The organism is Anaerococcus kampingae (assembly GCF_046365475.1).
Classification (GTDB): domain Bacteria; phylum Bacillota; class Clostridia; order Tissierellales; family Peptoniphilaceae; genus Anaerococcus; species Anaerococcus kampingae.
The window spans coordinates 1-57,671 of sequence record NZ_JBGMEF010000021.1 but is presented as its reverse complement, the minus strand read 5'-3'; the positions used below and the strand labels follow the sequence as shown (position 1 = coordinate 57,671).

General features: G+C 29.0%; 36 protein-coding genes and 1 pseudogene. 2 read left to right on the top strand and 35 right to left on the bottom strand.

Going from position 1 to position 57,671, the window contains the following annotated elements; genetic code table 11:
- Positions 1-172 precede the first annotated feature (172 nt).
- The 19 genes from ACCQ42_RS06615 to ACCQ42_RS06525 form a co-directional block, all read right to left on the bottom strand.
- Positions 173-1,516, bottom strand: a complete 1,344-nt coding sequence (locus ACCQ42_RS06615) for an MATE family efflux transporter (RefSeq protein ID WP_019034951.1) — start codon at positions 1,514-1,516, stop codon at positions 173-175.
- Positions 1,517-1,547: 31 nt separating this feature from the next.
- Positions 1,548-3,293: an ABC transporter ATP-binding protein gene (locus tag ACCQ42_RS06610; protein ID WP_249239714.1), complete on the bottom strand. Its 1,746-nt coding sequence runs from the start codon at positions 3,291-3,293 to the stop codon at positions 1,548-1,550.
- Entirely contained in the window at positions 3,286-5,076 is a 1,791-nt protein-coding gene (locus tag ACCQ42_RS06605; RefSeq protein WP_094206117.1) for an ABC transporter ATP-binding protein, read from the bottom strand. Before ACCQ42_RS06605 ends, ACCQ42_RS06610 begins: the two co-directional genes overlap by 8 nt.
- Positions 5,066-6,532, bottom strand: a complete 1,467-nt coding sequence (locus tag ACCQ42_RS06600) for an ABC transporter ATP-binding protein (protein ID WP_094206118.1) — start codon at positions 6,530-6,532, stop codon at positions 5,066-5,068. Before ACCQ42_RS06600 ends, ACCQ42_RS06605 begins: the two co-directional genes overlap by 11 nt.
- The gene (locus ACCQ42_RS06595; protein WP_410035718.1) at positions 6,517-7,218 is read right to left on the bottom strand and encodes an energy-coupling factor transporter transmembrane component T family protein; all 702 of its coding nucleotides are present in this window, start codon (positions 7,216-7,218) and stop codon (positions 6,517-6,519) included. The genes ACCQ42_RS06600 and ACCQ42_RS06595 overlap by 16 nt, the downstream gene beginning before the upstream one ends.
- A gap of 2 nt (positions 7,219-7,220) precedes the next feature.
- A complete protein-coding gene (locus ACCQ42_RS06590) occupies positions 7,221-7,817 on the bottom strand; it encodes an MptD family putative ECF transporter S component (RefSeq protein WP_073998348.1) in 597 nt (198 codons plus the stop codon).
- 141 nt (positions 7,818-7,958) lie between these two features.
- Positions 7,959-8,597, bottom strand: coding sequence for a TetR family transcriptional regulator (locus ACCQ42_RS06585; protein ID WP_174124519.1), 639 nt, complete (start codon positions 8,595-8,597; stop codon positions 7,959-7,961).
- Between the two features lie 107 nt (positions 8,598-8,704).
- A complete protein-coding gene (locus ACCQ42_RS06580; protein WP_073998350.1) occupies positions 8,705-9,415 on the bottom strand; it encodes a class I SAM-dependent methyltransferase in 711 nt (236 codons plus the stop codon).
- 16 nt (positions 9,416-9,431) lie between these two features.
- A complete protein-coding gene (locus ACCQ42_RS06575; protein WP_410035717.1) occupies positions 9,432-10,517 on the bottom strand; it encodes a Gfo/Idh/MocA family oxidoreductase in 1,086 nt (361 codons plus the stop codon).
- Positions 10,518-10,527: 10 nt separating this feature from the next.
- Positions 10,528-11,502: a Rossmann-fold NAD(P)-binding domain-containing protein gene (locus ACCQ42_RS06570; protein ID WP_094206121.1), complete on the bottom strand. Its 975-nt coding sequence runs from the start codon at positions 11,500-11,502 to the stop codon at positions 10,528-10,530.
- Positions 11,495-16,402, bottom strand: a complete 4,908-nt coding sequence (locus ACCQ42_RS06565; protein ID WP_094206122.1) for an AMP-binding protein — start codon at positions 16,400-16,402, stop codon at positions 11,495-11,497. Before ACCQ42_RS06565 ends, ACCQ42_RS06570 begins: the two co-directional genes overlap by 8 nt.
- The gene (locus tag ACCQ42_RS06560) at positions 16,402-16,671 is read right to left on the bottom strand and encodes an acyl carrier protein (RefSeq protein ID WP_073998353.1); all 270 of its coding nucleotides are present in this window, start codon (positions 16,669-16,671) and stop codon (positions 16,402-16,404) included. The genes ACCQ42_RS06565 and ACCQ42_RS06560 overlap by 1 nt, the downstream gene beginning before the upstream one ends.
- A 4-nt stretch (positions 16,672-16,675) precedes the next feature.
- Complete coding sequence (locus ACCQ42_RS06555) at positions 16,676-17,692, bottom strand: alpha/beta hydrolase (RefSeq protein WP_094206123.1); 1,017 nt, start codon at positions 17,690-17,692, stop codon at positions 16,676-16,678.
- 17 nt (positions 17,693-17,709) lie between these two features.
- The gene (locus ACCQ42_RS06550) at positions 17,710-19,128 is read right to left on the bottom strand and encodes a condensation domain-containing protein (protein WP_073998355.1); all 1,419 of its coding nucleotides are present in this window, start codon (positions 19,126-19,128) and stop codon (positions 17,710-17,712) included.
- 10 nt (positions 19,129-19,138) lie between these two features.
- Positions 19,139-25,273 (bottom strand): amino acid adenylation domain-containing protein, encoded by a 6,135-nt coding sequence (locus ACCQ42_RS06545; protein ID WP_410035716.1) that lies wholly within the window; start codon positions 25,271-25,273, stop codon positions 19,139-19,141.
- A 12-nt stretch (positions 25,274-25,285) separates the two neighbouring features.
- A complete protein-coding gene (locus ACCQ42_RS06540; protein WP_316116417.1) occupies positions 25,286-26,872 on the bottom strand; it encodes a (2,3-dihydroxybenzoyl)adenylate synthase in 1,587 nt (528 codons plus the stop codon).
- Complete coding sequence (locus ACCQ42_RS06535) at positions 26,872-27,564, bottom strand: 4'-phosphopantetheinyl transferase family protein (RefSeq protein ID WP_410035715.1); 693 nt, start codon at positions 27,562-27,564, stop codon at positions 26,872-26,874. Before ACCQ42_RS06535 ends, ACCQ42_RS06540 begins: the two co-directional genes overlap by 1 nt.
- Complete coding sequence (locus tag ACCQ42_RS06530) at positions 27,554-28,306, bottom strand: thioesterase II family protein (protein WP_410035714.1); 753 nt, start codon at positions 28,304-28,306, stop codon at positions 27,554-27,556. The genes ACCQ42_RS06535 and ACCQ42_RS06530 overlap by 11 nt, the downstream gene beginning before the upstream one ends.
- A 157-nt stretch (positions 28,307-28,463) precedes the next feature.
- Entirely contained in the window at positions 28,464-28,835 is a 372-nt protein-coding gene (locus ACCQ42_RS06525; RefSeq protein WP_073998359.1) for a metal-dependent transcriptional regulator, read from the bottom strand.
- 664 nt (positions 28,836-29,499) lie between these two features.
- On the opposite strand from ACCQ42_RS06525, the gene ACCQ42_RS06520 reads away from it, so the two are divergent.
- Positions 29,500-29,868, top strand: coding sequence for a plasmid mobilization protein (locus tag ACCQ42_RS06520; protein WP_035111045.1), 369 nt, complete (start codon positions 29,500-29,502; stop codon positions 29,866-29,868).
- Positions 29,868-31,238: a relaxase/mobilization nuclease domain-containing protein gene (locus ACCQ42_RS06515; protein WP_094205839.1), complete on the top strand. Its 1,371-nt coding sequence runs from the start codon at positions 29,868-29,870 to the stop codon at positions 31,236-31,238. Before ACCQ42_RS06520 ends, ACCQ42_RS06515 begins: the two co-directional genes overlap by 1 nt.
- 160 nt (positions 31,239-31,398) lie before the next feature.
- On the opposite strand, the gene ACCQ42_RS06510 is transcribed toward ACCQ42_RS06515, so the two are convergent.
- The 16 genes and pseudogenes from ACCQ42_RS06510 to ACCQ42_RS06435 form a co-directional block, all read right to left on the bottom strand.
- Positions 31,399-32,274 carry a single-stranded DNA-binding protein gene (locus ACCQ42_RS06510; protein WP_094205840.1) on the bottom strand — a complete coding sequence of 292 codons (876 nt, stop codon included), beginning with the start codon at positions 32,272-32,274 and terminating at the stop codon, positions 31,399-31,401.
- A gap of 144 nt (positions 32,275-32,418) precedes the next feature.
- A complete protein-coding gene (locus ACCQ42_RS06505) occupies positions 32,419-32,541 on the bottom strand; it encodes a hypothetical protein (RefSeq protein WP_275077058.1) in 123 nt (40 codons plus the stop codon).
- Positions 32,542-32,574: 33 nt separating this feature from the next.
- Positions 32,575-40,551: an SNF2-related protein gene (locus ACCQ42_RS06500; RefSeq protein WP_410035723.1), complete on the bottom strand. Its 7,977-nt coding sequence runs from the start codon at positions 40,549-40,551 to the stop codon at positions 32,575-32,577.
- A 1,139-nt stretch (positions 40,552-41,690) separates the two neighbouring features.
- Positions 41,691-41,999 carry a TnpV protein gene (locus tag ACCQ42_RS06495; RefSeq protein WP_353963049.1) on the bottom strand — a complete coding sequence of 103 codons (309 nt, stop codon included), beginning with the start codon at positions 41,997-41,999 and terminating at the stop codon, positions 41,691-41,693.
- 1,179 nt (positions 42,000-43,178) lie between these two features.
- Positions 43,179-43,739 (bottom strand): type III toxin-antitoxin system ToxN/AbiQ family toxin, encoded by a 561-nt coding sequence (locus tag ACCQ42_RS06490; RefSeq protein ID WP_410035713.1) that lies wholly within the window; start codon positions 43,737-43,739, stop codon positions 43,179-43,181.
- Between the two features lie 278 nt (positions 43,740-44,017).
- Complete coding sequence (locus ACCQ42_RS06485; protein WP_410035712.1) at positions 44,018-45,724, bottom strand: DNA topoisomerase 3; 1,707 nt, start codon at positions 45,722-45,724, stop codon at positions 44,018-44,020.
- A gap of 416 nt (positions 45,725-46,140) precedes the next feature.
- Positions 46,141-47,020, bottom strand: a pseudogene (locus ACCQ42_RS06480) (CD1107 family mobile element protein).
- Positions 47,021-47,035: 15 nt separating this feature from the next.
- The gene (locus ACCQ42_RS06475; protein WP_410035711.1) at positions 47,036-49,390 is read right to left on the bottom strand and encodes a leucine-rich repeat protein; all 2,355 of its coding nucleotides are present in this window, start codon (positions 49,388-49,390) and stop codon (positions 47,036-47,038) included.
- A complete protein-coding gene (locus tag ACCQ42_RS06470; RefSeq protein WP_094205845.1) occupies positions 49,387-49,644 on the bottom strand; it encodes a hypothetical protein in 258 nt (85 codons plus the stop codon). Before ACCQ42_RS06470 ends, ACCQ42_RS06475 begins: the two co-directional genes overlap by 4 nt.
- Positions 49,645-49,663: 19 nt before the next feature.
- On the bottom strand, positions 49,664-52,627 hold the full coding sequence (locus ACCQ42_RS06465; protein WP_410035710.1) for a C40 family peptidase: 2,964 nt from the start codon (positions 52,625-52,627) through the stop codon (positions 49,664-49,666).
- 9 nt (positions 52,628-52,636) lie between these two features.
- On the bottom strand, positions 52,637-53,602 hold the full coding sequence (locus tag ACCQ42_RS06460; protein WP_410035709.1) for a DNA-methyltransferase: 966 nt from the start codon (positions 53,600-53,602) through the stop codon (positions 52,637-52,639).
- Positions 53,574-56,069, bottom strand: coding sequence for a VirB4-like conjugal transfer ATPase, CD1110 family (locus tag ACCQ42_RS06455; RefSeq protein ID WP_410035708.1), 2,496 nt, complete (start codon positions 56,067-56,069; stop codon positions 53,574-53,576). Before ACCQ42_RS06455 ends, ACCQ42_RS06460 begins: the two co-directional genes overlap by 29 nt.
- Positions 56,066-56,404, bottom strand: a complete 339-nt coding sequence (locus ACCQ42_RS06450) for a PrgI family protein (RefSeq protein WP_002838958.1) — start codon at positions 56,402-56,404, stop codon at positions 56,066-56,068. The genes ACCQ42_RS06455 and ACCQ42_RS06450 overlap by 4 nt, the downstream gene beginning before the upstream one ends.
- The gene (locus ACCQ42_RS06445) at positions 56,404-56,661 is read right to left on the bottom strand and encodes a hypothetical protein (protein ID WP_000702456.1); all 258 of its coding nucleotides are present in this window, start codon (positions 56,659-56,661) and stop codon (positions 56,404-56,406) included. Before ACCQ42_RS06445 ends, ACCQ42_RS06450 begins: the two co-directional genes overlap by 1 nt.
- Positions 56,662-56,678: 17 nt before the next feature.
- Complete coding sequence (locus ACCQ42_RS06440) at positions 56,679-57,542, bottom strand: VirB6/TrbL-like conjugal transfer protein, CD1112 family (RefSeq protein ID WP_025194490.1); 864 nt, start codon at positions 57,540-57,542, stop codon at positions 56,679-56,681.
- 1 nt (position 57,543) lies between these two features.
- The coding region (locus tag ACCQ42_RS06435; RefSeq protein ID WP_410035722.1) for a Maff2 family mobile element protein at positions 57,544-57,671 on the bottom strand (128 nt) is incomplete at its 5' end.

Genomic DNA, 57,671 nt, shown 5'->3' with positions numbered 1-57,671 from the left:
TATATATATCATTATTGACTTATTAAACCTTTTGGAAATAAATACTTTTTTCCCAGTTTTTTTGTATTTGTAATTTTTTTGATTGACGGATAATCTTTATCTTTTTGAATTTTCATTCACAATGAAAATCTCTCCCTTCAAAGTCTAAATATATTATTTTTTAAAATGTTATTTAGTTGCCTTTTACCATTTTTGAAAGAGCTTTTCCTTGCATTATTAATCCAACTATAATCATCAATAAATCAACTGCCGGCTCTGCCCACCAAACTGCACTACTACCGAAAATTTTAGGAAGTATTAACATAGCTGGAACAAATAAAATAAGTTGTCTTAGCATTACAATCTTTCCTGCCTTTTTGCCATCACCAATAGCTTGGAAAAATGTTATGGTCATAACCATTACTCCGTATAAAATAAATACTGAGTAAAATAATCTAAGATTATTCAATCCTTGTGATATTATTTCTTCACTTACATTAAATCCTGATAGAATTTCTCTTGTAAATATTTGTACAGGTATCCAAAATATTGCAGCAAGAACTAGTCCGCCTATTGAAAATACTTTCATAGTTTCTCTTACCCTATCAAATTTTTTAGCACCAAAATTTGTTCCAACGACCGGTTGAAGTCCTTGGCTCATTCCCCAAAGTGGAATGAATGAAAAGGCATAAATTCTTAGAGTTGCTGCCATTAATATGCCGTTTGTCTCTCCTCCGTATAAAAAGGCTTGTTTATATAAAAGTGTCTGTTGAATCATAAAGAAAACTTGCATAATCATTGCAGAAACTCCTACACCAAACATTTCTTTATAAACTTCTTTATACTTTCTAATTTTTCCTATTTTTACATTTTCACTTTTATTTTTAAAGTAATATAAAGTTACAATAGCTTGAATAATTTGAGCAACTACGGTTGCAATGGCAGCCCCTTCTATGGCATATTCTCCCATAGCTTTCATAAGTATTGGATCAAGAATAATATTTATAAAGGCTCCCATTGCCATAATTCCCATGGCTCTTTTCATAAGACCTTCGCCACGCATAACCATATTAGCTGATTGTGTGAAGTTTACAAAAATAGAGCCTAAAAATATTACCCTTAAGTACCTAACTCCAAGTTCTTTAATCTCTCCACTTGCACCTACTAAGTCTAGAAAATGTGGAGCTAAAATTATTCCTCCAACTGTAATTATTACGGAAAATAAAATTACAAAATAAATCAAATTTCCCATAATCTTATCTACGGTTTCTCTATCACCTTTTCCAAGAGATCTAGATAAAATTGATGCACTTCCCACTCCAAGTAAAGTTGATGTACCACTGTTAAAAAATGTAAGTGGAAGTGCAACTCCACAAGCGGTCATTGCACTTTGTCCTATAATATTTCCTGCAAAAATTCCATCCATTAATGGATATAATCCTATAACTATCATTCCGATTACAGCCGGAATGGATAGTTGAAACATTAAAGATAATGGACTTTTTGTAAGAAGTTGTTCTTTCATATCCTGTTTCACGTACTTACCTCCATTTATAATAAATATTTTCTCACAGTATTTTTACGCCATTATTTTTATTTTGCAGCTCTACCATATTTTTATAAATCCCATTTAAAGCAATTAGTTCATTATGGGTTCCTTGTTCTACAATATTGCCTTCCTTGATTACAATAATATTATCGGCATCTCTAATAGTATTTAATCTATGAGCGATAACTAATAATGTTTTATTCTTTACCAATTCACTGATTGCTTCCTGTATATAGCTTTCATTATCCACATCAACACTTGCTGTTGCTTCGTCAAGAATTACAATAGGAGCATTTTTTAATATACAGCGAGCAATAGAAATTCTTTGTTTTTCACCACCAGATAGAGTTGCACCTCCCTCTCCGATCATTGTGTCAAATCCATCAGGAAGTGCCATAATAAAATTATAACATCTTGCTTTTTTGGCGGCTTCTATAACTTCTTCCTTAGTTGCATTTTCTTTTCCCATAGCAATATTATTAAAAATTGTATCTTGGAATAAATAAACTCTCTGGAAAACCATACTGATTTCTGACATCAATTCAGACAGTGAAACATCCTTTATATTCACTCCTCTAATCAAAATTTCTCCAGAGTCTACTTCCCAGAATCTTGCCAAAAGATTTGCCACTGTGGATTTCCCTCCACCGGACTGCCCAACTAAAGCCGTCATTGTATTCTTATTCATTTTGAAACTCATATCATGCAAGACCTCTTTTTCACCATAAGAAAATTTAACATGATTAAAACAAATTTCAGGTTCTGAGTTATCAGAATTTGAAATTTGTTTTTTGCCCACATCTTGCAGTTCAGTTTCATTTAACACTTCTTCAATGCGATCTAAAGCAGCGTTCATTACAGTAAGCCTTGTAGCTTCACCATAAAGTGTTTTTAAAGGGCTAAATAAGTCAAACACAAACAAAATAAGCCCCAACATATATGGAAGTCCCAAAGTTCCTTTACTATTAAGATATAAAGCCACTGCCAAAATAAATGTAATGCCAATCCCATAAATAATATTTAAACCGGTTGTCCATGGTGTTATTTTATTTTCAAATTTTATTGATGTGTTCTTCGAAGATACAAAATTATCTGTAAGAGATTTAGAATTTTCACCTAAAAGGTTGTAACTTTTAATAACACCAATCCCCTCAGCAAATGATAAAACTGCATCTGTTAGTTTTTCACTCTGTTCTTGTCTAATAGCCGCTTCCGATAAAGACATCTTATTCATTCTATTTGCAAGCAGTGTTGCAACCAGTGTTACACACACAGCAATCAGTCCAATTCTGTAATCTAAAACAAACATGAATACTGTTAGTACAAGTGTTGATAATACATAGCTCATCATATTGGCAATCGTACTCATGGAAACTTCTTCAATAAAAGCCATGTCCGAACTTAAAACAGAATTTATTTTTCCTAAATTACCTGCTGTAAAATATCCCATTGGAAGTTTTCTAAGATGATTCCCAAGTTCCATTCTTTTATCAGCAAAAATCATAAAGCCGGCTGCACTTTGTAATTTATCGCTTAAGAAGTGAACTACTGCTTGTAATAAAACCACTAAAACAAGTCCTACTCCTACATATAGAAAAGTTTTGGGGGTATTCGTTTTTTCATAAAATCCAATCAAAACGGTAAATGCAATAAATATAGGCATTTTACTTAATATAGATTCAATAAAGGCAAATATAAATGCGGACTTTATTCTGTTTTTGTATTTACCTGATAGATTTAAAATTCTTGAAATTAGTCTAAACATTCATTTCACCTTCTTTTCTACTGATTTTCCAATCTTTACTAAATAGTGTCGCATCCCATAATTTACGATATTCTACCGAAGATTCTAATAAATCTTTATGCTTTCCATTCGCAACTAAACGACCATGATCCATAACCAATATTTGATCCGCATCTACAATAGAGGGCAACTTATGTGCAATAACAATTAAGGTTTTGTCTTTTACAAGTTCACGAATAGCCGCTTCCATTTTTTCTTCATTTTCTGGATCTGCGTAAGCTGTTGCCTCATCAAGCACAACAATCGGAGCATTCTTCAAAATGGCTCTTGCTAATGATATTCTTTGCCTTTCTCCACCTGAAAGCATCTTTCCTGCTTCTCCAGCTAAAGAATAAATGCCATTCGGAAGTCTATTTAAGAACTCCATGCACTGGGCTTTTTTAGCTGCTTCTATAACCTCATCATCACTGGCATCTAAATTACCAATGCGAATATTTTCTAAAAGAGAGGTATTAAACAGATATTGGTCTTGTGCTACATAAGAAATTTGTTTGTTGAGTGATTCCAATCTTATGTCCTGTATATTTTGTCCACCAATACTTATGCTTCCATCTAAAACATCATAATAATGAATTAAAAGTTTAGCCAAAGTACTTTTTCCTGAACCGGATTCGCCAACAATCGCTGTCTTTTCGCCGGCTCTTGCCGTAAAACTAACATTATGAATAACATTCTTAATATAGGTTTCAGGCTGTCCATTTTCTCCCATCCTGCTTAACTGATAGCCAAAGGTAACATTGTCAAATAAAATAGTCTGTCCTGTTCCCTTAAAATCATTTTCTCCCTGTTTTAAAGGAGCCATATTTAAGGCTTGTTCTAAAGCAGAAATTTTATAATTTAACTGCGGCATAGTTGGTAAAAATCCGAGAGCTTTCAGTAGTGGTAAGCCTATACTTAAAGAAAGGCATAATATTAATATTAAGTTAGAAAGGCTTGCATAGCCCATATATACAAAGTAGCCACCAAGCGGCAATGTTAAAATAATTGTGCATGGAAGTAAGGCACTGTATAACGCCATCCATGGCCATGCCGTCTTATACCAAGCAAGTGCATAATCTCTGTAATTACTGATATCTTTAGAAAGGCGTTCATAAGACTCTGTTTGCTTATTAAATACTTTTACAACTTCCATACCGTTTACATACTCAATAATGGTATTATTCATTTTTCCACTTGCCATATAATATGGACCCATTTGTTTCATACCTACAGAGTACATAATCATCATTGCGAGAACGCTAATCGGAATAGAAGCTAATGACATTAAAGCTAATCTCCAGTCAATAAAAAACATTGAAACATAAACCATAATAGGTACAATTAGGTTCGCTATTCCTTCAGGAAGCGAATGAGCTAAAAGCACTTCTAAACTACCAATATCATCCACGAACATTTTTTTGATTGTACCCGTCCCTTTTTCTTCAACAACACCCAATGGAAGGGCTTCCATTTTTTTCTGTAAAGATGTTCGAAGTCCAAGTAACGTGTTGTATGCTGCTTTATGTGAGACATTAAGACCTACTCCACCTAAGACAGCTTGTAATACTAAACAAACTAAAATGCTTATCAATAAAAAAACAATTCTTTCAAATTCCAATTGTTTACCTAAAACAAGTGGATTGATGATTTGATATACAAATAGAAAGGGTAACACACCCATAATTACACTAATAAGCATAATAAAACTTGCTAAGTGAATTGATTTTTTATGCGTACCAGCATATTCGAAAACCTTATTTAACATAGTTTATCTCCTTCCATAAAATTTTTTTATCCATAAAATCCATGATCAACTCTTCATTTCCTTTTACAGATATTTTTTTATAATCCTTATCACCGAGCATTAAGACGGAATGACAGGTTTTAAATAACAGCTCTAAGTCATGAGTAATTATTATAATTGGAATCTCCTTTGCTTTTTCTTTCATTAATTCGGACATGATTTTCATACTTTTATAATCAAGCCCTGATGTTGGTTCATCCAAAATTATTAGCTTACGGCCTGATAAAAATGAAGTGATAATTGCTAATCGTTGTTTTTGTCCCCCGGATAATTTCTGTGGATGATTGGTTTTCTTATTCCACAAATCTGTATCTTTTAAGTAGTTACGGATTTCTTCTAAATCACTTTCCGAGTTTTTATCTTTACAAAATATCAATTCATTTTCTACGGTGTCTAAAAAAATCTGAGCATCTACATCCTGTAATACACAGTATGAGTTTCTGAGCCTTTCCTTTTGTTTATGCCCATAGTTTACATCTAAATATTTTTCAGATAATCCGCATAATGCTTTTGCTAAAGTACTTTTCCCAATACCATTAGGACCAATAACTCCCATTATTTCGCTTTTCCCAAGCTCAAAAGTTAAACTTTTTATCAATGTTCTTTTCCCTTGATGGATACAAGCGTTATTTAGTTTTATGTAGCTTTCAGCTACAATCGGTTCTATTTCTGATACCAATTCTCTTTCATTAAGTGTTCTTAACTCAAGTTCCTTACACTTATCATTACTAAGACTCCCATTCGGAAAAATACCACATATTGTACAATCTTTTATATAAATCAACCTGCTAAAAATCTCTTTTAAATAATAGAGTCTATGTTCCGCTATAATTATTGTCTTCCCCATCGCTTTCAATCTGAGAAGTATTTCACTGAAGTGTTTTATACTATCGTAATCGAGGCTACTTGATGGCTCATCAAAAAAAATAATATCTGTATCATAGATAAGAGTTCCAGCTATAGCTACTTTTTGCCTTTCTCCTCCCGATAATTCAAAAATAGATTTTTTGCTAATATGGCTTATTCCTAATAAGTCCATTGCTTCTTCAACCTTTTCTTTTAATGTATCCCTGTCTAAGCCCAAATTTTCACCCACTAAAGCAATTTCATCTTCAACCACATCACAAAAAAATTGATCTTTAGGATTTTGAAATACATTGCCAATATATTTAGCTAACTCTCCCTTTTTATATGCCGTTATATCTTTCCCTAAAATCTTGATTTCTCCGTCCAAATCACCATCATAAAAGGATGGAATAAGCCCGTTTAGTAATCTTAAAAGTGTCGTTTTTCCGCATCCGGAAAGACCCGTTAAGACTACAATTTCGCCTTTCTTTACGGACATTTTTAAATTTTTTAATATCAAATCTTCTCCATAATGAAAAGATTTGATTTCTGCCTCTAAAATATTTTCCATAAACTCATCCCCAATAAAATCATCCCTCCGACTATCATTGCGATATCAATAAATGTAATTTTCACATCATGAAAACTTGTTTTTTCCCCATCGTATTCAATTCCCTTTGATATAATTGAACAAGTTAAGGTGTCGCTTATGTCTATACACTTATACATAAGAGGAACAAAATATAACTCAAATGTTTTAATTGGTTTGAAAATACTTGCTTTAAATCCTCTAATTTTCATGCCGTTGTTTATTTCCTTCATCCTAATAGAGATTTCTGGAATAAAACGAAAAAATACTGTGATTCCTATACCTATTCCACCTTCAACTCCAATTTTTCTAAATGCAGCAATTAGATGCGAGGAGCTATATGATGACAGAACTTTTCCCAATATGAAAAGTGGAGCAAATTTCAACACTATAAGTAGCATTGTATATATAGAGCCAATAAAAACATTTCCTAAATGCGGTTTTAGTAAATAAATAAGTCCCCATACTATAAGCAATGAACATATCGTTCTAAATGCTTTTTTGATAGAAAATAAAAATAATAACCCTAAAACAAAAATAAGGGAAAATAAGTATTGGGATTGTTCTCCTACCGTTAAAATAACTGAAAATAATAAAATCAACCCAACTATAGTAAGTGGGTTGATTTTATCTGATAGTAGGTATTTGTTTTTATTATTTTTTTTCATCTCTACAAAACACTTTTTTTCTTCCTATTGCTAAAAAATTTATTATAAATGTATGTCCCGAAATAAGCACCTATGACTGATGCTACAAGTGAAATCAGCAGACAAATCAATATGTTTCTAGGAGTGTAAAAATTATAAAGGAATGTTGCATAATCTTTTGTAAACATTTTTGGAAATTGCTTTGCAAGTCCTTCTACACCAAATACAAACATAAAATACATAGCATGTAAGGAATATATGAACATACCTGCTCCAAACGCAGTTCCAACCCTCATATTTTTATTCACATAATTTTCCTTTTTACCAATTACAAGCTCTGCTAAAATTCCTGCAATAGCACAAACAACAATTACTGGCCACATTCCCATGAGAACATAGAAAACACCCATCAATAGAAAATATAAAAATGCTGTACCTCTTTGTTGAACCTGTTTACACATAATAACAAAAACCGGTGCTACAATAATTGTTGGCAAGGCTGACGATAAATATAAACTTGGGAGCATTCCAAAGGATCCCGTCAAAAATCCTAATCCCATTGTCAAAATAAATCCAATAACTGAAAAAACAGCTATTTTTACAACACTTTTTAAATTCATAAGTTAATCCTCCTTAAAATTTTATTTATGTCTAATACATAGATATTAATTTTTAACTCCATACTCTCCACGACCAATATAACTAAGTTATATTTAAGTTAAAAATCAATTATAACTAAGTTATATTTAGCTAAAAATTATTTATAATCCTCGAATTTTTCTCCATCCTTCATTAAAGAACTGTGAAATCAAACTTGCATTTAATTTTACTTCTTCTTTATTTTGCGAATGAACTGCTACTTCTGATAAAGCATAAAAGTATGCATGATTCAGCAAGTGTATTCCTCTATTAGTTATTACATCATTGACATTATTTTCGCCATAAATCATACTTAGAATTTTAAAATGATTTTTGTCTTCTCTCTCAATGATACTATCTAAAAAGTTATTATGTTTTGTTCCATAAGAACCGAATATTAAAAGTTCAAACACATCTTTATGTTCAAAGAAATACAGTACCATTTCAATAGCACCTTGTGCTTTTGATTCCAAAACATTCTGAATAGCTTCTCTACTTATTGGGCTTTCTTTCTTATAAACATCAAAACTCTTGTCTTCATACATTGTATAATATATGTTTATTTGGTCTATTAGAGGTTCAACCAATTTACAGAAAAGATCTTCTTTATCTTCAAAATGTCCATAAAAAGCACCTGTTGTCACGCCCGCAGCTTTACATATTGCTCTTAGATTAGCTTTTTCAAATCCTTTTTCTTTGAAAATTTTTTTACCACAATCTAATATCTTTGAGTGAGTTACCTCATAATCTCCATTAGCCACTATTCACTACATTCTCCTTTCAAATATAACTTAGTTATATTATAACACGCCTTGCTTTTAATTTCAATGCTAATACATGTAAGTACTATACTTTTAATATAAATAATTTAATTCCTATATGCTATAATGTAATTATTTGATATCTGAACCCCTTTAATTCCAAATTTATGTAATTCATTAATAATACATTCATTATCTATATTTTCCCATTCCAATGTATATACTATCTGTCTTTGTAAAACTTTATCTCTATTAAGATTAATCAGAAACTTCCATTGAAACTTGTTTTTTTTAATGTGTTTTTTTTCTTTCATTATCAATTCATATTCATAATCTCCTACTCTCACATTCTCCAATACAGTTCCGTTCTTTATATAAAAATACTCTTTACTTAAATTACTTATAAGTATAGGGGCATCCTTTTCCAATTTTTCACCTAAATTTTTCCATAGAAATTCTCTTTCATACATATTAAAATGTCCTACTACCCCCATCAAAAAAACAGCGGATATATCTTTAGTAAATTCAATTTCAAATATATTAGTATCAATTACCGTTATATTATTTTTTTTAGCAATAACATTTTGTAATTTGGACATTAATGCAATTCTCATTTCTGGAGATTTTTCTATAGCATAAATCTTTTCACAATCAAACATTTCAGATATATATATTGATAAATTGCCCGTTCCTGCACCAATGTCAAATACTATACCTTTTTTCCTAACCAAAGGCATAATCTCATCAATAATTTTTTTATCTTGTTCCCACGAATTTCTACTTGTAATATCGTAAAACTCAACTTCTGACCCATACAAATTATATAATCCCCCTTTATTTTTGATATTTTTTCATTAAATTTTCGTGTATTTTTTTTGTATCTCCAACTTTATGATACTCCACTTGATTTGTGTATCCAATCTTCTTACATATGTCTGACCATAATCTTGATACAAAAATTTGTGATTGAACATTTGATAATTTACTATTTCTGTCCTGATTATTTAATTCAACTATTGCTCTTTTGACAGCATTAATCCATATCTCTTCGAATGTATTAAGAATACTTGGAGCAACACTACTTCCTATTACAGTTGCTGTAGGGATCTTTAAAGCTTCATTGTTACTATCAAAACTTAATAAATTATTTGAATCTCTTGGTAATTCTATAAAAGGCAACCATACAATAGGTCCATTAGTATTTATCAAACATAATCTTCCATTACTAAAAGTAGCCTCTATTCTATGGTATAAATGCATTGGATGATCTGCATCATATTTATCTACATTTCTATTAATTTTAAATGTAACCGGGGTCTTTCCTATTTCTGACACTAAAACAGTATCACATATTTTATCTTTAACATCTAAATTACGTAAGTCACTCACATCACCTAATACCCAAGATGATATTGAATTTAAACAGCAACTCAACATATCAATACCATCATACAAAACATTAATTGAACACTCTAATGACATATTAACAATATTACTTTGCTTTTTTAATTCAACAAGTATTTCTAAAAAATCCAGAAAGGGTTGCGTGTATCTATAGAATGGATTAATCATAAATCCATTATCTTTCGCCACTTTCAGGCATTCCAATATTTCTTTTTCATGAACTGGATGTTCTAATAAAACCGAAATACCCCTTTTTAACAAACTTTTAGCAACTTCAAAACCACGACCACCAGCACCAGAATTTGGAATTATAACACAAGCTAAATCCGCTATAATTCTATCATCATTAACATCTTTAAAATACGGTACTCCTAATTTATCCGCCAACACTTTAGTACGCTTACTACCACTACCTAAAATTCCAGATATATAGAAATCATCCATTTTATTTATTGCATTAAGATATATCTTACCAAATCCAGAACCACAGACTAAAACACTCGTTTTTCTCATCATAAAACCTCTTCTATATTTTATTGATTTGTTTTGAAACAATAGGTAATTTATTTAACAAGTCAAAAATTCCTTTATTATAAAACAAATCACAATATCTATTTATACCGACAACTTGTAAATCTCTTTCTAAAATTTCTTCTATTACAGTATATATTATATACGCTGTTATATAATCAGGATTTGGAGTAGAAAAAATAGCTGCTTTACTAAAGTAGTCTAATATACAATTTATATAAATTGAAACATTTACTGAATATCCTTTATTAACATATTCTAAATCTCTAAAATTAATATCTTTATAGCTATTCTCTCCCAAAGCCGTATATGAGTATATATCCTTTATTTTATATTTTCTTCCGATGTATTCGACTTCGTTAATTATATATGGAAATATTTTACAAATATTTAATTCAGATGGTGTATAATTTGGATATAATTGGTCTGAATACTGTAATTTACCTCCTTTTACATTCTTCATGAAATATCCATCAAAATTTTCATTTTTTGCTTTTATGAAATCTTTTTTTGAACTATTAGAGAAATTGTATTCTCCACCATGAATTATTTCAATTTTATCAGGAATATCACTCATTTTTTCAATAAAATTCATTAAAATCACTCCAAGTAATCCTGGAATAAATCCTGTGTTTAATATCACTTTGGCATCAGAGTTATCTTTAAAATGAAGTAACTTACATCCACTTGGATCAATATAATATATATTTTTCCTTAATGCAGCATAATACATAAATTCACTTAATTCTGATGATGGTCCTGCCGTTCCTACCAGTATTGAAATATCTCTACAAAACAAATCTAATTTTTCTTCATCTCTAATATCAAAAAAATAACCTTTTTCATTTTTAACATTTGAGTTCTCATTATATCCACATTTTACAATGTATCCTTTTTCTTGTAGTATCTGAATTAAAATGCTTCCAATTCTACCACTTGAACCTAAAATCCCTATTACTTTATCATTCATCTATCTCCTCCAATATTAAATTCAACAATTGTTCTGTATTGTCATAACATTTATAATCGCAGTCAATAAAGTTAGGGTTTCTATCTATAAATTCTATACTTTTTTTATGACAGATTACCATTCTCCCTAAATATGACTCATATATATTATCTAAATTGGGAGATATAGCTACAATCTTTTTAAAAGCCTTTCTATCTATAATTTTTTGACTCGCAAAGTTTAATATTTTATTGAATTCATTATCGAAAACCACTATAATTTTCTCTTTGCAATCATCTAATTCAACTAGATGCTTGAATGTTTTTACTTTTTTAAAATCAAATTTTGTTAATTTCAATTTTTCTACTATCTCAAAATATGACTCACAATTTATATCTCCAAAAATAACAACTTCACTTGTTTTAAAGTTTTCATTATTATAATTTTCTTCAGTATCATTCTGATTAAATTTTTTTCCGTTTTTTGCAGCTTTAATATAAAGGATAATTTTATCAATTGTTCCATCCGACAAGGATACACTTAATAATTCATCAAATTTAATATCATATTCTTCAGCATATAATTCCATTATCTTTCCAGCGGCTTGAGATAACATTAATGAATCAAATCCTAATTTTCTTAAATCATCACCCAAGTTCAAACTCTCTATAGCTCCAACATCTTTATATATTTTTACTATTGTCCTAGAAAAACTATCACTTATATTGTTTGTTTTTATTTCTTTATCTAATATATAATTGTATATATCTTGTAAATTACATTCAGATAAAGATATTTTTAATAATTCATTAAACTTAATGTCATAAGTATCTCCATATAAATTAATTATCTCACCTGCTGCCTGAGACAATAACAACGAATCAAATCCAATCTCCCTTAAATTATCCTTCTCTGTTAAACTATCTACTTCCCCTATATCCATATATATTTTTAATATTGATTTAAACATACGGTTTTCTTTATCGTTAGACTTATTCTCATTTTCAAAACCATGTTTAAAGGATGAATTTTGTGTTTCCATATAGATATCTACTAATCTTTTTCTATCAATTTTTCCATTTTCTGTTAAAGGTAACGTATCTACACATATAAATTCACTTGGAATCATATACTGAGGCAACTTATCCCCTAAAAACTCTTTATAAGTCTGTTTTTTATTATCATTTTTTCTCATCACAAATATTTTTTGTCCAAAATTTGAATAAAAATTATTTGAATTTCTATCTGGAATAGATAGTATTAAATCTAAATTACAAGATTTGATACTTTCTTCCCATTCCTCTTCAGAGAAAAAAATGTTACCACTTTTTGCTCTGCTGTCGGTATGCTTTGGCATCATAAATGCCTGTGAAATGTCTATTTCTATATGTTCACCTACTGGATCTGCAATTATAATAATGCCACTATCTGACAGCATCTCTTTTAAAATAGTAAGTGAGTTGTCGATGTTAATAACATTATTCAATACTCCAACTGCAACTATAACATCAAACTTATTGCTGTTTATCTTCTCATCTACATTATTTAAATCAAAAATTTCAGTATTTATATATGGATATTTTTGTTTTATATTATTCAAAAAAAATGTCGAAACATCTGTAAATAGATATTCATAGTGTGTATATTTATTTTTTGCAAATTTACTAAGTATGAAGTCAGTTGTGGCTCCTATACCCCCACCTACCTCTAATATATTTGCGTAGCTAGTATCTTTCAAATGCAAATATATTACATCTGATATTATGTTGTTAATATATTTAGAAATAATAGTTTGTTTATAAAGATCTTCCGCAATATCTGTGTTTCCGCCTGGGAATAAATTCACTAGCGGATTCATTTTTCCTGACAACAACTCACAGAAATTATCTGCATGTTTTTTTATATAGTTAGTAACCGATTTCGGAGCAACGATGTTATAGTCTTTACATAACTGATTCCATAAATCATTACTCACAATCCTATTACTATCTACAAAAGTATCTTCTATTTTTTTTATATAATTATGTTGCTCTAAATATAGCAGCATTTTATCTAATATTGGCTGATTTTCTTTAGTTACACTGGTTTTGTTTACTATTGACCAATATTTTTCTAATTTAACTGAAAAAATTTCATGCTTCTTCAAATTATCATATACTGATTTTAATATTGCATCAGTTAAGCATCTATTAAAATCTTCCATATTAATATTTTTATTGTTATAAATAATTTTATATAAATCCAAATGCTTTTTTATTGAATTCTTTTCTATAATAAAAGCTATAATTTTATTATCTATCTTTAACACAGAGCAATTTTCCACTGTATTAGACTTTAAAAGTTCACTTTCTATTTCAGATATCTCTATCCTATATCCGTTTATTTTTATTTGATTATCCATGCGACCTAGAAATTCAATTTCGCCAGTTTTTTGATATCTCCCTAAATCACCAGTTAAATAATAACGCCAGTTTCGATCACTATCATAAATAAATTTTTCCTTTGTTATAGCTTCATCATTCAAATAACCTTCTGCTAGAGAGTATCCTGCGATTGCTATTTGACCAACAGAATATATCTCACACTCATTTAAATGTTTATCAATAACAACAACAGATTGTCCATCTAAAGGTTTCCCATATAGTATTGAAGGTAATTCTCTAACCTTAGGATTTATTTCATGATATATAGACCATATCCCTCCCTCGGTTGCTCCTCCTAAACTGAATATCTTACTATTAGGAAAAATTTTAATTAAATTTTCAGGTAATTTTGCTTTAATAACATCTCCAGATAAAAGACTAAATCTTAGGGAAGGAAAAACAACTCTTTCTCTACAAAAATATTCCAATAACTCTACCTGTGCGGGCACTGAATTCCACAACGTAATCTCATATCTTTTTATTAATTCATTCCAATGAGATGGATCATTTTTCCTATCAGAATCTGGGATAACAATCATACCACCTGCCCCTAACAATGAAAAAATATTAAAAACAGATAAATCAAACGAAGCTTCTGAAATAGCCAATATCCTATCCTTAGAGGTAAGTTTGATTAAATTATTTACAGCAGCAAGTGTATTTAATACAGCATTATGTGTCATTATAACACCTTTAGGAGTTCCTGTCGTTCCAGAAGTAAAAATCACGTACGCAATATCTGAAATATATTTTTTTTCAATAATGTCAAATGAATCACATTTTTTTAATGCTTCATTAATTCTGTCTTCATCCAATACAAAATTCACTTTAGCTTTATTCAATATTTTTAGTTGTCTTTCATATGGCTGGCTAATATCAATTGGTAAGTAGGAAAAACCGCTCATTAATATTCCTAGAATACCAACTATTTGATTATAATTTTTATCTATTTTAATCCCTATATATGGAACTTCAGCACTTGAACAATTATTAATAATATAATCTGATACCTTCAGAGCATCATAATAAAGTTTTTGATATGTATACTCTTTACCTCTGTATACTATAGCTATTCTGTCTGGATGTTTTATTGATTGTTCAATAAATCTATCTTGTATACGTCCCTTGATAGAAACATCTTTGTGGTTATTATAAAATTTTTCAAACGAAACTATATTTTTTCCTAAATTATTTTCCCATGAAAATGAATTTCCAGCAACTTCTGTAAGAAATCTTTCAAAACGCAAAAACATAGTATCAATTAGATCGTCATCAAAAATCCCTTCCCTTACATCCCAATTGATAGATAATGCTCTATCGGGATTCAATCCACTAACATCTTCGACTATTTGACAATCTACCCATACTTGAGGAGTCTTTGTTATTCCATACTTAATATTCAGACTTCTACTATCGTTCTGCAAAACACCTGTAAACACAAAGGGGGATATAAAATCTCTATTATTAGTTAATTTTTTTATATCACTAATAACATCGATACCAGAATAGTTCCTATGATCTAAATCATCTATTAACTGTTCAAAAATAGACCTAGAATACTCCAAAAAGCTTTTTGTTTGTTCAAAATCTACTTCAAGTATATTTACATCTGTAAATTCTCCTACAATATTTTTACTATCTAGTACCGGTATTCTATTTTGTATCGGTATGTTTAATAAAAATTTTTTGTTCTCACTCCATAAACTAATAATATAAGAATATGCGGAAAGAACAACAGATGAAAACGTTAAACCATATTTAACAGACTTTCTTTTTAATGATTCTAAGCAGGAACTATTTAAATAAAAAGTATAACGTTTGAACTCATTTCCTACACTCGTTTTTGGAGATAATCTTCCACTCCTCGGTAGTCTAGGATATGATGGGAAATTATTTATTCTATCATTCCAATATTTTTTATCTTCTAATATTCTATTATCATTATACTCACTAACTAAATCTAAATAATCAAAGAAATCTCCTTGTTTTTTATCCAATAATGCACCAGATAATAAAGCTTTTAGCTCTTTAAATAAAATTTGTACACTCCCAAAATCTACAAATAATAAATTTATAGATAAATGCAATATATTAAATTTTTTTGTTTTTACTACAATTCCTTTGAAAGATTTATTAAAAACTTTATAATCTGTATTTTTGAGTTCTTCACGTATAATAGATAGTCTATTCTTAATATCATGGTCTGTAGAATTAGAAAGATCAATCACCTCTATGTTATCAACATAATCGCAACCATTTATTATACATCTACCATTAAAAATGCTTGCTCGTAACATCTCATGCCTACTAACTAAAATTTTCCATGAATTTAGTAGTTTGTCAGTATCACAGTCTTCTAAAAATATTTCTAAATACCCTTGGCAATCTACACCTCCCCATTTTATATCATTTTGAGAGCCTATATAATAAGAATGCTGCATCGGTGTAAGATTATGCACCTTAATATTTTTACTATTGTCATCTATAACCTTTTTCATTAGATTTCACCTTCAAAAATAACATCGTCATTTAATTCTATCTCGTCTAAACATTTTTCTACAAAGTCTATTGGTGTAACAAATAAAAACACGGATTTTAGTTTTATATTTATAGCATATCTTTGATTTAATATCGAGATAAACTTTGTTGCATTAAGACTGTCTAAACCTCTTTCTAATAAGTTATCGTCTTTATTGATATCTTCATTTAAAATTTCGCACCAAATATCACAAACTATTTTCAATTTTATATCTTTCTTACTTTTCATAAAATTAGCCTATATCCTTTCTCATTTGCAACATAACCCACTTCGATATACTTTCAATAGCTTCAGTGTCAATTTCTCCGCCGATATCTTGAAGTGGAGACTCTACTTTTTGTAAAGAATGACCCAATCCTGGGAATAGCTTTATATCTACATTTTTATTTATTTTCTTTGCGAGCTCGACGCTCTCCACAGGATTAATCCATCCATCATTAATTCCATGTAATATAAGTACTGGTTTGCCAAACTTGCTAAAAATCTCTAAATCTCCATTCCATGAATCTAGAAAAAAATTTTCCACATAATTTGAAATGTTTAACGAATTATCTCCTATTAGTTTTGCAACGTTCTTCCAATCTTTATTTATGTTTATTACGCCATCTGAATTTGTATCAATTCTATCGTTAAACTTTAATATCCCATTACTCGCTTTCCTTAGTAGCATTGTACTAATTGCAAACGAAACAGAGGAAGAGTTTAATTCGTATCTCTCAAAATCAAAAACATTTACTAAGCCATCATTATCACTATCTATTTTTTCTAACTCCATAGTAACTAACTCTTCTAATATATACTGGAAGTAAGAATTCCAGCCTTTAGCAACACCTGATTGCAATATTAATCCATCTATCCCATCTACCTCTTTAATAATATTAGCTATTACTCTAACTCCTTCACTCCAACCATAAATATAAATCTTACCTACATCATTCCTATTTTTTAAATACTTCGTAATGCAAATAGCATCCTGTATTATTTTGTCAATTTGATAACCATAATTTTTGTTAAACCTAAATGTACTTACACCATTTCTTAAAAGTTCATCCGATATTATTTTAAAATTTTTAGAAACAATCCTGTTGGAATAATAAACTGTTCCATCTTTGTCGCTTTCTCCAGAGCCATGAATGAATAAGACTATATTTTTTTCACTATTTTTATCCTTAATATCATATTCTAATTGACCTGTTATATTTTTTTCAGCTCCCTTTATAACAATTTTTTCGGTACAAATATTTTTCATCACATTATCTCCTTCGTCTATAAAATATTAAATTTCATATTGTTTAAAAATTTTATATAGTTATTGAAAAGCGTTTCAATATACTCTTTTTCAAATAACTCTTCTACATAATCCCAAGAAATAACCATAGAATTTCTTATTAATCTAATATGATGATCTATTATTACTTGAGGTGTTTTACTAATAGCATAGTTTTCTGTAACAAATCCCTCCATAATAGTATCTTCTTCTATTACACTAGTCAAAACAAAAGGAGATACTATTTGTCCTAGCTTGTTTTGTTTTATATACTTAAATGACTCCATTCCATCATATTCAATAAATTCTAGTATTTCTAAAATAGAATTTCTAATATTTTTTAAATCATGGCAAAAATTTCCACTTTTTGTATAATTTAAAACTGCTATATTAGAAAATTCACCAATTATATCATTTTCATTTTCAATAATATTTTTTCTTCCATTCATAGTTAATATTATTGAAGATCTTTCTTCACCACTAGCTTCAGCTAAAAAACTAGCGTAACAGGTCGCAATATACATAGTCGGTGTGTATCCCAATAGTCTAAGTTTACTAAATATTTCTTTAGTTTCCTTTACAGTAAATTCATAGCAAACCCTTTTAAAGGTTACTTTTCTTATTTCTGAAAAATCTCTTTTATATTTCAATTCTGGGATACTATATTTTTTCATTTCATCCGAAAGATACTTATGATATTCTTCCATTTCCAAATTATCTAAATATAGACTTTCTTTTCTTTTATAAATACTGTAGTTAGTGCTTGCAATTTTTTTGTGTATATCTAAAAAATATCTATAAAATATTTCCTTGATTAGATTGTTGGCACTCCAAGCATCTAATACTATACAGTTGAATATAAAATACAATATATCGTCGCTATTTGAATCTTTATGTACATAAAAATCAAAAAGTGGCCAATCATAATACGAATATTTCTTATCAAAAATTAGATTTCTAATTTCATTATAATCGAGATTATTATCAAGTTTTTTTATTTTATATTTGTCGAATGTATCAAAAATTACGTACTTGTTAATATCAACAAAAAAACATCTTAACCCTTCATTTTCATAAATCAATTCATTTATTATTTTTTCAAGCCTTGATATGTCTATGTTGTTTATCTTGTACTCAATATAATAAGCACAGTTAGTCCCACCCAATTCACAATCTGTATCCATCCCCAAAATATATGACTTTTGAATAGGACTTAATTCTATTCCAGTATTAATATTTTTTAATACTTTTATAAACTGGTTTTTATTTTTTCCTATATATTCTCTAAAATCAGAAATAAATTTATTGCTTGTTCCATCCATAGCTTTATATTTTATTTTTTTATCATCTAGATATAATCTAATATTATTTTCTCTTAAATAAATTATATATTTTAAAACGCATACATCTGAGATCAATTCCAACCTCCTATTTTCTTATAGAAAAAATAAATTTAGCAAGTTCACTAGGAGTAGGTTTCTCAAAAATAGTTTTGATGCTAAGTTGAATATCAAATTTTTCATTTAATAGCTTAACTAATCTAACAACTTTAAGAGAATCTCCTCCTTCAATAAAAAAGTTACTATTACTCCTAATGCATTTTGTTGATAAAATTTTTTCAAATGATTTTATTACCTTATATTCTATGTCATAGCATTTGTTTTTTTGTACAATATTAACATTTTCATATAGAGTCTTCTTTATATTTTTATTAGAAGATATTGCTTCTATCTCAGCTTCATCTGAATCCAAAGTATCGATATAAATATTATCCCAATTATCGTTTTGAATCATTAAATCAATAATATTTTTATATTCATCAAACATTTTTGCAATAGTATTTTCTTCAAATAATTCTTTTATATAATCCCAAGATAAATATAATCCTCCTTTTAAAACAAACACTTGATGATCTAACCAAACTTGAGATGATTGAGAAATACTATAACTTAGGTTATCAATCCACTTTTCTTCTCTACTGTCATCAATGCCAATTCCACTAGTGAATACAATTGGCATTACTGATTCGATATAATTATTGATTTTTTTTCTTATTTTTCTTTCAAATTCAATTGAACTATATAACGAATGAGAGATATCATCTAGTAACTGATTCTGAACATCAGTGATTTTAGAATATAAACTTTCTCCACACTTTTCTTTAATTTCCAATAAGTTTAAAGTTGTAAAGTCACCTATCACCCCATCTATATCATTATGAAGTTGCTCTCTATTGAACCTCGTAATATTTAATGCAAAATGTTTGTTACTTGACCATTTCTTAAGTGTTTCACTATATGCAGTAATAAGTGCAGAACTGGTAGTGAATCCATATTTTTTACAAATCTCCTTAAAAATATTCCATTTATTTTCAGATAAATAAAAATATTTTCTTACAAATCTTACTTTTTTAACGTTTCCTTCATAATTTATTAATGGTAGTTTAGGATATTCTGGGAAGCTTTCAATTCTATCTTCCCAATAATTCTTATCTTCTATATATTTTTTTGTATGTCTCAGCTTTCCTAAGGCTAAAACATAATCTCTATAGCTTATATCAATATCCGGAATCAACTTTCCATCATACAACATTTGCCATTGTTTTAGCACATGAAACATACTCCAGCCATCAAATATTATGTTTTCAAACCTAACATGTAGTTTGACAATGCCTTTTTTTAGCTTAGTCACCCTAACATCAAATAAAGGCCATTTATCGTAATGTATTGTTTTATTATAAATTTCGTTTCTGATTGTATTGATTTTATCCAAAATTCTATCTTCTTCAGTATAACTTAAATCAAAAACTTGAATTTTATAATATGGAACGTTAGGCAGTATTTGTTGCTGTCCTTCATTCAATATTATAGCCCTCATCATATCATGTTTTATTATTAATTCATTAAAAGACTTTTCTAATTTTCCGATATCTATATTTTTCAACTCTACTTCAAAATAACAATTAGTAGATATACCGGTTAAATTATGTCCCCCATTCATTCCTATCCAATAGGCAAATTGTATGTCAGTCAGAGGAAAAGGCTTATGCCTATTATCTATATCCTTTAAAATCTGATTCTTCATTTCTTCACTATTGATATGATGTTTTTTCCTATTTCCTACTACAATAGATAGTTTTTCTATCGTCGGATTCTCAAAAATATCTTTTACTGAAATCTTAACATTATACAAACTGCTAATCTTTCCAACTATCTCAGTCGCCGTTAGAGAATCTCCACCAATAGAAAAATAATTATTGTCTACACCTATATTTTCGTTATTAAAAATATCCTTCCATATTTTTAGTATAGTAAGCTCCAATTCATCTTTAGGTTTTACATTATAATTAATTTCTAATTTTTCTTTTTTATTTTTATTCTTTAACTTATTTTTCAATTTCTTCCTATCAACTTTTCCATTTTTATTTAATGGAATGTCATCTACTTTATAGAAATTTGCAGGAATCATATAGCTTGGTATTTCATGTGATAAATAACTTCTTAATTTTTCAAAGGTAGACTTGTTTTCTTTTAAGTTAGCTATTATAAAAGTTATAAAATTAGAGCATTCTGTCCTTTTTTCACTGTTTATATAGAGGACTTCACAATCATTATTGTCAAAATCATCTGGTCTTACTTCGTTAAATGGCTGCTCATTTATTATATCTGCTGTAATAATAGGCAGTAGGTTATTATTTTTTAATTCATTACCAATAATAAGTCCATTAACTTTCAACACTTTTAGTACTCCTTCTATAAGAGTCTTTTTGGCATTACTTCTGTGAATCGAGTTTAAAACTATAGCAATATCAAAATTATCTTCATCTAAAGAAGTTTCTAAGTTATCATTTATACAAACATATTTAAATTTATTATCATTCTCCAAATCAGATAGATTATTTCTAAAGTAGATAGAACTATCAGCATAAATATACTCACTAATAAACTCTTTAAGCTCTTTAAAAATAGTAGTAGTAAGTTCACTATTTCTAGTTCCATATTCTAAGATTTTTATATTTTTTTTATTATTTAATCTTGCATAAGCCTTTATTGAATTTATAATGCTATTAATTGATTCTTCATAGCCTAAAAGTTCTTCTGTAAATTTTGACATATAGGATTTATTTGAATCTGAATAAAAGGCTTCTATAGGATCATTTTCTCCCGACAAAATCTTTATAAGCTCCAATTCTAAATCCTTTAAATAATTGCCTATTTCATTATTGCAACTATCTTCATTTATGAAAATCTCATCTTCTCTTAATGAATATTTTTCATTCTTAAATTCTAAATATTTTAAAGATAAAAGTTTATTTATCCAATTTTCAATTATAAATCTATTTCTTTTTGAATCCTTAATTTTATTATAAATATCAACAATTGAGTAGCTATTATTTACTAAATCAAGTTCAAAGCTTTTAAAGACATTTATAATAGTTTTGGCAACCAGATTATTTATTTTTTCATTTTGTGCCTCTATATCCTCATAACAGATTTCTTCTACTTCCTCAATAAAAGAAGTGTCTATTTTTTCTAAACATTTATTAATATTAAAGTTATCAGAATCCTTGTCAATTTTTACAAAGGCTACTAGATTTTTGCTGTTTACTTTTTCTATAAAATCAACTACTACTTTTTTAACACCATCAAATTTACTTATAGCATCTTCGATTTCCCCAAGTTCAATTCTATGACCTTTAATTTTTACTTGAGTGTCTTTTCTTCCAAGAAATTCAATAGTACCATCATTCCAAAATCTTCCATTATCTCCAGTTCTATACCATCTAAGTCCATCTTCTTCAAAATACTTTCTATTAGTTAGGTCTTCATCTCCATGATAACATTTAGCGACACCTACCCCACCAATTAAAAGTTCTCCCTTAACATAATTAGGGCATATTCTACCTAATTCATCTACTACTCTATAGACTTGATTTTTAAGTGGTTTCCCATATGGAATTGATATCCAGTCTTTTGGTATTTCTCTTGGTACATTTAAATAATTTGACCATATAGATGCTTCTGTTGCCCCGCCCATAGCTACAACTATAGAATTTTCTTTTTCGCTTATCTTATAAAATCTTCCTGGTAAGTCTTTTGCTATCCAATCTCCCGATAACATAACAATTCTAAGTGGTAAGTTTTTCTTTTCACCCTCTGCCATAGTTACGAGCATGTCAAAAAGTATAGGTACAGAGTCCCACACACTTACCCTATATTTTTCAATAATTCTAATCCACTCATCAGGATTACGATAATTATCTTCATTATTTGTTATTAGAGTTCCACCTACACCAAGTATTCCAAAAATATCATATACTGATAAGTCAAAGTCTATTGCTGATACCATAAGTAACGTATCATTTGAATTAATAGAATATTTTTCATTTAAATCATTAATAGTATTAATGGCACTTGTATGCATGATCTCAACACCCTTTGGCACTCCTGTAGTACCTGATGTCATTATTATATAGGCTGAGTCAAAAGGACTTACTTCTATAGGCTTATCAAGACCTAAGGATTTGTCTATAGCTTTGTCTAAGTCAATTAAAGAAACTTCTCCCGTATCTAGTTTGCAATTTTCTATTGTTTTATTTTCACTGATGACAAACTTTATACCAATTTGTTCGTATATTTTAGTTCGTCTTTCGCTAGGTTGATTTATTCCAACAGCAACATATGCCGCTCCAGAAAAAAGTATTCCAAATATAGCGTAAATTTGCTTGCTTGATCTTGGGAGAGTAATGCCTACATAGTCTCCCTTTTTTATTCCATTTTCCTTTAAATATCCTGCTACATTTAAGGATTTTTCATATAAGTCCATATAGGATATTTCTTCTTTAGTTTCTGAATCTATAATTGCAATTTTTTCTGGATTTTCTTTTACATTTTTTATAAATCCGTCATATAATCTTTCATCAGGAAAGTTTAATGGAAGAATTGATTGAAGCTCTTTTTCTCTTACTTGTTTTTGATTTTCTGATAGCACATCAAATTTGCCTTCCCAATTTTCTTTTTCTGTTAATCTTAAAAGTTGTTCTTCTAAAGAATTTAACATGTCATCTAACATTTTTTCATGGAAAAGTTCATCTACACTGTCCCAGCACAATACTAAATCTCCATCTTTTATATACGATTGGAAATCTAACCATACTCCTGGAGTTTGTGATACCATATATGTAATTTTGCCCAAAGCTTTCCTTGAAATTTCAGTTTCTAGTGGATAGTCTATGTTGCACGCAAAAACTACAGGTGCTACATTAAGGCTTGTACCCTGTGATTTTGATATATCCCTTTGAACTTGTACTCCACTATAAGATGAATGGCTAACATTGTCTATAAAGGTTTTGCTTATTCTATTCAAAGTTTCTAGGAAAGAAGTATCATTTTTTCTTTCATGCTCTACTAATAAGATATTTGTAAAGTCTGCCACCATATCTTTCATGTTTTCGTTTGAAAGATCTCTATTAAATAATGGTAAGTTTATAAAAAACTTATCTTGGTTAGTCCATCTTTCTAGAATTAAATCATATGCAGTTAATAAAACCATTGATGGCGTAGATTTATAGCTTGCTGCAAGCTCTTTTATTTTGCTCCACTTATCTTTTTCAATAACTCGTTTTCTTCTAGTAAATCTTGTTTCTTTGATTTGTTCAGGATCTTTTCTTAATGGTAAATTAGGTCTTTCTATTTCAAATGAGTCTATTTTTTCTTTCCAAAACTCTTGGTCTTTTTTATAAATTTCAGAGTCTACTTCAAGATTATTTATATAGTCTTTAAAGGTATAATTGTTTAGATTGTCTAATTCTTTTCCTAAATACAATTCTCCTAATTCTTTCAAAAGAATACTCATACTCATGACATCGGCAACAAGTAAATCTAAATCAAAGAAAATTTTATTTCTATTATGTGATAGATTTGTAAGTTTTAATCCTGCGACTTCTCCTATTTCTACTCTAAGTTTTCTATGAGATAAATTTTCTCGTATTTTATCTAGTCTAATTTTGGTTTCTTCTTCATCTAAATTAGACAAGTCAAAAACTTCAATTTCTTCGCTAAAAGGTTTATCTAATATTTCTTGTTTTCCATCTTCTGTGAATCTTGCTCTGAGCATTGGATGTCTATATTGAAGTTTATTCCATGCATCATTCAATCTTTTATAATCTATATCTTTTCCATCTATTTCAATATAGGCATGACAACCCACTCCACCTAGAGTTTGATCATCACTTCTGCCTATAAAATAAGAATATTGAACATCTGTAAGATTGAATGAATCTTTGCCATCATTTGATTTCTTATTATCTTTTGAATGTTTCTTAATAATTTTTGAATTAGCTACTAGATCAAACCATGAATTAAGTGTAGGCTTCTCAATGAGCTTTGCGAAGGATATTCTAAGTCCTTCTTTTTTAAGAATTCCTGAAAGTTGCATTACTTGCATGGAACTTAAGCCTTTTTCTATTAAATTGTCATTTTCTTTTATGTCTGATTTCTTCAAGGTATCTTTTAACCATTTTTCAATTATTAGTTTAATTTCTTTTCTCGCATCAAATTCCATGTTCTGCTCCTTTCACTCTATTCTTTTTAATTTATTTCTATCAATTTTTCCCAAAGCAGTTAGCGGCCATGAATCTATATATTTTATAGAATCTGGCAATTTAAATTCCGCTACATTCTTATTTGCTAGAAATGTCCTGATATCTTCTAATGAGAGTTCGTCCTTCTCATCTTTTAATATGAATACTCCTATTTTTTCTCCCAAAAGTTCATCAGGCACTCCTACAACTTGAACATCTCCTATATTTTCATTAGATAGTAAAATATCTTCAATTTCAGAAGGGGTGATTTTTTCTCCAGCCCTATTTATTGTTTCTGAAATTCTTCCAACTACCTGATAATTCCCATCTTTTAGTTTCCTTGCCTTATCTCCAGTTTTGAAATATAAATCTTTGTCTATACATCTTTTATTTACTTCTGGAAGCTTATAATAGCCATAAATTGTGTACGAACCTCTGACTATAAGTTCTCCGTACTCTTCATCTTTGACTTCTTCTCCGTCTTCATCAACTATTAACAATTCATCAAACTCACTTATAGGCTTCCCTTGAGTTGTAAATATAGTTTTACTATCATCATCTAAAGAAGTTGTCATAATCAGACCTTCAGCTATTCCAAAAATTTGTTGTAGTTTACAACCAAATTCTTTTTCTATCTTTTCAGCAAGTTTTTCTTCTAAAACTGATCCTCCAACTTGAAGAACCTTTAATGAAGATATGTCGTAATCATCTTCCTTTATAAAATCTATACATATATTTGCCATAGCAGGAACTAAGCCCGTTATCGTAACCTCCTCTTCCTCAATTAAAGGCAAAATTTCATCTGGACTTGTTACTGGGCATAGAACAACTTTGCCGCCTATAAAAAATGTTCCTAATATCCCTGGGCAACATAAAGGAAAGTTGTGAGCAATAGGAAGAGAAGCTAGATAAATACTGTCTTGATCCATTTTACATCTCTTTGCAGTTTCTTTCGCTACATAGATATAATCGCAGTGTCTCCTTGGTATCAATTTGGGTATACCAGTTGTGCCTCCTGATAAAAGTAATAATCCTATCTCTTTATAATTGATCTCTATTTGTTGAGATAAATAATCTTTATCATCAAGATTGTAAAAATTTTTATATCCTTGATTATCTCCAAGAATATAAACTTCAAAATCTATATTTAATTCTTCCTTTACTTCTCTTATCATATCAACATATGAAAAGCCAAGATATTTATCCTTAGCTATATATGCTTTTGCCCCTGATTTTTCTAATATTCCCTTTATTTCATTTTTCCTATGAGCTGGAAGTGATAATACTGGAATCAAACCAATCTTAAACATGGCAAAAAGGATAATAACAAATTCGTGACAATTAGGAAGTTGAAGAACGATTCTATCTCCCTTTTTAAATCCAGCTTTCAATAAACCATTGGCATAATGGCAAGCTTTTCTATTTAATTCTTGATATGAAAGTTCAACATCTCCATCTACTAAGGCAATTTTATCCCCATATTTTTTAGCACAATCTTCAATAAATTCTCCTAAGGTTATATGCGGCCACACTTGTTCATCATAAATTTTTTCTAATTTTTCTTTTAATTCAATGTTCATTATTTTTCCTCCAAGCATATTGCTCCGACATATTTGTCATCATAGTTTAATGACTTTAATCTACTTATTGTATTCCTTTTACTATCATTAATTTCTATAAATTCATTTCCAAAAGAAATTATTTCAATCTCTTTTAAATTCCTTACAAGACCAATACCATCACATTTAAGATAGGCTTCTTTTGCAGTCCAATATCTATAGAAACTGATTATGTTATTATCTATATTTATAATTTCATCTTTAGTAAAACAATTTTCTAATATATCCTTAAACTCAAATTGATAATTTATTTTTTCAACATCTATTCCTACTTCTATTTTAGAAAAAGCTAACAAGACCAAGTCTTCTGTATGGGATATGTTAAACTTTAATCCTAGAGTGTTTTCTACATAAGGCTTATTGTTTTTATCCCTCTTGACTCTTAAATCATTAATTCCTTTTTCGAGTAAACCTTTTAAGGTCAAATTAAGTATTGCCCTTGATGCTAGATAATTAATTTTTGCTATCTCTGATTTATAATCTTCTGATTTTATTATCTCCTCTTTAGTTAAATAAGGAAGTAATTTTTCTTCTAATAATTTATCTGTATAAGCCTTAATTAGTATTAAATTATTACTAGCTAATTTATCTTTTAAATCTTCTAAAGTAAGAAAATCATTAATTTTTCTTATTTCATATTCTTCAATTTTCATTTACTTTTATAAACTCTTTTATCTCTTCAATGACACTTTCAGGAGATGTATTGACAAACATATGCTTGCCATCGATATATCTATAAGTGAATTCTTTTGTGGTATAATCTTGCCACTTTATAAGTTCATCTAAAGTCATTTCTTGATCTTTATCTCCCATAAGACCTAGTATAGGTGATTCTAATTTCTCAAATTTTGTGTCTTGATAGTCTTCATCTATTACAAAATCTGCCCTAAGTGTTGGCAAAAAAATAGAAATTAAATCCTTATTGTCTAAAATTTCTTTTGGTGTTCCTTCATATCTTCTTAAGCCTTCTATAAATCCGTCATCATCAAGATGATAAATTGGATGAGGTTCTTTATATAATGGTGCTCGTCCTCCTGATATTATTATTCCTCTTGGATTTATGTAATCCGAATTTTTAATTCTTAATGCAAGTTCATAAACTATTTTTGTTCCCATACTGTGTCCAAATAAATAATAAGGTTTTCTAAAATTAAAATTTTCTTTCATATCTTCAAATAAATTATCCACTAAGATGTTAATGTCACTTATAGCATTTTCAGAAAATCTGTTTTCTCTTCCTGGATACTGGGCAACAAGTAATTTTATATCTTCAAACTCATCTTTCCATTTTCTAAAGGCAGACACTCCACCACCTGCAAACGGAAATATAACAAGACTAGCTTTAATATTGTTTTCGTCTAATTCTTTATTTAGCATTTCAAAATTTTTTGACATAAATTCACCTTTTAATATATTTTTTTGTTAGCAATAGCTAACTTTAATTCATTATATACCATTTGATAACATTTATCAATGAGTTTTTGAACTTTTTTGTAAAATAATTAAAAAAAATAGCATAAAAAACTTATTTAAAAGTTATCTATGCTATTAATTATAAGGTTTCATTAAAATGTTTTTTTAATTTTTTAAACGTTTCATCTGATATAACGTGTTCTATAAGACAAGCTTCACTTTCTGCTTGTTTAGGATTAACTCCAAGTTTAATGAATACGCTAGTAAGATACATATGTTTTTTATACATCTTTTCACAAAATTTTTTTGATTCGTCTGTTAAACGAATTATTTTATCATCTCCATAAGTTATCCTGCCTTTATTGTCAAGTTTTTTTAGCATTCTTGTAACCGTCGGTCTTTTGTAATCCAAATAGTTAGCAATGTCTATATTTCTAACCTCTTCATTTTCCAAAGATAAAATATATATGGCTTCTAAATAATTTTCTTCAGCAAATTCCCTGTGTAAAATAAATTACTCCCCCTCTTAAATTGTTAGTAACTAATAATTTAATTAAATAACTTTAAATATGATAATTTAAAATATTTTTTAATATCATACATATTATTATAGTTGTAAAAGTATCTATTTCAAAGTGATTTTTTTAATTTTTTAAAATTTAAGTTATCATAAAATAGTGTATTTTTATTAAACAAAAATAGCAAAAATAGCAAAAATAGCAAAAATAGCAAGCACAGTAAGTGCATATGCACTTACTAAAAATGGAATAAGAATACTACTATTATATCGCTTATTTTTTCCATTTTACTTGTTGGGGAATATCCCCAAACCCCTAATTTTATAATAATTAAATTCAGCAACAAACGCTTATAATAGCTTCAACGTAAACTTGAATATTATATCAAAAAATGATAAAATATAATCAATAAAAAATTAAATCAGGAGATTTCCAGACGAAATATATAGAATAAATTAAACCTGTAAGTCAAGTAATCCTACTTGAATTTACAGGTTTTTCTTTTTTATTTCGATTAATAAATTTATTAGGAAGAGGAACTTCAAGGAAGTTTACTACGAGCTCCATCTATATAATTATTATCACATAAGAAAGAGGGATTGAGAACAAAATGTAGTATTTTATTACTACAACTATAATATACGAGGAGGTTAAATTATGACAAGTAGATTTAGGAATAACGGAATCTATTTAATGTTATCTGATGAGGAGTTAGAATTGCTAAATGAAAAATATAAAGCATCTAAGTGTAAAACTCTTAGACAATTTATTATGAAATGTATTTTAGAAAAAGATATTTATGTATTAGATATGGATGTCTTTCGTGAAATGTCAACAAATATAAGTCGTACTTCAAATAATATAAATCAAATTGCTAAAAGGGTAAATACTACATCAATTATATATAAAGATGATGTAGAAGATTTAAAAAGCTTATTAGAAAATCAAGCAAAAGATATTTTCTCTATCCGTAAAAAAATATACTCTCTTACTAATTCTAATAGCATAAATACTGAGAAAGAATAATGGCAATTACTAAAATTCATCCTATAAAATCCACTTTAAAAGCAGCACTTGATTATATTATGAATAGTGATAAAACAGATGGAAAAATTCTAATTTCCTCCCTAAACTGTAACCCTATAACTGCTCATTTAGAATTCGAACAAACAAAAATAGAATGTAATTCTAAAGCAAAAGTTTTGGCAAGACATTTAATTCAATCTTTCTTCCCCGGAGAAACTACTGCTGAAGAGGCTCATCAAATAGGTATAGAACTATGCGATAAAATCTTAAAAGGAAAATATGAATATGTTCTTACTACCCATATAGATAAGGGTCATATTCACAACCATATACTATTTAATAATGTTTCTTTTGAAACTGGTAAAGCATATCAAAGTAACAAAAAAACTTACCACCAAATTAGAAATCATAGTGATGATTTATGTAGAAAATATAAGCTCTCTGTTATAGATGAAGATTATGTAAAATTTAAAGAAAAGTATAAAACCAATGGTAAATCCTACAAAGAATATATTGAATTTAAGAAAGGAAAATCTTGGAAACATAAACTTCAAATCGCTATTGATCATACTATTAATAAAGCAAATAGCTATGAGAATTTCTTAAAGCTTATGGAAGAATATGGCTATGAAATTAAACTTGGAAAATATCTTTCTTTCAGACATAAAAAACAAGGAGAAAAAGGGCGATTCATTCGTGCGAGGGAAACTACTCTTGGAAAAGATTATACAAAAGAGAAAATAAAAGAGAGAATTGAAAATAAGGTAAATGAAAATTACAAAAATAACAAAATTTGTTATGATAAAAAATCTTATAAGAAATTTGATAATATAATAGACATAGAAAGTAATGAAAAGGTTAAATCTTCTAGAGGTTATGAAATATGGGCAAGAAAACATAATATGAATACTATGGCGAATACCTTAAATCAGCTTAGAAAATACGGTCTATCATCTAGTATGGATTTGGAAACTAAACTCCAAGAGGAGGCTGTTAATAGGCAAGAAATCCTAAATAAGATTAAAGATGTTGAAAAAGTTATGAGCGAAATTTACGCAGCTATTGAAGACATTAACACTATAAAAATGAATAAGGTTATCTATAAAACCTATAAAGAAAATCCAAATGATAAAGATTTTTATAGTGAATATAAGCCTCAAATTATCGCATATGAAAAAGCAATAAATGCTTTAGAAAAGTGTCAATATAAAAATCCAAGTATAAAAGAGTTGTCAAAATTATATGATGAATACAAAAATAAAAAAGATATTCTTATGGATGACTACGCCAACGAGAATATCTTGATAAATGAATTGACTCAATTAAGAAAGAATACTGATAAGTATATTTATAATGAATTATATAAGTAAGGATCTGGTGTATCAGCTTCTCCGGTAGTGTGAAAAGTTTTGTGTATCAGCCCTCCTGATAGGATGTGGCTGATATTTTCAATATGACCCATCATTTTCCCTTAAAGACAACCAATAAAAAAATACAGGAGGCAGACTAAAACCTGCCCCCTATAATCTTTTACCTTTCTATGCTATTATCCTTTTTCTTCTTTTCATCCACTTTCATATCCCCTTTAGTCTTAAATTCCTTTAATTTCCCTATTGTTGATGCTTTTGCTTTAGTATGCTCTTTAGCTTTTAATAACTTTGCAGAGTATACTTTTAGACTTGTGTATTCCTTATTATCCTTTCCCATACTTTTCTTTTCTTTGCCAAATAGGTGTACAAAATCTCCTTTTTTCAAATTTTTTACTTGATTGATTTTGTCATTATAGGCGTAGCAGCTGATGAATTTTGCATTTCCTTTCTTGTCATTTTCAGCAATAGAAAAGGAGGCTACTTTAAAGTCCCTCCCATCTTTTGATTTTAAATCTTTAATTTCTATATCAGTTGCTATATTTCCATCTATATTTAATGTATCCTTTTCTTTATTATCTATATCTTTCATCTCTTTATCTCCTTGTTCTTGATTAGATTCTAAATTTTCTTTTAACTCTTCTTCGTCTATATATTCAATAAACTTTTCATCAATAAGACCCATAACTGAATCGTTCATATAATTATCATAGGCATTATTAAGAACATTTTCATTTTCTACTCCTGTTTCAAGAGATATAATACCTTTTACAAATTCTTTATGATTATATTCTGCTAAAAAATCTATTGTATTTTTCATGCTTTCAAAATTTGTATTTTCCATATTTGCTATTGTTTTTATATCACTTGCATATCTAACAGAATCCCATTCATACTTTCCACTTTCTTTATTAAACTCTACTCCTGTGGCTAAAATAAATTGCTTCCCGTCAAATAAGGTAGCTTGATTATCTTTCACATCCAATACCATAGTGTCTCCAAATTCAGTTTCAATTACATTTCCCTTTTTTATATTCATTTTTATTCCTCCATTTCTATTTTTATCTTTCTTATCTGTTAAATCTTTTATTTCTTCTTCCTTTCCATCACTAATAATAAATTGTTTTATTTCTTCAACTGTTGGATCATCAAATGTAGTCTGAATAAATTCAACTAATTTATCTTATGAATCGGCAAAATTTTTAATTCCATATTCAACTATATTGTTAATTATTCTATGAGTAGCACCATCAAAAGAAAAATTTTCTCGAATAAATTCATTAAAGCTATATCTATCAAATTCCATATCCTTTTTCCTCTAATAATCTCATTTAAAGTTTTATCTGCCACATGGTTCACTATTATTTATTTCTTTTATATTATTATTTACTGCTAAATTCCCCTTATATTCCTTTAATTTATCCATAATAGAATTTTTTTCTTTCCTTTCAAAATCTCCTATTTCCTGCACTTTACTATCTCTAAAGTCAGCATCATTTCTATCTATTATTCCATCTAAATCCATATCTTTAGATAATGGATCATAAAAGTTGCCATCATCATCTATTTCAAGTCCCATTACTTCTCTCAGTTTTTCTTCATTTACTGATACAAGCTCACTAAAATCCCAAAATCCAATAGATGTCTTTATCTGTACTAGCTCTTTTAAATCACTTGCATCTAAGGGATCATAGGTGTATTGAAAGCTGTCAATTAGGTTCTTATCTACATAGGTGTTCATCTTGTAATTTATTAAATCTAAACTTACTTGTATTTCATGTTTTTCATCTGGTGTAGTTGTATAAGCTATTCCTATATCTGTTAAGTCAGGAAATATAGTATCAAAGTCCTCTAACCTGTTTTCTTCATCATATTCTCTGTTAAGGAAGTCTATCAATTCTTCCTTTACTTCTTCTAGTAATGGATTATCTTGACTTATATCTTCACTTTTTCCCATATCTAGTAAATTATTTACTTCTGCAAGTCTTAGTGTCTTATCCTTTAAAAGTTCAGCTTGTGGAAATGTCTTTTGTATTTCAATTTTGGCTGTTTGAAATTGCTCTTCTGTATCTTTTAGTTTTGAAATTGTATTTTCTAATCTTTCTGGTAATTTATCTAATACATTATCCATTCTTGTTATATTACCTATTTCATCTAATCCAAACTCTCCTCTATATTCTCCCTTACCTTTTAATATAAAGTTATATTTATTGAAAAAAGAATCATATTTTATGGATAAATCAAAATTTCTATATTCACCTATTTTTTCTCCATCTTTATCCATTTCCCTATATATTTTAACTCCCTTAATTTTGTTCAACAAAAACTCTCCAGCTATTTTCTTATCTATATACTTCTTTCCGTCAATAATTAGAGAGGTAAATTTATTATCTTCTTTTAAATTTTTATCTACTTCTCTATAAGGCTCAACATTTTTAATATCTTCCTTTAAGTTCTCTATCCTTTCTTTTAATCTTTCTATTTCCTTTGGATAAAATTTAACTACTTTATCTTCCAGCTTGTAAAGATTTGATTTAAAATTGGACTCTAGCATTTTAAGTTTAGAAACTTCAACATCAAGGTCCATCTTCTCCTTTATTAATGGATTTCCTGTTGCAAGAGCTTTGATTTCGGCATAGTTTAATGTGGCTTCGTCTACATCTTCTGCAACTCTTACAGGAGTCTTTGACGTCATAATTTGGGAAATATATTTTTGTTTATTCTCTAAGGTTTGGAAAAGGTAGGCATCAAAAGTATTTTCTGTTACATATCTAAATATATGGACTTCCTTATTCTCATTTCCCTGCCTAACAATCCTGCCTGCCCTTTGAGAAAGATCAGCAGGTCTCCATGGTATATCAAGATCGTGAATTGCAATTAGTTTGTCTTGGGCATTAGTACCTGCTCCCATTTTCTGTGTTGAACCAAGTAAGACTCTTATTTCTCCTTTTCTTACCTTATCAAAGATAGCGTCTTTTTCCATATTGTTTTTTGCCTTATGAATAAATTCTATTTCATTTTCAGGTACTCCCATATCTATAAGTTTTGTTTTAATATCATCATAGATATTAAAATCACTACTTGGTGTAGACATATCACAAAATATCAATTGAGCAGATTTTTTATCTTTATATTTATCCCAAATGCTAAATACATTTTTTATACAGGTATTTACCTTACTATTAGGATCATCAGGAAGTAAAGGATTGATTAATCTTTGATCTAATGCCATCTTCTTCCCATCATTAGTTATTAATAGCATATTATCAACACTTGAATCTACCTGCTTATCACGAACCTTATCTGCTCTCTCAGAAAAAGTTTCAAGAATTTCTTTTTGTTCTTCGGTAGGCTTTGTTTTTATAGTTTCATAATGGGCAATTGGTGTAGGAAGATTTAAAACATCAGCTGTTTTAATATCCATAAATCCTTTTACAGTATTCATAAGTTCAGGAAGATTATAAAATTTTGCAAATCTGGTTTTGCTCCTATAACCATTACCCTCAGGATTTAATTCTATTGCCGTTATTGTTTCTCCAAAAGTAGACGCCCAAGAATCAAAATGTTGCAATTTCATCTTTTTTAATTCATCATACTGTAAATATCTCTGCATGGTATAAAGTTCAGCCATACTGTTGCTTACTGGTGTACCTGTGGCAAATACTAATCCTTTATTATTAGTTATTTCATCCATATAGCGGCATTTCATAAGCATATCTGATGATTTTTGTGAATCTGTAGAAGTAATTCCTGCTACATTCCTCATTTTAGAAAATAGATAGAGGTTTTTGTAGGCATGGGCTTCATCTACAAATAACTTATCTACTCCCAGTTCCTCAAAGGTTACAACGTCATCTTTCTTATAATCAGCATTTAGTTTTTCTAACTTTGTCTCTAATTTTTTCTTTGTTTTTTCTAATTGCTTTACAGTAAATCTTTGATCCCTTTCTCTTTTATATTCATCTATATAGTCAATGATTTCATCAATTTGACCTTGCAATTCATATTCTTGTCTTTCTTTTGATATAGGAATTTTTTCAAATTGACTGTGCCCTATAATAACAGCATCAAAACTTCCTGTAGCAATACGACTACAAAATCTTTTTCGTCTATCTGGTGTGAAGTCTTTTTCTGTGGCACATAATACATTTGCTCCTGGATAAAGTTCATTAAATTCTCTTCCAAATTGCTCTACAATGTGGTTAGGAACAACAAACATTGACTTATTACTCATACCAAGTCTTTTTGACTCCATGGCTATACCTATCATTTCAAAGGTTTTTCCTGCTCCTACTTCATGGGCAAGTAAAGTATTTCCACCAAACAAACCTCTTGCTATGGCATCTTTTTGATGTGCTCTTAATTCTATTTCAGGATTCATTCCTTCAAAAGTAAGATTAGATCCGTCATATTCCCTTTGTCTTATGGAATTGAATCTTTCGTTATAATCTTCTACTAATCTATTTCTTCTTTCCACATCATCAAATATCCAGCTTTTAAATTCTTCTTTTATCATCTCTTGCTTACTTCTTGCAAGCATTGTTTCTTTTTGATTAAGCACAGATTTTTTCTTTCCATCACTGTCTTCTACTTGGTCAAATACCTTAGTATCTCTTAAATTTAAAGTATCTTCTATCAATTTGTAGGCATTTACCCTATTTGTGCCATAGGTAAAAGAAGCAAGGTCATTGTCCCTATCAGAGCTTTTTCCTTCAACTCTATATTCTCCTGTAAAGTCAGAATACTTAATATCTATATTCCACCTTGATGAAACTGGTGTTTTCAACAAATCAAACATAAATTTTTTGTAATCTTGTTCCGGTATCCATGTTGCACCCATTCTAACTGTAATCTCACTTGCATCTAGTGCTTTAGGCATTACTTCCACTAGCTTTGCTTTTTGAAAATGTAACTCTTCTAATTCTTTTTTTAAGAGTTTACTATCCTCTAGATTTTCTTCCTTTCCTAACTCTTTTTCGATGTTTTTAATATAAGAGTCTACAACTTCAATTTTATCTCTTATATTTCCTGACAAGTATTCATCAGCACTTACGTAAGGTCTTGAAAAATCTCCTAGCTCATTAGCAGACTTAAATGGATTTATATCATTAGGTTCAAAGGAATCTAAATTTAAAAATATTTCTCCCTTTAATTCTTCTATTAATTTATCTCTTGTTTTTCCTGTCAATTCTTCCATATAATCAAAATTTATTTTACCTTTTTGACTAATAGAGAGTACCAGAGCATCTATTGCCCTATCTGTATGATCTATTATTACAGCTTTTTTTATAGTTCTCTTGTTAAAGATATCAGATTTTCCTATAAAGTTGCCTTCTTTATCTAATTTCTCCAAAGTTGAAATTAAAGAAAAATTGGCATCTTCTCTAAATAACTTTTTATTGGTTTTTGAATTTAGTCTTCCATGTTTGCTATTGAAATCATCGTAGAATTTATTTAGATTTTCTTGTTCTTTTTTTATCTCTTCATCTGAATAGTCTTCTTTTTGATAGGTTATAACTTTCCTTAGACTTTCATTTAATCTTAAATATTCTTTTACCTTATCTTTATCCTTTTGGTTTAAGGATATTCTTTGCATAATTGAATTTTCTCTAAAATATATTTCATCATCCACTAAAGCAAAAGAATAGTTTTTAACACTATCATCAGCTGGTATTGTTTCTTCTCCTAAATCATCATTTATTTGAGCTTTTTCATACCTACCTTGAATATTTTTAATAGCTTTTTTTAGTCCTTCTTCTAAAGAAATATCTTTATTTTCAATACATGCAAGGCTTGTCCCAAATCTTGACGGTATTTCTTCCATAGTCCCTATTACCATCTGAGGATTATCTACAAAGTATTTATTATATATTAGTCCTTTTGCATCTTTGTCTAGCTTTATCCAGTCTTCATCTATCTTTAATAGCCTATCTCTCTTTTTAAAAAAGATTATATCTGAAGTTACTTCTGTTCCAGCTACCCCTTTAAATGTAGTATTTGGTAGTCTTATTGCTCCTAAAAACTCTGCTCTTTCCGATATATATCTTCTAACATCTTCACTTTTTTTATCCATTGTTCCTGAAGATGTTATAAAGGCAATGATGCCGCCATCTCTAACCTTATCTAAAGTTTTAGCAAAAAAATAATCGTGAATTAGAAAGTTATTTCTTTCGTACTCACGATCTGCTACTTTAAATTCTCCAAAAGGAATATTTCCTATGGCCACATCAAATAGGTTATTAGAAAAATTGGTTTCTTCAAAGCCTTTTATTTGGATATTGGCATTAGGGTAAAGTTCTTTGGCAATTTGTCCACTAATGCTATCTAATTCAACTCCATAAAAGTTTGACTCTTTCATTTCTTCAGGTAGATTTCCTATAAATCTCCCTGTCCCAGCACTTGGTTCTAATATATTTCCTTTTTCAAATCCAAGATTAGAAAGACTTTCATAGATAGCGTCTATAACTACTTTCGGCGTATAAAAAGCTGTTAGGGTTGATCCTCTTGCCCTATTATATTCTTCCCCAGTTAGATTTTCTTTTAAAAAATTTCTTGCATCAAGCCATTGACCTTCCTTTTCTTCATCAAATACATCAGAAAGTCCTCCCCAGCCGATATATTTTGCCAAAATTTCCTGTTCATCTTTTCTTGCACTTCTATTTTCTTTTTCTAAAGCCTTTAAGACATTTATAGCTTCAATGTTGTTTTTTAACCTCTGTGAAGGTGGTAGGTTTTCTTCTTCATTAATAATTTTATAGTTTTCTAAAGAAACTTCAGAAACCCCTTCTATATTTTCTCTATCAGTCTTTTTGTCTTTTTTAACTTCTTCTTCGTTATTATTGTCAATATCTTCAAAGCTGATTTGTTCTACTAGTTCCCCTTTATCAATAAATTGTTTTTCTTTTTCACTAGATTTATATACTTCTAAATCAAAATTTTTGTAATCATTAAAAAGAATTGTTTCACTTCCGGTAATAAAACCATTCATTAGTCCTGTGCTATCTTCTAGTTCTATAGTTTTAGGACTTGTATTATCGTTAATGGCGGTTATAGTGTATTCTTTTCCTTTGTATCTAACACTCATACCTTCTTTAAATGGATTTTCTTCTTGCCTTGTTCTATCATTTTCTATTTGCTGATTTAAATATCCATTTAAAAGCACTTCTCTATGTTTGTCATCAAGTAAATAAGGTAAGTTACTTAATATGTCTTTATAACTTTTATATTTTATAGCTTGATTAGAATTTAAAATATATCCATTGTATCGTAAATTTTGTCTTAGAGTTTTTTCTTTTATATCTAGGATTAGCTCTACATCAAAGCCTTCTTTTCCATCTATTGTCTCCTTAATACTATCTGGGATTTTTAATAGTCCTTCTTCTATTTTCTTTGATAGTAGTAAGTATTCTTCATTTTGAGGATCAAAATAGTATTCTCTTTTTTCTTTGATATCCTTATCTATTAACTTGGAAATAACTTCTTTTTTATCTCTTATTTCTTCAATTTTTGATTTTTCTTCTTGCGATAAATTTATATTAAAAGTAATTTTATTTTCTTCATTTATATGTGCTAAATTTTGATATGCTCCATTGATTTCAAGATTTTTATTAAAAACATATATATCATTATAATAATCTGGAAATTGCTGATTAAAGCTTTGAACATCTATATCATAGCCTTCCTCAAATTTTGTAACTTTATCATCAGTAATTTCAAATAAACCTTCCCTTTCCAATTCTAATACATCATTTAAATTTGTAAGGTTTGCTTCTTTAATTTTGGCAGTAATTTCATCAAACAAACTGTCTATTTTTTTGCTATCTTCAAAAGATTTCCCTTTATATAAAGTATAGATCTTTCCTTGTGAGTTTTCCTTTCTTGGATAAACTCTAATTCCTGTCTCTTCTAGTTCTATATCCTTTGTTTTCTCTTTATCTACTAAAGCGTAATAAATTCCTACTTTTACTGCTATTTTATCTTCTACAATCTCTTTTGTTAATTTTTCTTCTACTTCATTTCTTAATACTTCTAAAGCTTTTAAATCGCTTTCTTTAAAGGAATGTGAGAATAGTTTTAAGTCCTTATCAAAATAGGCATCATATGAATAATATGTTATTTGATTATGGTTATTATCATATCCACTGGAAATATTTTTTATTTTTAAATATTTATTATCCTCTGTTCTAACTATATCTCCCACTTTTATAGAGAGTATCTCCTTATCATCTTCTATATTGTTTTCAAGTGAATTATATAAATACTGTCTATATCTATTTTGGGTTCTAAGACTTAATTCTTTAACCTTATCTATTGACTTCATATCATCTGGAAGATTTCCTTGCTTATCGGCAACTTCTCTCATGATTTTTGCATATTCTCTTTGGAATACAGAGTTAAAACTTGCTAAGGTATTATTTCCTAAGTTTTCTCTTGCCTTTATAATTTCATTTTCTAAAACTTTATCCTTAACTAATACATCAAAAATTCTATCTTCAATTTGATTTATTGAAATTATTTTTTCATCTATCTTATTTTCTTCTATAGTTTGATTAAGTTCTATCTGACTTTTTCCTATTTGTTCATAAAGAAATTCAAAGTCTCTTTGGTTGATCTCATTTCCATCACCTATGTCTATCTTATAGTGATCAACTATTTTCCCATCTACTATATGGTTAAAATAGAATTTGGAATACCCCTCCCACTTATCAGTCATCTGCCCATATTCATCTTCTCCTAAGGTCTTATTATGAAGTCTTATCTTTTCATCTATTTCCCTTATTTCATCTAATAATTCTTTAGTCAGCCTTTGTCCTGCATAATCTTTTTCTATTAGACTTGAACCCTCATTAAACTCAATTATCCAATAATCATCTTTTATATGGCTATCTAAATCAAAACCTATATTCTCTTTATTTTTATTAGTATAAAATTCCTTAAATTCTTCAAACCCATTTACTATATCATCATCTATAACTTCTTTGTTAGAATTAACTACAATATTTGGAATATCATCATATCGACTTTGACTTTCTAAAAGGTAATATTCTCTTCCTTCTATTTCTTCCTTTTCTTTAATATAAAAAGTGTCATGTATTCCCTCAAGAATAATTCCATCGTCTAACTGGTCTAATGGTATATCTAATTGTTTTTCAAAGGCTATGGAATATATTTCTTCTTTTAAAAAGTTTGGTATAAATTCATCATAAATGATAAGTTTTCCATCATCACCTATACTTGCTACAGACTGTCCTTGATAATAATATATAGAACTATTATTTGTTCTTTCTATATATACATCATTATCAGTTGGAGGCAAATCATCTTGATAATTTATATACTCCTGGCTTTCTTTTTCTGTTTTATTTATTTCCTGATCTGTTTTTTTCTCCCTATTTTCTTCAAAACTTTCTTCATCTATATATCTATTCTTTTTAATAAGGTCATTAATTCTTCTTGCAACATTAGACCAAGATAGTAGTATTTCTTTTGCATTACCTTTATTATATTTTATTCCCTTCGCATCGTGCCACTCACCACTTTCTCTTGCAGCAGATAGTGCATGAGAACTTCCACCTACGCCATATTCATTTTTCAAGAAATCTGCTTGTTCTTTTAAATCATGCTTTTCAGTAAAAAATTCATATATTCTTTTCTTTCCATCAGAAAACCCGCTTCCTCTTTTTAGGCTTTCATCTATTTCATCTTGTGTTATAAAACTCTGAATAGGTGCAATATCCTTTAAATTTGACCTATATAATTTTCTTTCTATTTCTAAATCATTGATATCATTATAGATTCTAGATAATTTATAATGATGAAATCTTAAAATATCAGGATTAATCTTATATTCTTCTAAAAATACCTCGTATTCTTTTCTGAGTTTATTTATAAAATTTTTATCTTCAAGTTTTTTCCCGAGATTTTCTTTTTCATCTAGGAAACCTCTTCCTTTTATATCATTAAGACTCGCTAGATATCTGTCCTTAGTTTCATCAGTAAGATCCCTCTTTAAATACAATAATTTTTCTGCTATTTTTTCTCTTTCATATGTGGCACTTTCTATAACCTCAACATTGCTAGCAAATTCTCCTCTATCTAATAAATTATTAATATTATTAGCTAAATCTTTCCAAGAAACTATTTGCCCTTCTCTATACCTTGCCTCATCTCCATCTTTAAAAATTGCTCCTTCCTTTCCAAACCATGCAGATATCTTTCTTCCTTCAATTTCAAGACCATTGGCTCCCCTATATATTTCTTTCAAAAAGTTTGCCTGTTCTTCTAAAGATTTACCCTTAGAAAATTCTGCTATTACCCCTAGTCTTCCATCTTCATGATTTCCTCCATGTATTAAAAATGTATCTATTTCTCTTTGACTTATTGGATTTGAGAAGGATATTTGCTCTCCCTGATTTTTAGCAGAAAAAAAGGAAGTAGACTCTACTTCCTCATTTTTTAGATTAGGATTATCTCCCTTTCCCCTATTTCTTGTAGGGTCATATCCATGTTCTTCTTCAATCTCAGATATTTCAGATAGTCCTCTTCTTTCAGTTCTTCTGTCAGTCCCCAAGTTTCCATCATTTTGACTTCTTCCCTCGTGATAAAGTCCTCTATCTCTTTTTCCTTTGATAGAAGATGATCCATCAATATCCCTTGCAAATACATTATCTGATAATCCTCTTCTTTGTTCTCCTTGAGAAAGTTCAATCTCATCCTTCCCCATCTGTTGAGTTTCTTTAAATCTATTTCCTTGGGAATTGCCATATTGGGTACTAGGACTTCCATTCCTTCCTCCAATTCTTTCATCTTGTATGTCCCTCCCTGTCTCTCGAAGGAATTCTCCTTGACGATTGGTGTGTAAATCCCCTCCTCCATGAGGTATTCCTTGCCTGCCAATGTTACTTTCTCTTTCATCTTCCAAGCCTCCTTTAAAATTTATTTCACCGTTTATATCAGAACTTAATTTATTATAACGCTCCTTAAGTTCTTTTGTCTGCTCCAAATCTTTTCTTTCTTGAATTTTCTCTAAAATTTCTAATCTTTTTATTTCCCTTCCCAAGTCAAGTAAGATATTTTTACTTATGTTAGAGCTTATACTTAATACTTTGTCTACGTCCGAACTTGATATTTTAGACAGTAAGGACAAGTTTTCTTCTTTTAGCTGATATGAAATCTCCATTCTCTCGCTTATGGAAATTTTTACGGATTCTTTTAACAAATTAAAAAGGTCTACCTTTTGAATGCTTTTTAAACTTTCGTCAGATAGACTTTCTATAATTTTATTGAATTTTCCTCTAACATTACTTTCTACTAAGGCATCAATTTTATCTTCTTGGCTTAATAGAAGATTACTATCTTTTTCTTTAAACTTATCTATCAGTTCATCTAATAAGTTTAAATGCTTTTTGCTATCATATTTCCATAACTTTACCTCAGAAATACTATGATTAATACTTACCGTTTGCCTTATGTCGAAGATATATTTTATCCTTCCACTATCTATATCTAAAAGTGGTATTCCTTTTTCGCCTCTTTTAACGCTTCTACCTATACTTTTCCAATAATCAAATTCTGCACAGGCTGTTGCTTTTGGATCCATATTGTATATAGATATTTGATGTATATATGGATACTTATAGTTATTGCCTGATACCTTTAAATATTCCTCATATTTTTTTATATCTTTCTTAAATTCTTCTTTTGCAAGATAGATTGATCTGCTTAAATCTACTATATCATATCTTGGCATTTTATCCCTCCTCTTTATAGTGATAAAAATGTACTATATTTTTATACCTTTATTTATTAAACTTTATTTCTTTCTATTTTTTTAATTTCTGTAAGCAAAAGATAACTTTAAAATGTCATTTACGCTATCTTTTTATTGCAATAAAAAAACGATTGAAATTTTTTACTTTTCAAATCGCTCTAACTGCCTTTATTCTATTGCTTCCAATCCAACATTGCCTTTTCTAACTTTGAAAAATTGCAATTTGCTCTTCTTATAATTCCTGTTTTCTTTTGATTTTTGTATATTTTTTCTACCTTTATCAAGATCTTTGTTTTTATTTTTAAACAAAAAGCATATTCTTTTTGAAATAAGTCTTTATATCTAATATCCTCAAGTTCGTTAAAATCAATTCTTTCATAACAATCAGTCGGTACAGGAATCATTTTCTTAATATCCAATATAGATAATATGTGCATTTTTTCTCTATCAGAATAATATTTGTAGATATCTCCATCTATAGTAATACTATTATCGATCACTTCATAAATCAAAAAATGCTCATCAGAAACATTCTTCCATTTTTTATGTTTTTCCTTTGCAGAAGAAATTGGAATAAAATAATTATAATTTTCTATACCAACAATAATTCCAACAAATGGTTTTATACTGTTTCTATACGATGGATTATAATAAACTTCTGAATCTGCTTTATTTAGATATTCAAGGTAATCAGAGTTTACAGTATAAAATCCATATTTTATAACTTCTACCATTATTTTCTCCTAAAAAAACAGAGAGGTTTAATCCTCTCTGCTTGCTTTAATGCTTCACCTTTGGGATATAGGTAGTGAGACACCTTCTTTAATGCTCCACCTTTAACGGTAGTGGGACACCATCTTTATCTGATAAGAGTATAACATATATTCATAGTAATATCAAATAAGTAAATTTCCTAATGCCTACTCTTTTATCACTTATATTATACCCTATTTCTTTCATAAATCACTCCTTTCTTCATTCCTATAACCGTATTCAATTTTTTATAATTAATTTACTTATAATATTTACCTATGGTATTTTTTATTTCTTCTTCAATTTCTTTTAAAAAATTCTCTTTATTTTCCTTACCCTTTGCTATATCACTTAATCTCATTTCCCATTTTGCTGTTGTCTTTGGAGATTTAAACTCATCTATAACTATAGTCACTAGGTTTAATCCCTTTCTAGTTGATATTAGATTTTTCTTTTCTCTTTTTATATAACCTTTGTATATCAAATTTTCTATTATTCCCGCTCTTGTAGCAGGAGTACCAAGTCCTTTTCTCTCAACTTCAACATCCTTAACTAATTCATCATTCCCAGCTATTTCCATTGCTTTTAAGAGTGTGTCTTCAGTGAAGTGTTTGGGTGGTTTTGTATATTTCTCTTTTATATCTTTATTTTCAATATATAAAAAATCTCCTATTTTTACATCGGGAAGTTGTATATCTTCTTTCTTCTTTGATTTATATTCTTCTAAATATTTTGTAAACCCTTCTTCTGCAATTATTTTATAAGTGTTTATAAATTCAAACCCGTCAAATTCAGCCACTATCTTTGTTGTATTTTCTACAAGTGGATATCCAAAACTTGCATAGAGTTTATTTGTTATAAGTCTATATACTTTGGCTTCACTTTCCGGAAGATCTGAAATATCCTTATTTAACGAACTTATCGTTGGAATTATTGCATGATGATCTGTAACTTTTTCAGTATTAAAAACAACCTTAATTCTTTCTGTATCAAAATCATTTTTCCCTATAATATTATTTACAGTGCTTTCTATCATGTCTACTGTCAAATATCTTGAATCTGTTCGTGAATAGGTAATATACTTCTTTTCATACAGGCTTTGGGCATAATCTAGGGTTTGTTTTGCACTGTATCCAAAATACTTATTACATTCTCTTTGAAGTGTTGTTAGATCAAAGGGCAGATTAGGCTTTGTAATCTTTTCTTTTTTAATTACATCGGTTATTTCAATTTTTTCTCCGATTAAATTTTTAAGCTGCTCTGCCACTATCTTGTCATCAATTCTATCTGTCGACAGTGTAAATCCATTCATAGAAATCTCCACTGTATAATATTTTTCTTTTTTAAAACTATTTATCTCATCATCTCTATTCACAATCATTGATAAAGTTGGTGTTTGTACTCTGCCTACACTATAATTTTCATTATATAGACAGGAGTAAAGTCTACTTATGTTCATTCCAACAAGCCAATCAGCTATGGCACGAGCCTTAGCTGAATCAAAAAGATTATCATAATTACTTCCATCTTTTAAGTTGCTAAATCCTTCTTTTATGGAAGAGTCTTCCATTGAGGAAATCCAAAGACGTTTCATTTTCTTCTTACAATTTGCCATCATATATACAAGTCTAAAGATAGCTTCTCCTTCTCTACCAGCATCACAAGCATTAATAATGGTGTCAACTTCATTACTATTCATTAGTCTTTTAAGAATATTAAACTGTTTTTTAGTTGTCTTCGTTACCTCATACTTGTATTCTTTTGGGATAATAGGTAAATCTTCAATTCTCCACTTCTTATATCTTTCATCATACACATCAGGATTTGCCATTTGTACTAAATGTCCAACACACCATGAAACAATATATCCATTCCCCTCATAATATCCATTATTTCTATTTTTTGCTCCTATAACTTTTGCTATTGATGCTGCAACACTTGGTTTTTCTGCGATTACTAATTTCATTTTTCCTCCTTTAGTTTTTTAATAAAAAAATGAGAGATTAAATTTTCAATCTCTCATCTTTTTATAGCTCTACTGATTTTTTATTTTTTCTATAATATTTATTCCATTATCTATTACATCTTCAAACTTTATGTCTCTAACATAAAGATTTTTCTTCGAATAAGAATTCCATCTGTATAAAAAAGCTTGATCCGTTTTTAGCATTCTCATTAAACTTATGATTTTATCTATATCAAATTCTTAATTATACAATCAATCATTTCAACTTAGCTTTACTTATATATTAAGTTTGTGCTGTCGTTTTGTTCATCGTTTTTTATTAAAGTTCCAGAATTCTAATTGTACTTTTTTTATAAATTTACACGATAATTGAGTTTATTGTTGTCCTTAATCTACTGCTTAAATCATTGAGAAGATTAAAATTCATCTTCATCTGGAATAATTTCTGTATCTTCCTTATCTTCAAGATCATAATCCTCCCCCTTCAGATTCATAATCATCTTCTAATTCATTATAATCTTGCTCATCTTCAAAACTTGCTTCTTCATTTTTTTTATAGATTTTGAAGTAATATCCTGCACCCATTACACCAACAATAATTAAACCCATAAATAAATAAAGTCCTACCCCTGATTTCTTTTCTTCTTTCTCCTCTTTCTTCGGTTTTTCCTCCACCGGTTCTTCTTTTTTCACTACTTCTTCTTTTGGCTTTACTTCACTTTCTCCTTCAATCATATTTAGTAGATCTTGTTCTCCAACTTCTGTTAGTAATTGTACATTTTCTTGATTTTCCGAATGATCTACAATGAGGTGCATAGTTTTTCCACTCTTTGTTTGAAAGGTTAAAAATTGTCTAACATCTATTGGATTTTCCTTTTTTTCATCTCTTGATGTTTGATCTTCTACTTTCGGTGTAATATCCTGTCCATTTTTATCTACATTTTCTATAACTGTTCCTCTTGCCTTATTTTCTTTTGTAGCTAATGGATTAATTGCTTTAATATTGCCACCTTTAACAAGTTTAGATGGCTTTTCTTTTTTATCTACTTGCTCATTTTTTATGTTATTTTCTTGTATTTTCGGCACTTCCTGATAAGGAATTTTTTGACTCTCATTAGATGGTTCATATATATCTTCATCAAATAAGCTTTCTAATTCTTTACTTTTTTCTGGCAAATAAATATCATTTGACTGATTTTTTATTTCATTATCATTGCTCTTAGCTATGGATATGCTTGGCATACTTAATAGTAAAAGGAGTAGCACTAAGGCTACCCCTAATCTTTTTTTCTTCATAGTTATCTCCTTTTCTTACTTTATATTCTTAAAGACATAAACTGCCTTTCTGCTATTATCCCATTCTATACTTTGATCTTTTTCATCTCTTATATCCCCACAGCTTGCATTAAAAGCTTTAGCTATATTGGAAATAGATGCGTGAATTCTTCCATTTATAATTACAGGTTTAGTGTCAGAATGATAAATGTTTCCTTGACTATCTTTCATAACACCAGTATCTATATTTAATCTTAGAGTTTTTTTAGGTAAGGCTGTATTTTCTTTATTTGAAAAAATAGCCTCTCTCTTACTATCATCATATTCTACATTAAACCCAAGAGTATAGGCTGCATATCTAACAGGTAGCATAATGCGATTATCCTTAATATATGCTTTTACATCCATATACACAGTAGTTTTCTTTCCATCTTTTATAATGTTATAGAAGTTTTTGTCTACTTGAAAAACTGCAAATTCTTTTTCATCTTTAACTTGTTTTTTGTTTTGTTGTTCCTCTTGCTTTTTCATCTTGTTAAGATCAAATTGATTTAGGATGTTCTTGTCATCAGCTTTCAAAAGTTCATCCCACTTCTTATCTTGAGATTTCTTATCTTCTTTCTTTTCTTTGTTTTCTTTTTGGAGTTTTAGAAGTTCATCTAATTTTTTAGATAGGTCTTGGTTTAGATTTTTATCTTTTTCATCTTTAGCTTGTTTCTCAAGTTCTTCTTTTGCTTTTTTATTTGCTTCCTCGATTAACTTCTTTGCTTCTTCGATTTTCTTATCTAATTCTTCTTTTAGCTTTTTAATTTCTTCTTCAGAAGCTTTTTGTTTTTCTTCTAGTACTTTAATCTTATCTTCTAATTCTTTTTTTGTATTTTCAGAAGATACTTTTAAACTATCAATAGCCTTTTGAAGCTCTTCAATTTTCTTACAGCATTCTGACTTAGAATTTTCTGTCTCTTTCTTTTTAGACTCTAAGTCTCTTATCTTAGCATCTTTTTCATCAAGAGCTTTTTCTAAGTCCTTAATTCTATTATCTTTATCTTCAATTTCTTTAGTCTTCTTTGCAAGTTCCCCTTCTAAAGACTCAAGCTTTTCTTGCATTTCTTTGATTTTATTTTCGTTTTTATCTGTCTTTTCTTTCTCAGCTTCTAACTCCCATTTTGTAGATGAATAATCTTCTTTTAGTTTTGCATTTTCATCTTGCAATCTTTTTAATTCATCTTTAAGCTGAGTAATTTCTGCTATTAGTTCATCATTGTTAGAATTTTTAAGTTCCTCAATTTCTTTATTCAATTGAGCAATCTTATTATCTTTATCTCTAATTTCTTCTTCTAGCTTAGACTTTTCTTGTTTTAGTTTTTCTCCATTATCTTTGCAAGATTCTAACTTTTCCTTTAATTCATCTATCTTTGATTGGTCTTCTTGTTTCTTATCATTTAAGTCTTTGATCTGATTTTCTAAATCCTTAATGTTTTTAGTTAAATCATCAATCTTATTGTCCTTTTCATCAATATCTTGCCCTTTTAAATCTGTTTGAGTATCAATGAAGTATTTATTTGGATTGTAAATAGTCATCTTTCCTTGATACATATCATTGTTATAATCAAATTCAAGTTCTACACTATCTACATTCTTATCAAAGACAAACTCTCCATTTTCATACCTCAATCCATTGGGAATAGATTTGAATCCTTGATTTCCGTTGAACCCAAAATGATTTTCGTAAAATGGATTTTGTTTTGGTCTATACTCAACTTCTTGATTATGGAATACTCCCTTACTGTTAATATTTGGATTGCCTAAAACTTTTATAGTGTGCAATTTATTTCTTGAAAAAGCATACTGTTCAATTGTCTTCACAGACTTCGGTATAATTATTTCTTGGAGGTTATTTCTTTCAAAAGCATTATGTTCAATATTTACCAAAGTATCAGGTAAAGTTACTTCTCTAAGTCCACAATTGAAAAATGCTAAACCACCAAGATAAGTTAGACTATTTGATAGTTTTACCTCGTCTATACTTGCTTCGTAAAAGGCAGCATAACCTAAATGCTTAACAGAATCAGGAACAATTACTTTATCCCAATGTTTGCCACGTCCAAATTCTCTTTTATATCTAAGTTCATCGTTTGAATGACTTAAAGAATAATTTCCATTTACAGATTTCGTTCCTTCAGGAAATACTAGAACATTTGTCTTTTCTTTCTTTTCTAAGCCCTTATCACTAAAGGCGATTATATTTCCCTTAGAGGAATACATAAAATCATCTTCCGTCCACTCTACCTTATAATCTGTACTTGCATATACAGGACTTACAGCCACTATATTCACTAGACTTACAAGTAGCATTATCACAGCTAAAATTCCACTTGTTATTTTTTTCATAAATTTTCCTCACTTTCATTTGTATCTTTTCTTTTAAGTTCTTGTCTTTCTCTATTTTCTTCTTCCTTATTTTTTCTAACAATAAATAAAAATTCATCAAGAGATATTTTTTGACTTCGAAATTCCTTGATGACCTCTAAATTTTCTATTTCTTCTTGTTCCTCTACTAATAACTGAAGTTCTATTTCAATTTCTTCTTTTTTCTTTCTTAAATTCTTCTGTTTTTCTATGTTTCTGATTAATTTTCTATTCATAGATTTTTACTCCTTCCCCTTATTTTGGTCTACCAAAGGAATAAAAGTGATTTTTCCAATACCTTGAGTTTATACTGGTATATTGGATAGGATCTCCTGCATGGAGCATCATTCCATTTCCGGCATATATCCCTACGTGAGAAATTGGCGTACCGGAATTATATGTGCCTTTAAAGAAAATAATATCCCCAGGTTTTGCCTCGCTTGGAGATATTGGATTACAATAGTTTTTATAAATAAGCCAAGCTGTAGTTCTTGGCATTCTCTTTACACCAGACTTTGTAAATGACCAACATACAAAACCTGAACAGTCAAAGTTAGATGGTCCACTTGCTCCAAACACATATCTTTTACCTATATGTTTTTCTGCTTCATTAAATAAGGCTTTGGCAGTTTCAGAATCAAAAGCAAGACCGGGATTTCCAAAGTTTGGATTGTCTATAATCTCTCCCAAGTTCCCATAGCTTGATCCAAAATATCCACTCATATTTCCCTGACTATCAAGTAATGCTAAATAATGAGCCATATTTGTTTCATAGTTTGCAAATTCTTCTCTTGCTATTTCATCAATGCTTTTCTTTTTTATAGTTAATGTTAGAATTCTATAGGTGTATGGATTTCCTTCACTGTCATATTTTGTAATAGACTTTGAAGTATATTTTTTCTCATACATTTGATTAAATAGTTTTTTTAATTCCCTTTGTATCTCTTCAGCTGACTTAATCTCTCCATATCTTGCTGTTAAATAGCTAAAAAGCTCGTGTAGGTCATGACCGACAGAATCTCCTTTTATATGATATTCATCATAATTTGGATAATTTTCTTTAATACTATCTATTTCATCTTGTAATGCATATTCATAACTTGTAAATTCATTATTAATATCCATTAAAACTTCTTCTTTTGATAGATAGCTTGTAGCTATAACATTACTTGTTAATCCTGAAGTAAGACTTCCAACATTACTAATTCCTTGAAATAGCATAAAAAAAAGTCCTAAAATACAAAGGGCAATTAAAATTTGCTTATATCCTTTGTTTTTTAAAACTTCCAATGTTTTCTTTCCAATATTAGCGAAAGATTTCTTTATTCTATTTACTAAACCTTCCCCGTGTTTCTTCCTAAAATCTCTCTGAAACTTCTTTTTCATAAAAAATCGATTCAATTTATTAGAGTTTTGATAAGCTTTAGTCTTCTTCAATTCTTCAAAATTTCTTTGAAAGAGGAGTTTACTTTCTTTCTTATAAATTTTTCCTTCTAAAGATTTTATTTTTCTTTGAGTTTTTAAAGGTTTTTTTCTTCTAAAATGGCTAATTTCTCTACCTACAACTTCGGTAGTTCTACTAAGCTTATAAGCAGCGTTAACACCTGCATTATCATCTTTCCCACTATATAGATAGTTTGCCGTCATAGCACTCGCAAAAGTAATAGGTTTTTCTAAACCCGCTTTTTTTGACTTTTTCTTATCCTTAATTAACTCTTTTTCCTTTTTATTCTTTTTCTCATATAGTTTTGTTATTTTATCTTCTTTTTTATAAAACTTATCTTTTTCACTTTTGTTATCTTTTTTAGAATGGAATTTTGTTTTATTTTTTGTATCTACCTTATTTTCTTCAGATACATTTTTAGAATCCTGTACTTCTTTTTTTGTCCTGGTGTATTCTTTCTTTGGATCAAAGTTGCTTTTCTTTATAGTATTATCAAAAGCGTCTTTTATTTGTCTTTTCTTTCCCTTGTTTTTATTAGAAATTCCACTATGATTTAAATCAAGTTCATCTACTTCAAGATTCTCATTTTTTATTACGTTTTTTTCCTGTTTGAAGATTTCTTTTTTCGTGCCTATTTTTTCTTGATTCTTTTTATTTATATTATATTTATCTTTATTTTTTTCAGATTCACTTTTAAATCCTTCAGATATGCTATCCTGTCTAAATTTCCCACTAGAAACCCTACCCATTAGCATATTTTTTTCTCCTAAATTTCTAACTTTGCCTTTGAAATATTTGCTATTTTGTTTTTTATTAGTATTCAGGTCTTGAATTATTTTTTTATCTTCTTCATTTGCCTTATATGATAGATCTTTTCTTCTAAACTTCCCATTTAAAGATTTTAATTCTGCTTTTTCCCCTTTATCCTTAAACTGACTTTGAGATTGATAAAGTTTTTTTAAGGTGTTTTTTTGAAAGCTTTCTTTCCCTTTCTTACCAAGAATAGAATAACCATCCCAATTTTTTCTTTGCACATCAGAAGATGGTAAATACTTATAGTCATCTTTTGTATCCCTATAGGATACATTGCTATCACTAAAGTTCATGTCATAGCGATCTATGACACCATCATTATCTGAGTCCTGTGATAATGGATCATATGTTGAACTTACCTCTCTATTAAAATTCTTATCTTCTTTTCTAAATCTCCTTATTTTTTTATCTGGCACATCATTAAAACTTTCACTCTCAACGTTTTTCTTCAATTTTAAATTACTATTCCCCTTGCAATTTTTTTTGGGAGAAATGCTACTTTTTATATTAGAGTTAGTTGAAATTACTCTATCATTAAAATCTTCTTTAAAATTACTTAGCCTATATTCTGTTTCTTGCCCGTGATATTCACCATATCTACTTTCCTCATTTCCTTCCATTTTTCTATGCTGCCGTTGCGAATATTCCGGCTGATATTCATTATGATAGGAGGCTTCTGCAAATTTTTCCTCATGGATTTTTCTTTGTCTTCTTCCTCTATTTGACTTATCTTTTTCGTTGAGTAAATCCTGACTATTTTCTTGTATATGAGATGAATAATATTTAGAGTCTTCAGCATTATTGTCTATGTTGCTCTTGCTTATTTCTTTATTAATTTCTTTTTTTGAAAAATCTGATGATCTCTCTGTACTACTGGATTTTTCATTGCTTTCTTCTTTCTTTTCTGATATAAGCTTGGTCTTTGGTACATCTCTTGGGTTTACTTTCCCTTTCTTTTTCATACATACCTCCTATTTCATATTTTTCTCTATCCTTTCTTTAGCTATTTGACAGTAATCTTTGTTTATGTCGATTCCAATATATTCTCTGTCCATTCTAATAGCTACCATTCCAACAGTTCCTGAACCCATAAAGGGATCAAGAATCAAGCCTTTTTTAGGACATCCTGCTTTTATACAAAGTTCTACCAGTTTTGGTGGAAATACCGCATAGTGTTTTCCTTTAAATGCACTGGTGTTAATAGTCCAAATATCTCTATTGTTTCTAAACTTAGGGACATTATCTCCTATATATTCTCCATACTCTCTTGCTTCATTTATGCTCTGTATTTTAGCTCCTGTACCTTCTTGTAAATACTTATTATTTTTTCCTCTTGCCCTCATATATCTTTTCTTGCTTATTTCTTTTATTGGTTCTTTCATAGCGTCAAAGTTATAGAAATACTTTCTTGCTTTTGATAGTAGGAAGATATGTTCATAGGATCTTGATGGTCTATCTCTACAAGACTCAGGCATGGCATTTTCCTTATGCCAAATAATATCACTTCTTAAATACCAACCGTCCTCTCTTAATTTTAAAGCTAGTTGCCAAGGTATCCCCATTAAGTCTTTTGCCTTGTAGCCACTGAGTTTTTCTGTAATAGACTCTTTTTGACCACTTCTTCCTTCTATGTTTTTAGGATCTTTATATTCTTTTTTGCTTCTTGTGCCTGCATAAGAATCTCCAATAACTATCCAAAGTGTTCCTTCTTTTTTTAATACTCTTTTTACTTCTCTAAAGACTTCAATTAATTTATTTAAATATTCCTCCGGACTTTCTTCTCTTCCAATTTGTCCTTCTGCTTTATAATCTCTAAGTCCATAATATGGAGGAGATGTAATACAGCAATCAAATATTTTATCTGGAAATTCCTTTAGAGCAGAAATTGCATCTAAATTAATAATATAGTTAGTTTTTAACTTCTCTCTGTCTATCAATTTCTATCCCTTCCTTTAATTCTTCTGGTTTAGTTGTCATTAACTTATACAATTTTGTATCTTTAGGGAATCTATCTACAAAAGGTACTATTGTGTTTCCGTAGAATAGTAATCCCTCTCCCTCATTGGAATTTGTTACGTAGGATAACTGATAAAGAGATATATTTAACTTGTTAGCTAAAATTTCCCTATCACCACTAGCTTGATTAAGCATTAAGATAAAATCAGTGTTATCAAATATATTTTCTATTTCAGGACTGGCTAAAAGGTCCTTTACATTTTGAGTTAAACCTGTTGGAATACCTCCCCATTTTCTAAATCTCTTCCAAATTTCTATGGAATATGAGGCTGTTTGTTCTTCTCTTAAAAGCAAATGGAATTCGTCACAGTAATATCTGGTTTCCTTCTTATTTCTATTAATAGTTACTCTATTCCACACTTGATCTTGAACAATTAACATACCTATTTTTCTAAGTTGCTTTCCTAATTCCTTAATGTCATAACAAAGAATTCTATTTCCTGTATCTACATTAGTCCTATGGTTAAATACATTAAGACTACCTTTGACATAAATTTCCATTTCTACCGCTAATTTTTTCCCTACATTTTCTTCTTGTTTTAAAAGTAAATTATATAAATCTTCTAAAATTGGCATATTTTCAGGAATGGGATTGTCGAAGTAATCCTTATATAATATTGGAAGACATCTATCAATTACTGAAGTTTCTTCTGCACTTAATCCTTCCTTTCCTACTACAAGTTCAAACAGTGAAAGAATAAAATCAGACTTTAAAGATAAGGGATTGTCTTCATCGGCATAGTCTACATTTATATCCAACGGGTTTATATAATCCTTACTTGTTGGCGATATTTTTATAACTTCTCCACCTAGTGCCTTAGTTAAATTTCCATACTCACCTTCAGGATCACAGATAATGATGTCATCTTGTGTAATTAAAAAAGCATTGGTAATTTCTCTTTTAGCCGAAAAAGATTTACCACTACCAGGCGTTCCAAGTATTAAACCGTTTGGATTCTTTAAAAGCTTTCTATCTGTCATAATGATGTTACGACTTAAAGCATTTAAGCCGTAGTATAAGCTCTCTCCTTCTAAGCACAACTCTTCTGTTGTAAAAGGAATAAAGACTGCTGTAGAGCTAGTTGTAAGTCCTCTTTTTATTTCGATTTCATTTTTTCCAAGTGGTAGGGAGGAAATTAGTCCTTGTTCCTGTCTATAGTTAAGATTTTTCAATACACAATTATGCCTACCTGCTATTGAATTTAGTTGAAAGATTATATTACTCAATTTCTTTCTACTTTTTTCCATATTTGTAAACAAAATAGTTATGACAAACATTCTCTCATTATGATTTTGAAGTTCTACCAATAGTTTCTTAGCATCATTACCATAGGTAATTAAATCGCTTGGAAGAATATCAATATCATATCCTGATCTTATAGCCTTCTTATTTTCTTCAATTTTCATTTTATCCAAGTCCGTTATTTTTCTTTTAATCATCTTTATAGCTTCTGTTTGATCAATAGAATTTATATGAAATGTTACAATCATATTTTCTTCAACTCCTAAAAATTCTGATAATAATCTATCTGATAATTCAGGTGCTAGAATTTGCAGAAAGTTTACTTCTCCAAAGTATTCTCCAATTTTAAATTGATTGTGAGATGAAAAGTTAAATGATGCTGGTACTATATAATCCTTAGTAGATAGTCCACTATATTTTAGGTCTTCAAAGGAAAAAACAAAATTCTTATTCGGATTTAATATATCGTGAATAACCTTTAACCTTTCATATCCACTTAATACATAAGCTTTTACTCCCATCTGCTTAAAGTTATTTAATATATCCATTTCCATTCTTTCAAGTCTTGTAGTTGCCTCTTTTAAATCTTGTGCTTGTAAGCTAAAGGTGATATACATATATTTAGTAAGTCCATTATTTCCTTTTTGACTCTGATTTTTTAGCATTTCCCTGTACTCTTTTCGTATTTCATTATATGAATCGTTTCTATCCGGAACATTGATGTTTTTTTCTACTTCTTCATTTTTTCCTATGCGATTAATATATGAAAGTTCTATATCAACACTTGGATCAAAATAGTTTAAAAAACTTGAAAATTCATTAAATATGCTTTCCTTATCTTCTTCTGTTGAAAGCTGGTAGTTAATATCTAAAAAACGTATCATTTTATTAAATTTGTTCTTCTCAACTTGGCAAATCCCATTTCTCAACATTCTTAAATAAGGGATTGTTTCCTGAACGCTCTTTTTCTTCTTCCCACCAAAAAAGGAAAGCTTCTTTTTGGGCTTTCCTTTTTCTTTAGAAATATTTGCTTTTTTCATCTTTTTTTGACTTATACTAATGCTTTTTAAATCTTCTTTTTGTTTTTTTAAATTTCTTTTTTCTTGATTTAATTTTTTCTGTTGGTTTTTCTGTATTTGATTCATTTACTCCTTTCCTTTCTTTGTTTCTTTATATCATAAATACATTCTGTCTTGTATATCCTTATACTTGTCTGTCTTTTCTTATCTATAATATACTTTAAATATTTTTCAAAATAGATCCCGTCCTTTTCATAAAGAGTTGCAAATATTATAGGAAAAGACACACCTATCATAATTAACATAGATAGGTCATTAGGAAGCACTTTTTTTACCATTAAATATACTGGAAAGCCTATTAGACCTGCAATTGTAAAGCCAATTAATTGTCTTTTTGTTAGATTTAGAGCTACCTTTGTTTTTACTTTTGTTAAGTCCTTTGGGACATTTACATAAGCCATTATTCTAACCCCTCTAAGTAAAATCCATATATATCTTCTCTGTTCAGATCTTCTAATGATTTTCCCATATTCACTGCTATTTCTAAGACTTTTTCATTCGTTTCTTCTCTATTATCTAAAACTTCCAATGTTTTTCTTATAATCATTCTATTTTGTATTTCTCTTGTAATATATCCCCCTATTAAAAGTATTGGGAGTCCTATTGTTCCAAGTGTTTTTAAATTAATTTTTTTGTCCTTTTTTCTTCTAATTTTCATCATCTTCTCCTTTTTTATTAATGAGCATTTAAAATTGATTTTGCAATACTTCCTGATTTCATCATAGTTATACCAAGTATTAAGGTGTATCCTAGTAATTCAAAAATACTTTTGTGTATGTCTGATATATTTAAAGTCTTAACAAGTACGGCATAAATTCCTACGCATATAAGTAAGAATAAACCTTGCAAGCCAAGTGCGAAGAGCCCTCTTATATAGTTTGTTCCAATACTTCCCCATTCTTTATTACCCATTGTGGCAAAAGGTATGGCGCAAACTGAAGTATAAATATATATTTCTATCATCCTGCCGTATAGAATAACTGTAATGAGTATTGATATCCCTTGAATTATCATCTTTACAATGGCTGTCTCTAATACTATAGTCATTAATTTTCCTATTGACTCTCCTTTTAGGCTATCTACCATATTAGCTATATCACCTGGAGAAACTTTTGCACTAGCATTTGCTACACCTGCTGCCTTTCCTATTAAATTCTGTGCCACATCAAATACTGCCATAGAAAAGTCAAAAGCATGAGATACAAGCCATACTGCTATCCACATTTTTATCATATATTTAAAAAAATCAAAGGTATCTGTGTCATGCATATTATTTTTGTTCATTACCATTTGAATTAATTCAATACATAGTACAGCCGTTATGATAAGACCTGCTATGGGAAGTATAACATTTTCTGAAATAGACTTTATGAAGTGGAAAACCTCCGAGTTCCATCCACTCGGAGTCTTTCCTACCTCATTTGCTATCGTTGATACTTTGTCATTTATATCAAGGAGCATTCCGCTTAAATTTTCCTTGATCATATCAATAAGTATCTCCGAAAAAAACTCTTTGATCTTATCTACTATATTAAACATTTTATTTTAACACGTTTGCTAATAGCGGTATTAGTTTTAAACCTATGAGTACAATTCCCCCTCCAGCCATAAGCTGCTTAATACCTTGAGATTTTGCCCCCGATAGTGATAGGTAATCCTTTGATGTTA

Coding starts and splice junctions, on each gene's coding strand:
- ACCQ42_RS06535 (WP_410035715.1), bottom strand. CDS start 27,564: ATGAAAATTGAAGAATATGAAATAAGAAAAATTAATGATTTTCTTACT.
- ACCQ42_RS06475 (WP_410035711.1), bottom strand. CDS start 49,390: ATGAAAAAAATAACAAGTGGAATTTTAGCTGTGATAATGCTACTTGTA.
- ACCQ42_RS06570 (WP_094206121.1), bottom strand. CDS start 11,502: ATGAATGATAAAGTAATAGGGATTTTAGGTTCAAGTGGTAGAATTGGA.
- ACCQ42_RS06505 (WP_275077058.1), bottom strand. CDS start 32,541: ATGGAATTTGATAGATATAGCTTTAATGAATTTATTCGAGAAAATTTT.
- ACCQ42_RS06575 (WP_410035717.1), bottom strand. CDS start 10,517: ATGATGAGAAAAACGAGTGTTTTAGTCTGTGGTTCTGGATTTGGTAAG.
- ACCQ42_RS06560 (WP_073998353.1), bottom strand. CDS start 16,671: ATGAAAAGTAAGAAAGATATAAAATTGAAAATAGTTTGTGATATTTGG.
- ACCQ42_RS06540 (WP_316116417.1), bottom strand. CDS start 26,872: ATGAACATTGAATTAAAAGAAAAATTAGAAAAAATTTATGATGAACAA.
- ACCQ42_RS06465 (WP_410035710.1), bottom strand. CDS start 52,627: ATGAAAAAGAAAGGGAAAGTAAACCCAAGAGATGTACCAAAGACCAAG.
- ACCQ42_RS06545 (WP_410035716.1), bottom strand. CDS start 25,273: ATGGAATTTGATGCGAGAAAAGAAATTAAACTAATAATTGAAAAATGG.
- ACCQ42_RS06595 (WP_410035718.1), bottom strand. CDS start 7,218: ATGAAAAAAAATAATAAAAACAAATACCTACTATCAGATAAAATCAAC.
- ACCQ42_RS06600 (WP_094206118.1), bottom strand. CDS start 6,532: ATGGAAAATATTTTAGAGGCAGAAATCAAATCTTTTCATTATGGAGAA.
- ACCQ42_RS06490 (WP_410035713.1), bottom strand. CDS start 43,739: ATGGTAGAAGTTATAAAATATGGATTTTATACTGTAAACTCTGATTAC.
- ACCQ42_RS06530 (WP_410035714.1), bottom strand. CDS start 28,306: ATGTCAAAAAATTTTGAAATGCTAAATAAAGAATTAGACGAAAACAAT.
- ACCQ42_RS06450 (WP_002838958.1), bottom strand. CDS start 56,404: ATGGCTTATGTAAATGTCCCAAAGGACTTAACAAAAGTAAAAACAAAG.
- ACCQ42_RS06605 (WP_094206117.1), bottom strand. CDS start 5,076: ATGTTAAATAAGGTTTTCGAATATGCTGGTACGCATAAAAAATCAATT.
- ACCQ42_RS06485 (WP_410035712.1), bottom strand. CDS start 45,724: ATGAAATTAGTAATCGCAGAAAAACCAAGTGTTGCAGCATCAATAGCA.
- ACCQ42_RS06445 (WP_000702456.1), bottom strand. CDS start 56,661: ATGAAAATTAGAAGAAAAAAGGACAAAAAAATTAATTTAAAAACACTT.
- ACCQ42_RS06510 (WP_094205840.1), bottom strand. CDS start 32,274: ATGAATATAAAAAAGGGAAATGTAATTGAAACTGAATTTGGAGACACT.
- ACCQ42_RS06515 (WP_094205839.1), top strand. CDS start 29,868: ATGGCAATTACTAAAATTCATCCTATAAAATCCACTTTAAAAGCAGCA.
- ACCQ42_RS06565 (WP_094206122.1), bottom strand. CDS start 16,402: ATGAAAAAGGTTATAGATGACAATAGTAAAAATATTAAGGTGCATAAT.
- ACCQ42_RS06555 (WP_094206123.1), bottom strand. CDS start 17,692: ATGAAAAATATTTGTACCGAAAAAATTGTTATAAAGGGAGCTGAAAAA.
- ACCQ42_RS06610 (WP_249239714.1), bottom strand. CDS start 3,293: ATGTTTAGACTAATTTCAAGAATTTTAAATCTATCAGGTAAATACAAA.
- ACCQ42_RS06470 (WP_094205845.1), bottom strand. CDS start 49,644: ATGAATAGAAAATTAATCAGAAACATAGAAAAACAGAAGAATTTAAGA.
- ACCQ42_RS06590 (WP_073998348.1), bottom strand. CDS start 7,817: ATGAATTTAAAAAGTGTTGTAAAAATAGCTGTTTTTTCAGTTATTGGA.
- ACCQ42_RS06440 (WP_025194490.1), bottom strand. CDS start 57,542: ATGTTTAATATAGTAGATAAGATCAAAGAGTTTTTTTCGGAGATACTT.
- ACCQ42_RS06495 (WP_353963049.1), bottom strand. CDS start 41,999: ATGGCAATTCCCAAGGAAATAGATTTAAAGAAACTCAACAGATGGGGA.
- ACCQ42_RS06520 (WP_035111045.1), top strand. CDS start 29,500: ATGACAAGTAGATTTAGGAATAACGGAATCTATTTAATGTTATCTGAT.
- ACCQ42_RS06455 (WP_410035708.1), bottom strand. CDS start 56,069: ATGAATCAAATACAGAAAAACCAACAGAAAAAATTAAATCAAGAAAAA.